This window comes from Inquilinus sp. NPDC058860 (genome assembly GCF_042743185.1).
GTDB lineage: Bacteria > Pseudomonadota > Alphaproteobacteria > DSM-16000 > Inquilinaceae > Inquilinus.
Genome location: NZ_JBHYMS010000034.1, coordinates 1 through 44,629 on the forward strand (window position 1 = coordinate 1; position 44,629 = coordinate 44,629).

46 protein-coding genes are annotated in these 44,629 nt (G+C 71.8%); 23 read left to right on the forward strand and 23 right to left on the reverse strand.

Features of this window, described 5'->3' with window-relative positions; all coding sequences use genetic code 11:
* Positions 1–117: 117 nt before the first annotated feature.
* Positions 118–1,656 (reverse strand): hypothetical protein, encoded by a 1,539-nt coding sequence (locus ACFW16_RS21760; RefSeq protein ID WP_380308883.1) that lies wholly within the window; start codon positions 1,654–1,656, stop codon positions 118–120.
* Between the two features lie 35 nt (positions 1,657–1,691).
* Positions 1,692–3,194, reverse strand: coding sequence for a hypothetical protein (locus tag ACFW16_RS21765; RefSeq protein WP_380308884.1), 1,503 nt, complete (start codon positions 3,192–3,194; stop codon positions 1,692–1,694).
* A gap of 123 nt (positions 3,195–3,317) precedes the next feature.
* On the opposite strand from ACFW16_RS21765, the gene ACFW16_RS21770 reads away from it, so the two are divergent.
* The 6 genes from ACFW16_RS21770 to ACFW16_RS21795 all read left to right on the forward strand — a co-directional run bounded on the left by ACFW16_RS21770 (position 3,318) and on the right by ACFW16_RS21795 (position 8,755).
* The gene (locus ACFW16_RS21770; protein ID WP_380308886.1) at positions 3,318–5,810 is read left to right on the forward strand and encodes a helicase-related protein; all 2,493 of its coding nucleotides are present in this window, start codon (positions 3,318–3,320) and stop codon (positions 5,808–5,810) included.
* A complete protein-coding gene (locus ACFW16_RS21775) occupies positions 5,803–6,168 on the forward strand; it encodes an RNA-binding S4 domain-containing protein (RefSeq protein ID WP_380308889.1) in 366 nt (121 codons plus the stop codon). The genes ACFW16_RS21770 and ACFW16_RS21775 overlap by 8 nt, the downstream gene beginning before the upstream one ends.
* 9 nt (positions 6,169–6,177) lie before the next feature.
* The gene (locus tag ACFW16_RS21780; RefSeq protein WP_380308891.1) at positions 6,178–6,654 is read left to right on the forward strand and encodes a TerB family tellurite resistance protein; all 477 of its coding nucleotides are present in this window, start codon (positions 6,178–6,180) and stop codon (positions 6,652–6,654) included.
* Positions 6,655–6,661: 7 nt separating this feature from the next.
* Complete coding sequence (gene fdxA, locus ACFW16_RS21785; protein WP_380308893.1) at positions 6,662–7,003, forward strand: ferredoxin FdxA; 342 nt, start codon at positions 6,662–6,664, stop codon at positions 7,001–7,003.
* A 275-nt stretch (positions 7,004–7,278) separates the two neighbouring features.
* Positions 7,279–7,779, forward strand: coding sequence for a CarD family transcriptional regulator (locus tag ACFW16_RS21790; RefSeq protein WP_138887935.1), 501 nt, complete (start codon positions 7,279–7,281; stop codon positions 7,777–7,779).
* A gap of 172 nt (positions 7,780–7,951) precedes the next feature.
* The gene (locus ACFW16_RS21795) at positions 7,952–8,755 is read left to right on the forward strand and encodes a hypothetical protein (protein WP_380308896.1); all 804 of its coding nucleotides are present in this window, start codon (positions 7,952–7,954) and stop codon (positions 8,753–8,755) included.
* Here the strand turns inward: ACFW16_RS21795 and ACFW16_RS21800 are convergent, their stop codons facing one another.
* The 5 genes from ACFW16_RS21800 to ACFW16_RS21820 form a co-directional block, all read right to left on the reverse strand.
* On the reverse strand, positions 8,756–9,904 hold the full coding sequence (locus ACFW16_RS21800; protein WP_380308898.1) for an adenylate/guanylate cyclase domain-containing protein: 1,149 nt from the start codon (positions 9,902–9,904) through the stop codon (positions 8,756–8,758). It lies immediately after the preceding gene.
* Positions 9,905–9,934: 30 nt separating this feature from the next.
* Positions 9,935–10,549 (reverse strand): phospholipid-binding protein MlaC, encoded by a 615-nt coding sequence (locus ACFW16_RS21805; protein ID WP_380308900.1) that lies wholly within the window; start codon positions 10,547–10,549, stop codon positions 9,935–9,937.
* Between the two features lie 133 nt (positions 10,550–10,682).
* Positions 10,683–11,129 carry a hypothetical protein gene (locus ACFW16_RS21810; protein ID WP_380308902.1) on the reverse strand — a complete coding sequence of 149 codons (447 nt, stop codon included), beginning with the start codon at positions 11,127–11,129 and terminating at the stop codon, positions 10,683–10,685.
* A gap of 7 nt (positions 11,130–11,136) precedes the next feature.
* On the reverse strand, positions 11,137–11,448 hold the full coding sequence (locus ACFW16_RS21815; protein WP_380308904.1) for a YqjD family protein: 312 nt from the start codon (positions 11,446–11,448) through the stop codon (positions 11,137–11,139).
* Positions 11,449–11,607: 159 nt separating this feature from the next.
* A complete protein-coding gene (locus tag ACFW16_RS21820) occupies positions 11,608–11,856 on the reverse strand; it encodes a hypothetical protein (protein ID WP_380308906.1) in 249 nt (82 codons plus the stop codon).
* A gap of 286 nt (positions 11,857–12,142) precedes the next feature.
* Between ACFW16_RS21820 and ACFW16_RS21825 the strand changes: the two genes are divergently transcribed.
* The gene (locus tag ACFW16_RS21825) at positions 12,143–13,822 is read left to right on the forward strand and encodes a sensor histidine kinase (RefSeq protein ID WP_380308908.1); all 1,680 of its coding nucleotides are present in this window, start codon (positions 12,143–12,145) and stop codon (positions 13,820–13,822) included.
* Positions 13,822–14,316, forward strand: coding sequence for a tetratricopeptide repeat protein (locus tag ACFW16_RS21830; protein ID WP_380308910.1), 495 nt, complete (start codon positions 13,822–13,824; stop codon positions 14,314–14,316). The genes ACFW16_RS21825 and ACFW16_RS21830 overlap by 1 nt, the downstream gene beginning before the upstream one ends.
* On the opposite strand, the gene ACFW16_RS21835 is transcribed toward ACFW16_RS21830, so the two are convergent.
* The 3 genes from ACFW16_RS21835 to ACFW16_RS21845 all read right to left on the reverse strand — a co-directional run bounded on the left by ACFW16_RS21835 (position 14,313) and on the right by ACFW16_RS21845 (position 18,632).
* Positions 14,313–15,350 (reverse strand): histone deacetylase family protein, encoded by a 1,038-nt coding sequence (locus ACFW16_RS21835; RefSeq protein WP_380308912.1) that lies wholly within the window; start codon positions 15,348–15,350, stop codon positions 14,313–14,315. The genes ACFW16_RS21830 and ACFW16_RS21835 overlap by 4 nt on opposite strands.
* Before the next feature lie 71 nt (positions 15,351–15,421).
* Entirely contained in the window at positions 15,422–17,299 is a 1,878-nt protein-coding gene (locus ACFW16_RS21840) for a potassium/proton antiporter (protein ID WP_380308914.1), read from the reverse strand.
* A gap of 145 nt (positions 17,300–17,444) precedes the next feature.
* Positions 17,445–18,632 carry a M20 family metallopeptidase gene (locus ACFW16_RS21845; protein WP_380308915.1) on the reverse strand — a complete coding sequence of 396 codons (1,188 nt, stop codon included), beginning with the start codon at positions 18,630–18,632 and terminating at the stop codon, positions 17,445–17,447.
* A gap of 203 nt (positions 18,633–18,835) precedes the next feature.
* On the opposite strand from ACFW16_RS21845, the gene panE reads away from it, so the two are divergent.
* Positions 18,836–19,759, forward strand: a complete 924-nt coding sequence (gene panE, locus ACFW16_RS21850; RefSeq protein ID WP_380308917.1) for a 2-dehydropantoate 2-reductase — start codon at positions 18,836–18,838, stop codon at positions 19,757–19,759.
* On the opposite strand, the gene ACFW16_RS21855 is transcribed toward panE, so the two are convergent.
* A complete protein-coding gene (locus ACFW16_RS21855; protein WP_380308919.1) occupies positions 19,756–20,841 on the reverse strand; it encodes a quinone-dependent dihydroorotate dehydrogenase in 1,086 nt (361 codons plus the stop codon). The two genes, panE and ACFW16_RS21855, sit on opposite strands and share 4 nt — an antisense overlap.
* The gene (locus tag ACFW16_RS21860; RefSeq protein WP_380308921.1) at positions 20,838–21,194 is read right to left on the reverse strand and encodes a DUF952 domain-containing protein; all 357 of its coding nucleotides are present in this window, start codon (positions 21,192–21,194) and stop codon (positions 20,838–20,840) included. The genes ACFW16_RS21855 and ACFW16_RS21860 overlap by 4 nt, the downstream gene beginning before the upstream one ends.
* Before the next feature lie 410 nt (positions 21,195–21,604).
* On the opposite strand from ACFW16_RS21860, the gene ACFW16_RS21865 reads away from it, so the two are divergent.
* Positions 21,605–21,808, forward strand: coding sequence for a hypothetical protein (locus ACFW16_RS21865; protein ID WP_225768126.1), 204 nt, complete (start codon positions 21,605–21,607; stop codon positions 21,806–21,808).
* On the opposite strand, the gene ACFW16_RS21870 is transcribed toward ACFW16_RS21865, so the two are convergent.
* The 3 genes from ACFW16_RS21870 to ACFW16_RS21880 form a co-directional block, all read right to left on the reverse strand.
* Entirely contained in the window at positions 21,792–23,810 is a 2,019-nt protein-coding gene (locus ACFW16_RS21870) for an MHYT domain-containing protein (protein WP_380308924.1), read from the reverse strand. The two genes, ACFW16_RS21865 and ACFW16_RS21870, sit on opposite strands and share 17 nt — an antisense overlap.
* Before the next feature lie 82 nt (positions 23,811–23,892).
* A complete protein-coding gene (locus ACFW16_RS21875; protein WP_380308926.1) occupies positions 23,893–25,383 on the reverse strand; it encodes a sensor histidine kinase in 1,491 nt (496 codons plus the stop codon).
* Positions 25,370–26,059: a winged helix-turn-helix domain-containing protein gene (locus ACFW16_RS21880; RefSeq protein WP_380308928.1), complete on the reverse strand. Its 690-nt coding sequence runs from the start codon at positions 26,057–26,059 to the stop codon at positions 25,370–25,372. The genes ACFW16_RS21875 and ACFW16_RS21880 overlap by 14 nt, the downstream gene beginning before the upstream one ends.
* 250 nt (positions 26,060–26,309) lie before the next feature.
* Here ACFW16_RS21880 and ACFW16_RS21885 point away from each other — a divergent pair, with 250 nt between their 5' ends.
* From ACFW16_RS21885 to ACFW16_RS21895, 3 genes are all read left to right on the forward strand, one after another.
* Entirely contained in the window at positions 26,310–27,206 is an 897-nt protein-coding gene (locus ACFW16_RS21885; RefSeq protein ID WP_380308930.1) for a LysR family transcriptional regulator, read from the forward strand.
* Positions 27,207–27,280: 74 nt separating this feature from the next.
* Positions 27,281–28,498, forward strand: coding sequence for a YbfB/YjiJ family MFS transporter (locus tag ACFW16_RS21890; protein ID WP_380308932.1), 1,218 nt, complete (start codon positions 27,281–27,283; stop codon positions 28,496–28,498).
* Positions 28,477–29,556, forward strand: coding sequence for an NAD(P)H-dependent flavin oxidoreductase (locus tag ACFW16_RS21895; RefSeq protein ID WP_380308934.1), 1,080 nt, complete (start codon positions 28,477–28,479; stop codon positions 29,554–29,556). The genes ACFW16_RS21890 and ACFW16_RS21895 overlap by 22 nt, the downstream gene beginning before the upstream one ends.
* On the opposite strand, the gene choX is transcribed toward ACFW16_RS21895, so the two are convergent.
* The 3 genes from choX to ACFW16_RS21910 all read right to left on the reverse strand — a co-directional run bounded on the left by choX (position 29,557) and on the right by ACFW16_RS21910 (position 32,316).
* Entirely contained in the window at positions 29,557–30,501 is a 945-nt protein-coding gene (gene choX / locus ACFW16_RS21900) for a choline ABC transporter substrate-binding protein (RefSeq protein WP_380308936.1), read from the reverse strand.
* 40 nt (positions 30,502–30,541) lie between these two features.
* Positions 30,542–31,036: a thioesterase family protein gene (locus ACFW16_RS21905; RefSeq protein WP_380308938.1), complete on the reverse strand. Its 495-nt coding sequence runs from the start codon at positions 31,034–31,036 to the stop codon at positions 30,542–30,544.
* Positions 31,037–31,188: 152 nt separating this feature from the next.
* Positions 31,189–32,316 (reverse strand): D-alanyl-D-alanine carboxypeptidase family protein, encoded by a 1,128-nt coding sequence (locus ACFW16_RS21910; RefSeq protein WP_380308940.1) that lies wholly within the window; start codon positions 32,314–32,316, stop codon positions 31,189–31,191.
* A 423-nt stretch (positions 32,317–32,739) separates the two neighbouring features.
* Between ACFW16_RS21910 and ACFW16_RS21915 the strand changes: the two genes are divergently transcribed.
* The 6 genes from ACFW16_RS21915 to ACFW16_RS21940 all read left to right on the forward strand — a co-directional run bounded on the left by ACFW16_RS21915 (position 32,740) and on the right by ACFW16_RS21940 (position 37,498).
* Positions 32,740–33,369 (forward strand): helix-turn-helix transcriptional regulator, encoded by a 630-nt coding sequence (locus tag ACFW16_RS21915; RefSeq protein ID WP_380308942.1) that lies wholly within the window; start codon positions 32,740–32,742, stop codon positions 33,367–33,369.
* 124 nt (positions 33,370–33,493) lie between these two features.
* Positions 33,494–34,336 (forward strand): branched-chain amino acid aminotransferase, encoded by an 843-nt coding sequence (locus ACFW16_RS21920; protein ID WP_380308944.1) that lies wholly within the window; start codon positions 33,494–33,496, stop codon positions 34,334–34,336.
* A gap of 157 nt (positions 34,337–34,493) precedes the next feature.
* Positions 34,494–35,177 (forward strand): FkbM family methyltransferase, encoded by a 684-nt coding sequence (locus ACFW16_RS21925; protein ID WP_380308946.1) that lies wholly within the window; start codon positions 34,494–34,496, stop codon positions 35,175–35,177.
* Between the two features lie 10 nt (positions 35,178–35,187).
* Positions 35,188–36,141, forward strand: coding sequence for a heparan-alpha-glucosaminide N-acetyltransferase (locus ACFW16_RS21930; protein ID WP_380308948.1), 954 nt, complete (start codon positions 35,188–35,190; stop codon positions 36,139–36,141).
* A 95-nt stretch (positions 36,142–36,236) separates the two neighbouring features.
* Entirely contained in the window at positions 36,237–36,815 is a 579-nt protein-coding gene (locus tag ACFW16_RS21935) for a sigma-70 family RNA polymerase sigma factor (RefSeq protein ID WP_380308949.1), read from the forward strand.
* Positions 36,812–37,498, forward strand: a complete 687-nt coding sequence (locus ACFW16_RS21940) for an NrsF family protein (RefSeq protein WP_380308951.1) — start codon at positions 36,812–36,814, stop codon at positions 37,496–37,498. Before ACFW16_RS21935 ends, ACFW16_RS21940 begins: the two co-directional genes overlap by 4 nt.
* A gap of 14 nt (positions 37,499–37,512) precedes the next feature.
* Here the strand turns inward: ACFW16_RS21940 and ACFW16_RS21945 are convergent, their stop codons facing one another.
* The gene (locus ACFW16_RS21945; RefSeq protein WP_380308953.1) at positions 37,513–38,193 is read right to left on the reverse strand and encodes a DUF1223 domain-containing protein; all 681 of its coding nucleotides are present in this window, start codon (positions 38,191–38,193) and stop codon (positions 37,513–37,515) included.
* A 138-nt stretch (positions 38,194–38,331) separates the two neighbouring features.
* On the opposite strand from ACFW16_RS21945, the gene ACFW16_RS21950 reads away from it, so the two are divergent.
* The 3 genes from ACFW16_RS21950 (at position 38,332) to ACFW16_RS21960 (ending at position 39,771) form a co-directional block, all read left to right on the forward strand.
* Entirely contained in the window at positions 38,332–38,829 is a 498-nt protein-coding gene (locus tag ACFW16_RS21950; RefSeq protein ID WP_380308955.1) for a hypothetical protein, read from the forward strand.
* On the forward strand, positions 38,826–39,323 hold the full coding sequence (locus ACFW16_RS21955) for a hypothetical protein (protein ID WP_380308957.1): 498 nt from the start codon (positions 38,826–38,828) through the stop codon (positions 39,321–39,323). The genes ACFW16_RS21950 and ACFW16_RS21955 overlap by 4 nt, the downstream gene beginning before the upstream one ends.
* Before the next feature lie 88 nt (positions 39,324–39,411).
* Complete coding sequence (locus tag ACFW16_RS21960) at positions 39,412–39,771, forward strand: response regulator (protein WP_380308959.1); 360 nt, start codon at positions 39,412–39,414, stop codon at positions 39,769–39,771.
* Here ACFW16_RS21960 and ACFW16_RS21965 read toward each other — a convergent pair whose 3' ends face one another.
* Entirely contained in the window at positions 39,772–40,299 is a 528-nt protein-coding gene (locus ACFW16_RS21965) for an RNA methyltransferase (protein WP_380308960.1), read from the reverse strand.
* A gap of 101 nt (positions 40,300–40,400) precedes the next feature.
* On the opposite strand from ACFW16_RS21965, the gene ACFW16_RS21970 reads away from it, so the two are divergent.
* Entirely contained in the window at positions 40,401–41,486 is a 1,086-nt protein-coding gene (locus ACFW16_RS21970) for an asparaginase (RefSeq protein WP_380308961.1), read from the forward strand.
* Positions 41,487–41,576: 90 nt separating this feature from the next.
* On the opposite strand, the gene ACFW16_RS21975 is transcribed toward ACFW16_RS21970, so the two are convergent.
* The 3 genes from ACFW16_RS21975 to ACFW16_RS21985 all read right to left on the reverse strand — a co-directional run bounded on the left by ACFW16_RS21975 (position 41,577) and on the right by ACFW16_RS21985 (position 44,240).
* Complete coding sequence (locus ACFW16_RS21975; protein ID WP_380308963.1) at positions 41,577–42,203, reverse strand: LysE family translocator; 627 nt, start codon at positions 42,201–42,203, stop codon at positions 41,577–41,579.
* A 75-nt stretch (positions 42,204–42,278) separates the two neighbouring features.
* Entirely contained in the window at positions 42,279–43,046 is a 768-nt protein-coding gene (locus ACFW16_RS21980) for a GNAT family N-acetyltransferase (protein ID WP_380308965.1), read from the reverse strand.
* A gap of 27 nt (positions 43,047–43,073) precedes the next feature.
* Positions 43,074–44,240: a pyridoxal phosphate-dependent aminotransferase gene (locus ACFW16_RS21985; protein ID WP_380308967.1), complete on the reverse strand. Its 1,167-nt coding sequence runs from the start codon at positions 44,238–44,240 to the stop codon at positions 43,074–43,076.
* Positions 44,241–44,629: the final 389 nt, after the last annotated feature.

Consider the following 44,629-nt stretch of genomic DNA (forward strand, 5'->3'; position numbering starts at 1 on the left):
ACAAGCTCAAGCACTTCCGCCGCTTCGCCACACGATACGACCGACGCGCCGCTCACTACATGGCCTTCATCCATCTCGCCGCCGTCATCCTCTGGTTGCGCTGAATGTCGATTCGTCCTAGTTCTTGGGCGCCAGCGCGGCCAGGTCGGTGCCGTTGACCAGGATCTTGCCGGCGTCGTCGACGACGATGTCGTAGTCCCGCGCCGGGCGGCCGTCATCGGTGGTGACCTGGCGGCCCATCACCTGCGCCATGGTCAGCCCGGCCGCCGCCTGGGCGCCGTCGGGCAGCCCCTGGACGAACTTGATCAGCCCGTCGAGATTGGTGATGCGGAGATCGAGATCGGCGGTCACGCCATGCGCGGCCGCATCCTTGCCCTGCACCGAGCCGCCGAGGTCGATCGCCGCTTCGGGAGCGGTGATCTTGAAGCTGGTGACGTCGAGCCGGCTGGCGGCCTTCCGGAGGATGCCGCCGATCTCCATCATGGCCTGCGCGATCTGCTGCTGCGCCTGCTCCGGCTTCTCGACCTGGATCGCCGAGGCCTCCATGACCTTCATGTAGGCGGTCCCGACCTCCGCCCAGGGAATGCCGCTGGCGTCCAGCCGGATCGTCGCGTCGGTCGGGATCCATTCGGCGAAGGGCTGCTTCGGCGCCAGCGTCAGGCCGGCCATCCCGATCTCCATCATGCCGGTCCCCTTCGGGGTGGCCGCGCCGTCATAGCCTTCGCCGAGGCGCAGCCGGTCGACCGTCACCTGGATCTCCGGCGCCTTGACCCGCAGATCGGTGATCGTCCCCGCGAACTGGCCGCCGGTGCCGTAGGCCGCCATCATGCGCTTCATCGGCTCCATCAGCTTCTGCATCAGCTCGGCCTGCGCCGCCGTGGTCTGCTTCGGATCGGCCGAGGACTGCGCGGACGGGACGATCGCCTCGATCATCTCGGCATAGACGTCGAGGACCTCGCCGGTGGTGGCCATCACCTGCCGGACATCCATGCCGTCCATGGTGGCGTCATAGACGGCGTGGCCGAGGGTGAAGCGCTCGACGCCCTTGTCGTCCACGACGCTGAGGCCGCTGGCCTCCATCTTGAAGGCGACGTCGTGCCGGGCCGGGTCGGCGGCCGGCCGGACCTGGCTGGTGCCGGACAGGGTGTCGATCGTGACCTTGACGGGTTCGCCCTCCTGGCTGATGGCGGTGGCCTCGGCCCGCCATTCGCCCTCGGTGAACAGCTTCTGGTCGAGGTCGACCACGAAATGCGCCTGCAGGGCCCGGCTGCTCAGCGTGACCCTGGGCTCGCCCTCCGGCTCGGCGACGCAGGTCAGCGGCTGGTCGCTTTCCAGCCGCCAGGTGGCGGCGCCGGTCGAGGCCGCGCGGTAGGTCTGGGCGTCGCAGCGCAGCGCCACCGACTTCGGCCCCTTCTCCCCGCCCTTCAGCGTCAGATCGATGCCCGGGAACACCACGGTGGTGCCGGAGCCGGCCGACTCGACCTTGACCGGACCGGTGAACAGCGGCTGCTGCTGCACCTGGATGCCCAGGATCGGCTTCAGCATCTCGTTCAGCCCGTCGCGCAGCGCCGCGGCATCCGGCGCCGCCTGGGCCAGGGCGCTGCCGGCGAACCAGAGCGGGGCCGTGCCCAGCAGGAGTGAGATCGCCCGTGTCATGTTCGCCTCCCCAATGCGAAATCGCGGCCGGCGCCTCAGCGCATGCCGAGCAGCGGCTTGAGATCGGTGCCGTTCAGCAGGATGTCGCCGTTCTCGCCGATCACGAGCTTGTAGGTGCGGGCCGGCTTGCCGTCGACCTCCTCCTGGGCGCCCATGGTCTGCAGCACGGTCAGCCCCTGCACCATCTCCTGCCCGTCCGGCGCGGTCTTGGCGGCCTCCAGCGCCTGCTCCAGCCCGGTCACCACCAGCCGGGCGTCGCCGGTCATCATCAGCGGCGCCTTCGGGTTCGGCCGCAGCGTGCCGGTCAGGTCGATGCTGGTCACGGGCGACGACGCCTTGAACGACCGGATCTCGAGCGCGCCGTTGCTGTTCAGAACCGCCTGCTGCAGCTGCGCGGTCGCGATCTCCGCCGCCTGGTCGGGGCCCAGCGTGGCCGAGCTGTCGAGCATGCCGGTCAGCGCCTGCAGCAGCGCCTGGTTCGGCAGGTTGGTCAGCGCCAGCTCGACGGTCGCGCTCTGCGGGACGAACTGGCCGAACTCCGGCAGCGGGTCGATGCCGAGCTGGGCGAGGTCGAGGGTGATGCGGAAGGTCGAGGCGTCCTTGGCCAGGCTGGCGATGCCGACGCCGAAGCCGCCGGAGGCGAGCGTCACCTTGTTGACGTCGCCGGTCCCGGGGGTGACCTCCAGCCCGTTCAGCCCGTAGGTGAAGCCGAAATCGTCGAACAGCTTCGGGCTCGCCCCGAACACGCGGCCGAGCTCGGCCAGGAACTCCTTCGGCATCTCCCCGCCGGGCTGGGGCGGGTAGCGCTTCTGCAGGTCGGTCAGCTTGTCGCTGAAGGCGCGCAGCGCCGCCATGTCCGCCGCCGCCGCCTTGCCGTCGACCGTGGCGCCGTCGAGGCGGAAGAGCTGGGCGCCGGTCTCGTCGAGGAAGGAGATGCCCGACAGCGCGATCGTGCCGCTGCTGTCATAGGTGTCCTGACCGACCGCCTTGCTGTCGCCGGTCAGCGCGATCTGGTCGATCTCGAGCGCGCCCTTCGCCTCGGCCGGGTTCAGCGAATGGGCGGTGATCTGCCCCAGCTTGCCGTCCAGCGACATGAAGGCGTGGTACTGCGGGGCGAAGACGCCGCGCAGCGCCTGGGTGCCGATCGTCACCTCGACGCCCTTGTCGTCGCCCTTGGCCGGAACGACCCGATAGGTCGAGGGGATGGTCGCGACCGTGTCCAGCCAGCCGTTCTCCAGCGGCGTCAGCACCAGCTCGACCGGGTCGAGGGCGAGGCGGGAGGGGTCGCCCTCGTCCGCGAACACGACCTCCGACCGCGGGATCACCGCCTTGTAGGACTTGCCCTGCGGCTCGACCGTGATCGGGCCCTGGAAGTTGAACACCACCGACTTGTCGGCCGTGGCCAGGTGGGTGGCGATCCAGTCCTTCAGGCCGAGCCGGATCCTGTCGGCGCCCTCAGCCGTCGCCTGCGCCTGGGCGGCGGCCGGCAAGAGGACCCAGGCGGCGACGCCGGCGGCGAACAGCGAAAGGGCACGCATCGTACAATTCTCCGTCGAGTCGGGGAGGCCCCCGACCAATATCGTCCGCGACCAATGGGCCGCCCGCGCAGCCGGCGGGGCGGCAGTCTTGCATTAGCGCCTTGCAGCGTTCAATTGTCGCTTATGTCCCTCGCTGGTGATCGCACCCGCCTCACGGCGGTGCTCGGCCCGACCAACACCGGAAAGACCCATCTCGCCATCGAACGCATGCTTGGCCATGCGAGCGGCATGATCGGCTTCCCGCTCCGGCTGCTCGCCCGCGAGAACTACGACCGGATCGTGGCGATCAAGGGACGGGCGCATGTCGCTTTGGTGACGGGCGAGGAGAAGATCGTCCCGCCCGGCGCCCGCTGGTTCCTGTGCACGGTCGAGAGCATGCCGCTCGACCGCCCGGTCGCCTTCCTCGGCATCGACGAGATCCAGCTCTGCGCCGACCCGGAGCGCGGCCACGTCTTCACCGACCGGCTGCTGCACGCCCGCGGCGGCGCCGAGACCATGGTGATGGGGTCGGAGACGATCCGCCCGCTGATCCGCAAGCTGGTGCCGGAGGCGGAGTTCGTGTCCCGCCCGCGCTTCTCGGAGCTGACCCACACCGGCAAGCGCAAGCTGACGCGGCTGCCGCCGCGCAGCGCCATCGTCGTGTTCTCGGCCAACGACGTCTACGAGATCGCCGAGCTGATGCGCCGCACGCGCGGCGGCACCGCGGTGGTGCTGGGCGCCTTGAGCCCGCGCACCCGCAACGCCCAGGTCGGCCTCTACCAGTCGGGCGAGGTCGATTACCTGGTGGCGACCGACGCCATCGGCATGGGGCTGAACCTGGACATCGACCATGTCGCCTTCGCCCGGCTGACCAAGTTCGACGGCCGCTTCCCGCGCCGGCTGCGCGCCACCGAGATCGCCCAGATCGCCGGCCGCGCCGGGCGGCACATGGCCAACGGCACCTTCGGCACCACCGACGAGGCCGGGACCATGGACGACGAGCTGGTGGACCGGGTCGAGACCCACCGATTCGACCCGCTGCAGACGGTGATGTGGCGCAACGCCGATCTCGACTTCCGCAGCCCGCTGGGCCTGCTGCGCAGCCTGGAGCGGCGGCCGACGCGGCCGGAGCTGCGGCGCATGGCCGAGGCCGACGACCAGCTGTCGCTCGGCCTCCTGATGCGCGATGCGGAGCTGACCGGCCGCGCCCGCAACCCGGCGGCGGTGCGCCTGCTGTGGGAGGTCTGCCAGATCCCGGACTTCCGAAAGGTGCTGTCCGACGCCCATATCCGCATGCAGGGCCAGATCTTCCGCCAGCTCACCACCGGCCTGGCCGGGCGGCTGGACACCGACTGGGTGGCCGAGCAGGTGGAGAAGCTGGACCGGACCGAGGGCGACATCGACGCGCTGGTCGCCCGCATCGCCCATATCCGGACCTGGACCTACATCGCCCATCGCGGCGCCTGGATCGCCGATTCGGGCCATTGGCAGGAGCGCACCCGCGCGGTCGAGGACCGGCTGTCGGACGCGCTGCACGAGCGCCTGACGCAGCGCTTCGTCGACCGCCGCACCGCGCTGCTGGTGCGCACGATGAAGGCGGGCGGCGAGCTGCTGGCGGCGGTCAACGCCCGCGGCGAGGTGCTGGTCGAGGGCGAGCATGTCGGCAGCATCGAGGGCTTCGCCTTCTACCCAGACCCAACCATCGAGGACGATGATCTGAAGGCGATCCGCAGCGCCGCCCGGCGGGCGCTGAAGGACGAGGTCGCCGGCCGCGTCGGCAAGCTGGAGGCGGCGCCGGACGAAGACCTCGCCCTGGCCGCCGACGGGGTCATCTCCTGGCGCGGCACCGGCATCGGCCGGATCGCCGCCGGCCCGTCGCCCCTGGCCCCTGCCGCGAGGGTGCGTGACACCGACCTCCTGGACGGGGCCGGCCGCGACCGGGTGGCGGCCCGGCTGACGCGCTTCCTGGCCGACCATGTGGCGCAGGAGCTGCGCCCCCTGCTGCGGCTGCGCGAGGCGGCGCTGACCGGAGCCGCCCGCGGCATCGCCTTCCAGCTGGTCGAGGGGCTGGGATTGCAGCCGCGGCGTGTGCTGGAGGGGCTGATCCACGCCCTGACCTCGGCCGACCGCAAGCAGCTGGCCGGCTTCGGCGTCCGATTCGGGCCGAGCCATATCTATCTGGCGCCGATGCTGAAGCCGCGCCCGACCGCGCTGCGCGTGCTGCTGGGCGCCGTCGCCGCCGGGCGGCCGCTGCCGGCCGTCCTGCCTGCCCCGGCCCGGATCTCGGTGCCGGTCGAAGAGGGCCAGGACGCCGCGGCGCTGGACCTGGCCGGCTTCGTGCCCTGCGGCCCGCGGCGCGTCCGCCTCGACCGCATCGACGCGCTGCGCGACGCCGCCGAGTCGCGGCGCCGGCAGGGCGGGCTGACCGCCGACCCGGCGCTGGCGCCGATCGTCGGCTGCACCGTCGCCGAAATCCCGGCTATCCTGCAGGCGGCCGGGTATCGGCCGACCCAGGACGAAGAGGGACGCGTGACCTATGTTCCGGTGAAGGCCCGGCGGCCGCAGGCGCCGCGACAGGCCGCAGCCAGCGCCGACAGCCCTTTCGCCAAGCTGGCCCAGCTCCGCCGCAATGGCTGAGCGGGAGAGCGATCGCCCGCGGCTGGACAAGTGGCTGTGGCAGGCGCGCTTCTTCAAGACCCGCAGCCTGGCGGCCAAGGTCTGCGCCGCCGGCGGCATCCGCATCGACGGCGTGCCGACCCAGAAGGCGCATGCGGCAATCCGCCCCGGCCAGGTGCTGACCTTCGTCCAGGGCCGGCACATCCGGGTGATCGAGGTGGTGTCGCTGGCCGAGCGCCGCGGCCCGGCCAGCGAGGCGCAGACGCTGTACCGCGACCTGCAGCCGCCGACGCCGGAGGCGGCGCTGCCCTCGGCCGGCGGCCCCCGGCCGACCGGCCGCGACCGCCGGGCCCTTCCGCCGAAGGGGCACAGCGACTAGATCTTGGCGATGCTGGACCACATTCTCGACTGGGCCCGAGGCGGCGCTGCCCGGCCGATCCCCGACGACGCCACGCTGCGCCGTGCCGTCGCCGCGCTGCTGATGGAAGCCGCCCGGGTCGACGATTCGCTGGACGAGCCGGAGCGCGAGCGCATCCAGACGCTGCTGGCCTGGCGCTTCCGGCTGGGCCCGTTCGAGGCGGCGCAGCTCGGCACCGATGCCGAGCGGGCCAGCGACGGCGCCGTGTCCTGGCACGGCCTGACCCACACCATCCGCGAGCATTGCGACGAGCCGGCGCGCATCCGCATTGTTGAAATGCTGTGGGATGTCATCCTCGCGGATGGTAAAGTCGACGACCTCGAAGCCAATCTGATGCGGCGAGTCGCGGCGCTTCTATTCGTCTCCGATGCGGATAGCGGCGCTGCCCGCCGCCGCGTGCTTGCCCGCAACGGCGCCGCGGCGGCCGCCAATGGAGACCCGGAGTAAATCAAGTATGGCCTATGTGGTGGGTGAAGCTTGCATCAAGTGCAAGTACACGGATTGCGTCGAAGTCTGCCCCGTGGATTGCTTCTACGAGGGCGAGAACATGCTGGTCATCCACCCGGACGAGTGTATCGACTGCGGCGTTTGTGAACCGGAGTGCCCGGCCGAGGCGATCAAGCCCGACACCGAGGCCGAGGCTGCAGAGAAGTGGGGCGAGCTGAACCGCGAATACTCTGCAATGTGGCCGAACATCACGCGCAAGAAGGACGCCCCGGCCGACGCTGACTCCTGGAAGGAGGTCGGGAACAAATTCGCTGAGCATTTCAGCGCGAATCCGGGCGAAGGCAATTGACGATTCGCCGAGTCCGCCGGCCTGCATTGCAAAAAAAGCGTCATGTCGGGGCAGGCTCGGCCTTCATATCGGGTCCGCAACGTATTATAATCTTCGTCCATTCCCGGTGCTGACGACCACTTCCGACCCTCCGTACGCGGGCCGGAATCGATTTCTGCGTCTTTGTTTCGGTGCGGAGGTCAAGCGCGGTCAGCGGCGCGGCGAAGCGCGGGGCGGCGGCCGGTTTCGGCCTCCGCCGCTGGGTCCGACCACAGAGGGTGACTCCATTGGCAGACATGGCTCAGGAACTTGAGTACGACGTCGGCGACTACGTTGTGTACCCGGCGCATGGCGTCGGCCGCATCGAGGCGCTCGAGACGCACAGCATCAGCGGCATGACCGTGCAGCTGTATGCCATCAGCTTCGAGAAGGAGCGGATGACGCTCAAGGTTCCTGTCGGCAAGGCCAAGAAGTCCGGGCTGCGCAAGCTGTCGTCGAAAGACCGGATCAAGACCGCGCTGGAGACCCTGACCGGCCGCAGCCGCGTGCGCCGGACGATGTGGAGCCGCCGGGCCCAGGAATACGAGGCCAAGATCAACTCCGGCGATCCGGTGTCGATCGCCGAGGTGGTGCGCGACCTGCACCGCGCCACCGACCAGCCGGAGCAGTCCTACAGCGAGCGCCAGATCTACCAGGCGGCGCTGGAGCGCCTGGCGCGCGAGCTGGCCGCGGTCGAGAAGATCGACGAGGTCAAGGCGACCCAGAAGCTGGAACAGGTGCTGAAGAAGGCGGCCTGAGCGCCTTCCTTGGCCTCAAGCAGCGCGAAGCGCGGTAGGCCACTTAATACTGAAACAGGCGGCCTTCGGGCCGCCTTTTCCATGTTCGGAGTCCGGCGCCGGCCGAAGAGGCTGGCTTCACCGGGGCGAGCCGCTAAAATGCGATGCAAATGACAGATCCCTTCCTCTCCGCGTGACCCGCGACACCGAGAAATTCGCCCGGCTGGGCCGCCCGAGGCGGATCTGGGCCGTGGGCGCCGTGCATGGCGAGGTCGACCGCCTGGCCGTGCTGCACGACCATGTCGCGGCCCGGTTCCAGCCCGGCGACCGGCTGGTCTATCTCGGCAACCTGATCGGCCGGTCCGACCGGCTGCACGCGCTGGTCGACGAGGTGCTGTCGATACGGCGGGCCCTGATCGCCCGCCCGGGCGTGCTGGCCGAGGACGTCGTCTTCCTGCGCGGGGCGCAGGAGGAGATGTGGCAGAAGATGCTGCAGCTGCAATTCGCGCCGAACCCGCAGGACGTGCTGCGCTGGATGCTGGCGCAGGGCGTCGAAGGGACGCTGCGCGCCTATGGCGGCCGGCCCGAGGAGGGCATGGCGGCGGCGCGCGAAGGCGCCGTCCGGCTGACGCGCTGGACCAACGGGCTGCGCGAATCGATCCGCGCCGCACCCGGCCACAACGCGCTCTTCGCCGCGCTGCGCCGGGCCGCCTTCACCGAGGGCGACGGCATTCTGTTCGTCAGCGCCGGGATCGACCCGAGCCGGCCGCTCGCGGCCCAGGGCGACGCCTTCTGGTGGTCCCATGCCGACTTCTCCGGCCTGACCGAGCCCTATGCCGGCTTCCGGCGCCTGATCCGCGGCCACGACCCGGCGGGCAGAGGGCTTCAGCTCGAAGGGCTGGCGGTGACGCTCGATTCCGGCTGCGGCCGCGGCGGCCGCCTTGCCGCCGGGTTGTTCGAACCAGACGGCACGCTGGCCGAGATCGTCGAAGCCTGATCAGGCCGCGATCGCGAAGACCGGCTGCGGCTCCGCCAGGCCCCGGATCGGATGCGCCCCCAGCGGTTCGGCGGTGCCCGCCCAGGCCTGCCGGAACGGGTCGGAGCACACGGTCGGCCGGCCCAGCTGCTTGGCCAGGCCTTCCAGGCGGCTGGTCAGGTTGACCGCGGGACCCAGGACGGTGAAGTCCAGCCGGTCGGGGCTGCCGATATTGCCGTACAGCACCGGCCCGAGATGCAGCGCCGCCGCGAAGGCCACGGGGTCGGACCCCGCGGCCAGGCCCTCTCGGATCGCCCGCACCGCGCCGACGGCGGCGTCGCAGGCGGCCTGTGCGCTCCCGGCCTGCTCGACCGGGAAGATCGCCAGCACGCCGTCGCCGAGGAATTTCAGCACGTCGCCGCCGCGGTCGACGATGGCCTGGGCGACAGTCTCGAAATAGCGGTCCAGCACCGCCAGAACGGCGGTCGAGGTCAGGCGCTCGGACAGGGCGGTGAAGCCGCGCATGTCGACGAACAGGATCGCCGCCTCGACGGCGACGACGTCGCCGCGGCGGATCGCCCCCTCCGCCACCCGGTTGGCCGGGCCGATCCCGAGATAGGTGCGCAGCAGGCTGGCGGCGGAGCGGCGCATGGCGGTCGGTTCCATCGCCGCCGCCAGCGGATGGCGCAGCCGCTCCAGCAGTGCCGCTTCGTCGTCGTTGAAGCCACCCTCCCGGTCGGTGACGAAGCTCGCCACCTGCACCGTCTCGTTGCCGTAGATGATCGGCACGGCGACATAGTCGGTGCCGCCGGCCGCCGCCAGCTCGTGGAACACGCCGTGGTCGTCGGGACCCAACCCGGCCAGGCGGCGGCGCAGCGGCCGGCGGCTGCGGATCACCGCCTCGAACGGGCTGCCGACGAAGGTGCTGGTCGCCAGCACCTTGCGGTCGATGACGTATTCCTCGCCGCCCCTGGCCGCGGTCCACACCACGCCCCAGGCGCTCAGCAGCGGATGGGTGATGCTCTGGCCGATCCGCACCCGCTGCAGCGGCACGCCGGCGGCGATCAGGCGGCGGCAGAAGGCGTCGACCAGCGCCACCGGGTCGGCCAGCAGCCGCCCCTCGGCGACCAGCCAGTCCGCGACGTCCCTGCCGCCGTCCGCCACCGCCATGGCATCATCCCCGATCAGGGTTCCGGCGGATCAGCCGCCGGCCCGCTGGCGCATCGCCTGCAGCAGCCCGTCGATGCTGCCGCCGTTCTGGGCGATCACCGAGGCGAACTCGTCGCGTTGGGTCACGCTCATGCTGACCCGGGCAACGATCACGTCCACCACCTTGTAGCCGCCGCCGGCCTGGCGCACCCGCCAGTCGACCTGGATCGGCGGCCCGTCCTTCTGCCGGATCTCGGTCGCGACCAGGGTGTCGCTGCCGCCGACGGCGCGGGTGCCTTTCACCACCAGGGTCTCGCCCTGATAGTTCTGGAACCGCCGGGAATAGGTCTCGACGATCATCCGCTCGAACAGGTCCATGTATTCCTGCTGCTGCGGCGGGGTGGCGCTGTTCCAGTAGCGGCCCAGCACGAAGCGGCCGATGGTCGGCAGGTCGAAGCCCTGGTTCAGGATCCGGGTGAACTCGGCCTTGCCCTGCGCCGTCGAGGCGCCGCCGGCCTGGAGGATGCCGATCGCCCGCTTGGCCATGTCGTCGATGAAGGCCGCGGCCCCGTCGGCCTGGGCCGAGGCCGGTCGCGTCAGCCCCGCCAGCAGCAGCGAAGCCGTCGCCATGGCGCCTGCGGTCAGCACCGTCCGTCTGTCGATCATGTCTGGACTCTTTGTTGTTCTGGGATACCGGACCCTGCCGTCTCCCCGCCTTGGGCCGGGCCCCCAACGACGGCAGGAGGCGGGATTATAGACGAAACGCAGCGGTGGTCATGGGGCAAGCTGTCCCTGACGCTCAATCCCGCTTGCGGCCGCCCCCCAGCAGCGGCAGGGCCCCGACCGCGATGCCGATCACCAGCGCCGCCAGGGCGGCCTTCGGCGCCGCCTTGGCGGCGGACAGGCCGAGGCCGGCGGCGACGCCTTCCAGCCCGGCTCCGGCGGTCGAGGCGGGGGCGGGCCGGCGGCGCGGGCGGCGGCCGGCGAAAACGCCGATCAGGGCGACGACGGCGGCGAGGCCGAGCACGACCAGCCCGACCACCAGCGCGGCGCCGGCGGGGCCGAGCCTCGGCAGCAGCAGGTAGAAGCCCGACCAGGCCAGCAGGATCAGCGCGATCACCGCCAGGACGAGCGCGACCACGAACAGCGCGGCCGCGATGCAGGCCCGGCGCAGCGCCTGGCCGAGCCGGAGGCGCTGCCGGGCGGCGAGGGCGCCCAGCAGGGCGGCGCCGAGATCCGTCTTCACGCCGGCCTCAGCGGTCCAGCAGCTTGCCGATGACGAGACCGACGCCGAAGGCGACGAGGACGCTGGTGATGGGGTTCTGCTCGATCCGGTGCTCCAGCGCGGCGATCCCCTCCTCGCCCTGGGCGCGGGCGCTGTCGGCGAGGCGCTGGGCGCGTTCCTTGGCGGCGTGGGCCGCCTCGTTCAGCCGGGCGCCGCCGGCCTTGACCTCGGCGGCGGCGGTGTCGCCCAGGGTGCGGGTCAGCGCCGCGATATCCTCACGGATCTTGCCGAGATCGGTGCGCAGCGTGTCGAGTTCCTGATCCAGGTTCCGCGTGGCCATGTCTGTTCCTCGCTTCGTTGGTTGCGCCGGCCGATGATGGCGCGGATGAGGGGCGCCAGAAAAGCAGACGGGGACAGAGGCGACTCTGTCCCCGATCGATATAACCTCAAACGAGGCGCCGGGAACTGCGGCGCCTCGTATCCTCCGTCAACCCGGAAATCAGCAGCGGCCGCCGAGATTGATGTCACGGCAGCTCGTCGCCGCGCCGCCGACCGCGCCCACGGCGCCGCCGATCAGCGCGCCCGTGGCGGCGTTGCCGCCGGTCAGGGCCGAGATGCCGGCGCCGGCGCCCGCGCCGAGCAGGCCGCCGGAGAGTGCCCGGCCGCCCGTATCACGACCGCACGCCGCAAGCGCCAGCGCGGCCGCGAGCACGATCATGGTGGGTTTCAACATCGTCTTCGTCTCCATGCTCAAGCGCCGGTTGCAGCCGGGCACTTCACGTCGGAAAAAACGGGCCGTGCGACAGTTTGTTCCCATGCCCGGTGGTGACCAATTTGCGGTCCGGTAATGGCTTTTCCAAGGCTGCTGTCGTAAAACGCGGCCGCAGGCTGTCGTATCGTCTCGGCGCCGCAGTTGGAATCGCGCGGGGCTCGTTCCAGGATGGGCCCAGGACAGGGCCGATGACGTCGGGGCAGGATATGAAGTCTAGGATTCCGGCCGACGCCGCTTCCCACCGCCGCCGGCCGCCGTCGCGATGAACCTGCTGTCGCGCCTGTTCCTGCTGGTCGCCCTCGCCGTCGTGCCCGGCATCGCGCTGCAGGGCTACAACGAGTACGCGCTGCGCATCGCCCGCACCAACGAGATCCAGGACGACGCGATCCGCCTGGCCAACGTCGCCGCCGGGGCGCAGTTCCGCATCGTCGACGGGGTGCGCCAGCTGCTCGCGGCCATGGCCCGGGTGCCGGCGATCCGCGAGGGCCAGGGCGGCCGCTGCACCGAGGTGGTGGACGATCTGCGGTCGGAGGTGCCGAGCCTGAACGCCATCGCCGTGGTCGACGCCGACGGCAACCTGCTGTGCGGCGCCAACCACACCGCGGCGATCTCGGTCTCGGTCGGCCATCAGGGCTTCTTCCAGCGTGCGCGGGAGATCCGCGGCTTCGCCGTCGGCGGCTTCGCCACCACCGATGCGGTCGGGGAGAAGGTGCTGCACGTCGCCTATCCGATCTTCGACGGCGACAGCTTCCAGGGCGCCGTGGTGGCGGCGCTCAGCGTCGACGCCATGGCCGCGGCGATCAACATCGACACCGAATCGCGCAACGCGGTGATCATGATCACCGACCGCGCCGGGGTGGTGATGTCGCGCCTGCCCGGGCCGGACGGAACCTGGGTGGGCAAGCAGCTGCCGAACAAGTTCCTCGACCTCCTGGCGTCGCCGCAGGCCGGGTCGGTCAGCAGCGGCGCGATCGACGACACCAGGCGCATCTACGGCTACGTGCCGATGCGGTCGGAGGAGCTGGACCTGTTCGTTCTGGTCGGCATCGACCAGGTGGCGGCCTTCGCCACCATCAACGCCGCGACCCAGCGCGGCATCGCCCTGATCGTCGCCGGCCTGCTGGTCTCGCTCGCCGCTGCCGGCATCGGCGGCCGGCTGTTCCTGCTGCGGCCGATCGACCGGCTGCTGGCCGCCACCCGCGACTGGCAGCGCGGCCGCCTCGATGCCCGCGTCCGGCTGCGCCACGGCCGCGACGAATTCGGCCGCCTGGCCACCGCCTTCGACGCCATGGCCGACAAGATCGAGGAGAACCTCAAGCAGAAGGACCTGCTGCTGCGCGAGATCAACCACCGGGTGATGAACAGCTTCCAGCTCCTGTCCAGCCTGTTCGGGCTGCAGGCGCGCCGGGCGCAGGATCCGGAGGCGAAGCACGCCCTGGCCGAGGCGAACGACCGGATCCAGGCCCTGGCCATCGTCCACCGCCGGCTCTACGCCAATGTCTCGGTCGACCGGGTCGAGGTGAAGGACTACCTGACCGGGCTGTGCGAGGACCTGTCGCGGGCGCTCCTGCCCGAGAACGGCGGCATCTCGATCATGGTCGAGGCGGCGCCGGCCGAGCTGCCGCCGTCGCGGATCGTGCCGATCGGGCTGATCGTCAACGAGCTGGTCACCAATGCGGTGAAATACGCCTTTCCCGACCGTCGCGAGGGGCGGGTGGAGATCCGGTTCCAGCCGCGGGCGGAAGACGGCTGGCGGCTCGAGGTGGCCGACAACGGCGTCGGCCTGCCGGAGGGCAAGATGCCGGCGAATGGCAGCGGCCTCGGCATGATGGTGCTGCAGGCCCAGGTGCGCCAGCTCGACGCCGCCATCGACATCGACAGCGGGGCCGCCGGCACCCGCTTCGTCATCGACATTCCGACCCAGCGCGACCCGGAGGTGTGATGAGCGGCGAATCCGGCTGGGGGCAGCGGATGGCGGATCTCTGGGCCGCCTTCGACTCCCTCGATCCGGCCGACTTCCTGGCCCGGGTCGAGGCCTTGGCCGCCGAACGCCCGCCGGGCGATGCGGCCGCGCTGTTCGAACGCGCCTCGGCACATGATTCCTCCGGCCATGAGGCGCGGGCGGAGGCGCTGTACCGGCAGGCCCTGGCGGCCGGCCTGACCGGCCTGCGCCGCCGCCGCGCCGTGATCCAGCTGGCCAGCACGCTGCGCAACCTGGGCCGGGCGGAGGAAAGCGTGGCGCTGCTGGCCGCCGAGCGCGGCGCCGGCTCCGACGAGCTCGACGACGCGGTCGCCGCCTTCCTGGCCCTGGCGCTGGCCGACACCGGGCGGGAGCGGGAGGCGGCGGCGCTGGCCCTCGCCGCCCTGGCCCCCCACCTGCCGCGCTACAACCGGTCCCTGGCGAACTACGCCCGGGCCCTGGCCGAGCGGCCTTAGCGAGTCGCTCCCTCCAGCGCCTGCAGCAGGTTGGCGACGTTGACGCCCAGCGCATCGACGGCGTAGCCGCCCTCCATCACCGTCAGGGTCGGCACGCCGAGGCTGCGGCCCAGGATCTCGCCCATCCGGCTGAAATCGTCGCTGTTCAGCTTGAAGCGCGAGATCGGGTCCTCCTGGAAGGTGTCGGCGCCGAAGGACAGCACCACCGCGTCCGGCCCGTAGTCGCGGATCCGCGCCAGGGCGGCGTCCAGCGCCTCGCGGTAGCGGTCCCAGGTGGTGCCGAAGGGCATCGGCAGGTTCAGGGTGTAGCCCTCGCCCGCGCCCTCGCCGCGCTCCTCGGCATAACCGAGATAGTACGGGTACTCGACATTCGGATCGGCGTGCAGCGACACGAACAGCACGTCGTCGCGGCCGTAGAAGATCTCCTGCGTGCCGTTGCCGTGGTGATAGTCGATGTCCAGCACCGCGACCCGGGCGGCGCCGTTGTCGCGGAACCACTGCGCCGCCACCGCGGCGTTGTTGAAGAAGCAGTAGCCGCAATAGACGTCGGTCGAGGCGTGGTGACCGGGCGGCCGGCACAGCGAGAACACGGGCCTGCCGTCGGCCGCCACCAGCTTCGCCCCGGTCAGCGCGACGTCGACCGAGCTCAGCGCCGCGCGCCAGGTGCCGGCGGTGATCGGGGTGCCGCAGTCGCTGGCGTAGTAGCCGAGCCTGCCGTCGATCGAGGAGGGGACGATCTGGCGCATGTTGCGCACCGCCCAGTTGGTCGGCAGCGCGTCGATCTCGCCGTGCTCGGCCGTCCACTCGTCCCAGGCGGTCTCCAGGAAGCGGATGAAGCCGCGGTCGTGCACCCGGGCGATCGGGTCGGTGCCGAAGCGCTCCGGCGCCCGCACCTCGCCCAGGCCGACGGCCTTGATCCGCGCCAGGATGGTCTCGGCCCGCTCCGGCTTCTCCACCACCGGGATGAAATGGCCGCCGGTCAGCTCCACCTTGCCGTGCTGCAGCCGATGGTCCTCGGAATAGATCGTCAGCATCGCGTCCCCGCTTGGTCCCTGTCGCCGGCGACAGTAGCGGATCGATGGCGGGGCCGGAACCGGCGAACGCGCTATTCCGGCCGGCCGGCCGGTGCCGTCTCGTCGGGCGGGGGAGGCTCCGTCACCGGGGCCGGAGGCGAGCGCCGGGCGCGGCGCTGGCGCAGCCAGCCGCGGATCCAGGCGGCGATCTCCGACAGGTTCTGGAACACCGGCAGCTTCGGCTGGGCGCCGCGGCTCGGCTCCAGCGCCAGCCCGACCTCGGTCACCTCGTTCTCGTCGTCGACCGCGCGGACGATCAGCTCGACCCCGCCCACCGGCAGCCGGTCGCCGACCTCGACCCGGCCGCCGAAGCCGTCCTGCAGGAAGGCGCCGACGGTGCGGGGCTCGGCCGGGTCGGGCAGGGCGAAGCCGTAGCTCTCCGCCACCTCGGCCAGCGGCGCTTCGGCGTGCAGGGTGAAGTCGCCGAAGAAGTCGCGGTCGTCCTCGGCCAGCCGGGCCGGGGTGGCGAACAGCCGGTCCAGCAGGCGCACCTGCTGCGGCGGGGTGAAGATGTAGACCTGGTCGCCCGTCTGCAGCCGCCCGGCATGGTGGATGTCGACCGACTGGCCGTCGCGCACGATCAGCGCCGGCCGGGCCCAGCGCGGGATGCGCTCGCCGCGCGCCACCGGGCTCTGCGCCGCGATGCGGTAGACCACCAGCTCGTGGTTGGCGCGGCCCGGCAGCTCCAGCTCGACGCGGTCGACCGGGCCGATCCGCGGCGGCACGATCAGGCCCAGCCACCTGGCCAGCGGCCGGATGGTCCAGCCCTGCAGCAGCAGCGAGACGATCACCACCAGGAAGACTCCGTTGAACATCGTCCGCCCGTCCGGCAGCTGCGCGATCAGCGGCAGGATGGCCAGCAGGATCGACACCGCGCCCCGCAGCCCGACCCAGGCGACGAAGGTGGTCTCGTTGCGCGAGAAGCCGTAGGGCAGCAGGCACAGCCAGACCGCGATCGGCCGGGCCACGAAGGTCAGCGCCAGGGCCACGGCCAGCGCCGGCAGGGCAACGGCTGGGAACTGCGACGGCGTGGCCAGGAGGCCGAGGGTCAGGAACATGCAGATCTGGGCCAGCCAGGTCATGCCGCTCTGGAACCGGCGCAGCAGGGCGGAGGCGCGCAGCGTGGCGTTGCCGGCGACTAGGCCGGCGACGTAGACGGCGACGAAGCCCGACCCCTCCAGCATGCCGGTGGCGGCGAAGATCAGGAGGGCGAGGCTCAGCACGACCACCGGGTACAGGCCGGGATCGAGGCTGACCCGGTTGATCACGCGCACGATCAGGAAGCCGCCGGCCAGGCCGAAGGCAATGCCGATGCCGGCCTGCACCGCGAACGTCGTGACCAGCGACCAGGTCAGGGTCTCCGCCCCGGTGCCCAGGCGCGCCGCCTCGACCAGCGCCAGCGTCAGGAAGATCGCGATCGGGTCGTTGCTGCCGGATTCGATCTCGAGGGTCGAGCGCATGCGGTCGCGCAGGGTGATACCGCCGACCCGCAGCAGGAAGAACACGGCAGCGGCGTCGGTCGAGCTGACGATGGCGCCGGTCAGCAGCGATTCGGTCCAGCCGAAGCCGAAGGCGTTGCGGGCGGCCACGGCGACGATGCCGGTCGTCAGCAGCACCCCGGCGGTGGCCAGGGTGAGGGCTGGCGCGGCGGCGGCGCGGAAGCTCTGCAGCCGCGTCTCGAAGCCGCTGTCGAACAGGATCAGGGCCAGGGCGACGCTGCCGATGAAATAGGCCGCGGGCGCGTCGTCGAAATGGATCTTGCCGATGCCGTCCTCGCCGGCGCCGAGGCCGACCGCGAGGAACACCAGCAGCAGGGGGGCGCCGACCCGGAAGGAGATCAGGCTGGTGAAGACGCTGAGCGCAATGAGTCCCGCCGCGACGAGAATGGCGAGGTTCATCGCCTCGATCATCGGTGTCTCTTCCTCATTCCGGGGGTCGCGGCCGCGGCCGCGCGACTCGCCTCCTGCAATTCACCCGAGAAAGGTGACGGAAATCGGGCCCGATGGCGAGATCCCTGCTCGGTCCGGTGCCTTCACCGCGAGCCGGCCGTGCCGGTCAGGACAAGAGTTCGACCGCGCTGCGGACCAGGGCGGCGGCACCCAGGCCGATGCAGCGCTCGTCGGGCTGATAGTCGGAGTTGTGCAGGTGGTCGTTGCGGCCGGGCTGGGCGGCGCCGACCCGCAGGTGGAAGGACGGCACCCGCTCGGAGAAGAAGGCGAAGTCCTCGGCGCCGAAGCCGGGGGCGGTCTCGTGCACCACGTCGCCGAACTGCGCCCGCACCGCGGCGACCGACGCCTCCAGCACGCGGCCGTCATTCATCAGCGGCGGCACGCCCAGCTGGTAGTCCAGCGCGCAGGTCACGCCCTGGGTCAGCTCGATGCCCTGCACGATCCGGCGGATCGCCGCCTCCGCCGCGGCCCGCGCCTCGGGCGACCGGGCCCGCACCGTGCCGCGCAGGGTGCAGGTGTCGGGGATGATGTTGTGGGTGGCGCCGCCGGCGATGCTGCCGACCGTCACCACCGCGCCCTGGGCCGGGTCGATGGTCCGCGACACCACGGTCTGCAGCTGGGTCACCAGATAGGCCGCGGCGACGATCGGGTCGGCGGCGTCCTGCGGCCGCGCGGCATGGCCGGACCGGCCGCGCACGGTGATGTCGAAGGTGTCGGCCGAGGCGGTGCTGGCGCCGCGGAGATAGCCGAACTGGCCGATCGGCATGGTCGGGCTGTTGTGGAAGGCCAGGGCCAGGTCGGCGCCGTCCGCTGCGCCGTCGGCGATCATCGCCGCGGCGCCGCTCTCCGGCGTCTCCTCGGCCGGCTGGAACACCAGCCGCACCGATCCACGCAGCCGCGGCGCCAGGTCCTTCAGCACGGCGCCGACGCCGATCAGCGTCGCGGTGTGGATGTCATGGCCGCAGGCATGCATCTTGCCGGGCACGGTGCTGGCGAAGGGCAGGCCCGTCATCTCCTGGATCGGCAGCGCGTCCATGTCGGCGCGGATCAAGAGGCAGGGGCCGGGGGCGCCGCCCTCGATCTCGGCGACGATGCCGGTGCGGCCGATCCCGGTGCGGTAGGGGATGCCCAGCCTGTCGAGCTCCGCCGCCACCACGCCGGCGGTGCGCTGGACCTCGAAGCCGATCTCGGGATGGGCATGGATGTCGCGCCGCACCTCGACCAGGCCGGGGGCGATCGCCTCGACCGCCGTGTCGATCGAGGCGCCGATGTCGTTGATGCCGCGCGTGTCCATGGACGGTGAGCTCCCCTCGGTCCGGAAGGATGACGTCGTGCCGAGGGCGGCATGGCCGGCCGGGCTGACGAGAATCGAGTCATTGCACCCGAAGGGACAGGCGTCCACCCCCGCAATTCGCAGCCCAGACAGCGCCTTTACATCCAACGGGGCGGACCCCAGCTTGGCCGGGGTGGGGCGCGACGGGCAGAACGGAGCGAGCGATGCGATTGTTGGTTGTCGGCGCCGGCGCGACCGGCGGGTACTTCGGCGGCCGGCTGGCCCAGGCCGGCCGCGACGTGACTTTCCTGGTGCGGCCTGGCCGCGCCGCCGCGTTGCGGGCGCAGGGCCTGCGCATCGTCAGCCCGCATGGCGACGTCACCCTGGCGCCGCGGCTGGCCACCGCCGACGCGGTCGACGGCCCCTATGACGTCGTGCTGCTGGCGGTGAAGGCCTATGGCCTGGCCGGGGCGATGGCCGATCTCGCCCCCGCCGTCGGGCCGGAGACCATGATCCTGCCGCTCTTGAACGGCATGCGGCACATGGATCTGCTGTCGGCACGCTTCGGCTCCGCTGCGGTGCTGGGCGGCGTGTGCAAGATCGCCGGCACGGTCGATGCCGAAGGCCGGATCGTGCAGCTCGCCGGGTTCCACGAGCTGGCCTATGGCGAGCGGGACGGCACGCCCTCGGCCCGTACCGACCGGCTCGATTCGGTGCTGCGCGGCGCCGGCTTCGACGCCCGGCTGACGCCCGGGATCGAGCGCGAGATGTGGGAGAAATGGGTGATGCTGGCGGCCTTGGGCGGCATCACCTGCCTGATGCGCGGCAGCACCGGCGAGGTCGTGGCCGCGCCCGGCGGCGCCGATTTCGCCGGCCGCTTCCTGGACGAGGTGGTGGCGGTGGTGAAGGCGGCCGGGACGCCGCCCGGCGCCGCTTTCCTGGCCAGCACCCGCGCCTTCCTGACCGAGCCGGGGGCCGGCCGGACCTCGTCGATGTACCGCGACCTGCAGCAGGGCGCGCCGATCGAGGCCGACCAGATCATCGGCGACCTGCTGGCCCGCGGCCGGGCCGCGGGGATCGACACGCCGCTCCTGGCCCTGGCCGCGACCCATCTCGCGGTCTATCAGCGCCGCCTGGCCGGCGGCTAGCGCAGATCGGCGCCGACCGCCTCGGCGACCGAGCGGAAGCCGTCGGCGCGCAGCCGGCCGGCCAAGTCGCGCTTGATCTCGCCGACCAGGCCGGGGCCGCGATAGGCGAGCGCGGTGTAGAGCTGCACCAGGCTGGCGCCGGCGCGGATCTTGGCATAGGCGTCGGCGCCGCTGGCCACGCCGCCGACGCCGACCAGCGGCAGCCGCCCGGCCACCAGCTTCGCCACCCGCCGCAGCACCGCGGTCGAGGGCTGCATCAGCGGCTTGCCGCTCAGCCCTCCGGGCTCGCCGGCCAGGTCCGGCGGCAGCCCCGCCGGGCGGGCGATGGTGGTGTTGGACACGATCAGCCCGTCGATGCCGGCGGCCAGCGCCACCTCGGCCACATCCTCCAGGTCCTCCGGCGTCAGGTCGGGGGCGATCTTGACCAGGATCGGCGGCCGCGCCGTGCCCTCGGCCCGCGCCGCGGTGGCGGCGGCCAGCAGGCGCTGCAGCGGCTCGCGGCTCTGCATCGCCCGCAGCCCCGGCGTGTTGGGCGACGAGATGTTGACGACGAGGTAGTCGGCCAGCCGGGCGAAGGCGCGGATGCCGGCGGCATAGTCGGCCTCCGGGTCGCGGCTGTCCTTGTTGCGGCCGACATTGACGCCCAGAAGGCCTGGGAGGCCCCCCGGGCCTGGGGCTGCGGCGCCGTCAGCGAGGCGCGCCTCCAGCCGGGCCACGGCGGCGGCGTGGCCGCGGTTGTTGAAGCCGTAGCGGTTGATCAGCGCCTGCTGGTCCGGCAGCCGGAAGGCGCGCGGCCGCGGATTGCCGGGCTGGGCCCGCGGCGTGACGCTGCCGATCTCGACGAAGCCGAGGCCCAGCCGCAGCATCGGATCCACCACCTCGGCGTCCTTGTCGAAGCCGGCGGCGAGGCCGATCGGGTTGGCGAAATCGCGGCCCCACAGCCGCACCGCCAGGACCGGGTCGTCGGGCTCGCCGGCGACCGGCCCGAGGCCGAGCTTCAGCGCGGTGATGGTGGCCCGGTGCGCCGTCTCGGGCGGCAGCGCCTTCAGCACCGGCGCGGCCAGGGCGAAGAGGCGGCTCACGGCGTGGTGGCGATCGGGAACAGCCGTGGCGGGAAGGCGTGGCGGCCGTCGACCAGCGGCAGCGGCGCCACGCCCCGCACCGCGGCCAGCGGCAGCTCGGCATAGAGATGCGGGAACAGGGCCCCGCCGCGCGACGGCTCCCAGCGCAGCGCGTCGCCCAGCGCTGCCGCGTCAACCGCCACCAGCACCAGCCCGTCCCGGCCGGCGAAGTGGCGGGCCGCCGTCTCCTCGGCCTGCTCGGCCGTCGAGAAGTGGATGAAGCCGTCCTCGTGGTCGACGGCGGAGCCGCGATAGGCGCCGGCGGCCTCGGCCGCCGCCCATTCCGCGGCGCTGCAGATCTTGTAGATGGTCATGGCGGGCGAACCCTAGGGAAGCGGTCTCCGCCCGTCAATCTCGGGCCGGTCCATGGTCGCCGTTGCGGTCTCCCGGGGCCGGCCCGGACGCCGGCAGGTCCGATGGCCGGTCACAGCCCGGATCGCCCGGCGATGCGGGGTCGGATCAGAGGATCGTGAGCGTTGCAGAATGCGAATCGTATGCGGCTGCGCGTTGCAAATTGCGAGAGCGAGTTCGAGTTTGAAACTCGGCAAAAGTATAAATTCCAAAATTGATGAAGATATTGGAATTATTCGTCCGATTTGACCTTGTGACTGGGGTCTTATCCGTCTCCGGCGATCCGGCCGGCCCGGTTTCGCCATTGGCACGCCCCTTGCACCGTCGGCAGGCATTAACATGTGGGGAGATGCCCAAAATGGGCGACATTGCGATGACGGATAATCTGACGGTGGTCGAGCTGAAGACCCCGATGACCTATGCCCTCGACATGGTGACGGCGATGGGCGATCCCGGCATTACCACGGTCCCGACCAAGCCGACCGCCGGCATGCTGGCGGCGGGCGCACGGTCGGGCGGTGTCACGGTGGAGGTCGCCTGGCGCGTGTTCCAGGCGATGGTCAACGCCGCCGACTGACCGGCCGGCCGATGCTGAGCGGCGGGGGCTCGAACACCCCGCCGCCGGCCCTTTCATTGGCCATGGCGGCGCCATCGCCGTCCGGCGCCGCGTCGCCGCCGGCCGGCAGCATCAGGGTGATGCGGGTGCCGACCTCGGGCTCGCTGTCGATCATCAGCATGCCGCCATGGCTCTCGACCAGCGCCTTGGCCAGCGGCAGGCCCAGCCCCGAACCCTCGCGCGGCCGCCGTGACAGCTTCCGGGCCTGACGGAACGGCTCCAGCGCCAATGCGATCTCCTGCTCGGTCATGCCGATGCCGGTGTCGGCGACGGTGACGCGGACCGACCGCGCCACGGCGACGGCGTCGATCGTGACGCGGCCGCCATCGGGCGTGAACTTCACCGCGTTGGTCAGCAGGTTGATCAGGATCTGGCGCAGCCGCAGCGGGTCGGCGTCCAGCAGCGGCAGGTCGCGCGCCACCCGCTGCTCGATGATGATGCCGTGCGCCTCGGCGCGCTGCGCCACCAGGCTGACCGCATCCTGGATGTCGCTGGCCAGATCGACCGGCTCCGGCTGCAGCTCGAGCCGGCCGGATTCGACCCGCGACAGGTCGAGCACGTCGTTGACCAGGGCCAGCAGGTGCTGGCCCGAGCGGTGGATGTCCTCGGCATAGCCGCGGTAGCGCTCCGGCAGCGGCCCGAGATGGGCGTCGCGGATCAGCTCGGAGAAGCCGAGGATCGCATTCAGGGGCGTCCGCAGCTCATGGCTCATATGGGCCAGGAAGGTGGTCTTGGCGTTGTCGGCGGCCTCGACCGTCCGCATCGCCTCGCGCATGCGCTGTTCGGCCACCCGCTCGGCGGTGATGTCGAGATGCGCCACCACGGCGCCGGCCGCGCGGCCCTCGGCGATCGGCGCGGCCAGGAGGCGGATGGTCCGGCCGCCCGTGCCGCCCATCGGGTATTCGACCGACGCGGCCGGCCGGATGCCCTGGACCACGCCGGCCAGATGGACCCGCACCTCGGCGCCCGCCGGGCCGGCGGCGGCGCACAGCGCGAAATAGTCCTCGCCGGGGCCGGAGCCGCCGCCGACGAAGCGCTCGCGCTCGCCCGGCCACTGCCAGGGCGGATTAGCGGTCAGGATGACGCCGCGCTCGTCGATCAGCGCCAGCGGCATCGGCAGCGCGTTCAGGGTGGCGGCGTGACGCTCGTCCAGGACGGCGAGCTGGCGCTGGGCCTGCAGCTCGGAGATCCGGCGGTCCAGCCGGATGGCGATCAGGGCCAGGGCGAAGACGACGATGGCGGCCGCGGCGATCAGCCCGGCCAGGATCGTCGGCGGCACCGGGATGCCGGCGGTGCCGGCGTGGACGGCGGGATCGGGAACGAACCGTGCCGCCGCCATGCCGATGAAGTGCATGCCGGTGATGGCCGCCCCCATGACCAGGGCGGCCAGGATTCGCCGGACGTGCCCGATATCGGACAGGGCCAGGTGCAGTGCCGCGGTGGCGGTGACCAGGGCGATCAGCACCGAGAGGGCCAGGACGACCGGGTCGTAGACGATGCGGCCGGGGGCCAGGATCGCGGCCATGCCGACATAGTGCATGCCGGCGATGCCGAGCCCCAGGCACAGGCCGCCGGCCAGGAGCGGCAGCGGAGGCACGGGGGCCGGGCGTGCGGCCGCGCCCGACGCCGCCTGGCCGAGCGTGGCGACGGTGAAGCCGGCGCCGGTCGCCAGCGCCGCGATCAGCAGCGACAGCAGGGTCAGCCGCAGATCGTAGGCGATGTCGACCGGCAGGTGCAGGGCGAGCATGGCGATGAAGTGCATCGACCAGATGCCGCCGCCCATGGCCACGGCGCCGCCGGCCAACCACAGCAGCCGTGCCTCGCCGCGGGCAACGCGGATGCGCTGGCCGAGGTTGAAGGCGACATAGGAGGCAAGCACCGCGACCAGGATGGCCAGGACCACCAGCCAGGGGTCGTGGCCGGGCATCAGGGAATGGGACAGACTATCGCCGGTGAAATGCATCGCCGTTCCGGTCGGGCGGCCGCGACCGGAAAAGTCCGGCCGTGCAGCATGTTAGGAGCATATCCCCGGTGCGGCGGCGTGGCTATGGGCGACGACGCGGCGCCGCGATGGGAACGCCCCGAGGCTGCGCGGGACTCTGCCCGTGCCGGGCCTCGCCGCGCGCCGCGACGCTCCGGCCGGCCGCAGCCACGGGCTTGGCCGCCTCGGCGAAATCCAGCGTGACGGCGAGGCCGGGGCGGGCATCCGACAGCGTCAGCCGGATCTCGTGCAGCTGCGCCACCGCGGCCACCAGGCTGAGGCCCAGGCCGCTGCCCGGGGTCATCCGGCTGGCGTCGAGCCGGAAGAAGCGCTGGAACACCTTTTCGCGCGCCGCCTCCGGAATGCCGGGACCGGTGTCGCGCACCTGCCCGACCGGCCCTTCGGGCCCGGGTGCCAGCGATACCGAGATCGCGGTCCCGGCGGGGGTGTGGCGGATCGTGTTCTCCACCAGATTGGCCAGCATCTGGGTCAACAGCTGCCGGTCGCCGCGGATCCGCAGGCCGGGCGCCACCGTGCCGGCCAGCCGGTGCCCGGAATCGTCGGCCACCGGGCCGTAGGTGTCGATGATGGTCTCGAACACGCCCGACAGGTCGACCGGGGCGAAGCCCTCGCGTCGCGCGCCGGACTCGATCTGGGCGATGCGCAGCAGCGCCGCGAAGACGCCGAGGATGCCGTCGATGTCGGCCACGGCCCGCTCCACCGCGGCGTCGTAGTCCTCGGCCGAGGCGGCCTTGAGCCGCGCCGCCTCGAGGCGCTGGCGCATATGCGACAGCGGCGTCCGCAGGTCGTGCGCGATGTCGCTGGAGACCTGGTGCAGCCCCTGCATCAGCTGCTGGATGCGGTCCAGCATGGCGTTCAGGTTGTCGGCCAGGCGGTCGAACTCGTCGGCCTTGCCGCGGCTCGGCACCCGCTCGTCCAGATGGCCGTCCATGATATGGCGGGCGGCGGTGTTCACCGCCTCCACCCGGCGCAGGAAGCGGGCGCTCAGCACCAGGCCGCCGGCCAGCGCCAGGAGCACCGTCGCCACGGCGCCGGCCAGGAAGAAGCGGGTGATGCCCTCCTGCAGCTCGTCCAGATCATGGGTGTCGCGGCCGATGAACAGATGCAGCTCCGGCGTCAGGTCGACGCCGAGCCCGCGAATGAGGTGGCGCTCGGAAACGCCGTCGCCGTCGGTCGTCTCCAGCGGAATGTCGGCCCAGCCGGTCGCGACCGGCATGGGCCGCAGGTTGCCGGCCAGCACGCCGCCCTCGGCATCCTGCAGGGCGTAGTAGTAGTAATCCGGATCGATATCAGTGATGCGGTCGTTGATCGCCTTGACGATCTCGGGGGGCGAGGCTCCGGCCATGGAATCCCGGACCGTCTTCATCTCCGCGCTGATCGACAGGTCGATCTGCTGGTCGGAATACCGCGTCATCGCCACGTAGACGATGCTGGACACCACGATGATCGAGACACTGAACAGCGCGGCGAAGCCCGCGGCCAGCCGGAACGTCGCGGTGCGGACCAGCCTGGCCCATGAGCTAACCAGGATCACGGAGGCAGTACCCAACGCCGCGGACGGTGTCGAGCAGGGGCGCGTCGAAGCCGCGGTCGATCTTGCCGCGCAGCCGGCTGATATGGGTTTCCACCACCGTCGTCTGCGGCTCGAAATGGAACTCCCACACATGCTCGAGCAGCATGCTGCGGGTCACGATCTGGCCGGAATGCCGCATCAGGTATTCCAGCAGCTTGAACTCCCGCGGCTGCAGGTCGATCGCCTGGCCGGCCCGGGTGGCGGTCCGCTTCAGGAGGTCGATCTCGAGGTCGGCGACGTGCAGCGCGGTCTCCACCGCGGCGGCGCCGGCGCGGCGGGCGAGGGCATCGACCCGGGCCAGCAGCTCCGCCAGGGCGAAGGGCTTGACCAGATAGTCGTCGCCGCCGGCGTTCAGCCCCTCGACCCGATCGCTGACCCCGCCCAGCGTGGTCAGGAACAGGATCGGCACCGCGTTGCCCTGCCCGCGCAGCCGGCGGGCCAGGGTGATGCCGTCGATGTCCGGCAGCATGCGGTCGACGATCAGCAGCCGCGGCGCGCAGCCGGCGCGGGCGGCGGCAGCACGGGCCAGCCCCTCAGCGCCGGTGACGCTGTGCTCGACCGCATGGCCGGCATGGCGCAGCGAGCCGATGATGTGCTGGGCCGTCTCGTTGTCGTCTTCGATCAGGAGGATCTGCATGGGCGCGTCAGGCTCTCGGACAGCGGATCGCTGGCGTGACGGACGGACCACGCCGAGAGAGCTTCCCACCGCTCCCGCCGGACCGTCGCACGCCGAGACGGTGCCGCGGGCGTTTGACCCGGGGCCGGAGAGTAGGGGGAAGGCCCGCGGCGGCGTACTTACGTTTTGGTAATCCGGAGTCCATGTCGCCGCACGGCGGCGTCCTCCGATACAATCATCGTCCTCCCGGAGCATGACACACGGGTGCATCGTGAACGACAGGGATCTCAGGGTGTTCGAGGCGGTGGCCCGCACCGGCGGCATCGGCCGGGCGGCGGCCGAGCTCAACACCGTCCAGTCCAACGTCACCGCCCGGATCCGGGCGCTGGAGGAGGAGCTGGGCCTGCCGCTGTTCGAGCGGCACAGCCGCGGCGTCGTCCTGACCGCGGCCGGGCGGCGCCTCCTGCCCTATGCCGGGCGGGTGGGGCAACTGCTGGCGGACGCCGCGCGGGCGGCCCGCGACGACGGCACGCCGGGCGGGCCGCTGACCCTCGGTGCGCTCGAGACCACGGCGGCGCTGCGGCTGTCGCCCGCCTTGGCCGCCTATGCCGCGGCCCATCCGGCGGTCGACCTGGCGCTGCGCACCGGCACCACGGCCGAGCTGGTGGCCGAGGTGCTGGCGCGGCGGGTCGACGGCACCTTCGTCTGCGGCCCGGTGCACCACCCCGACCTCGCCGCCGAGGTCGTGTTCGAGGAGGAGCTGGTGCTGCTGACCGCGCCCGGCGCCGGCGGGCTCGACCGGCTGCTGGCCGACGGCACCGCGTCCGGCGGCCTGCGCATCGTCGTGCTGCGCGCCGGCTGCTCCTACCGCCAGCGGCTGGAGGAGGTGCTGGCCCGGCGCGGGGCGGTCGGCCTGCGCCGGCTCGAATTCGGCACGTTGGAGGCGATCTTCGGCTGCGTCGCCGCCGGGCTCGGCATCACCCTGCTGCCGCGCGCCCTGATCGGCCCGGTCTGGGCCGCCGGGCGGGTGGCGGTGCACGGCCTGACGCCGGCCGAGGCGCGGGTCGAGACGCTGTTCATCCGCCATCGCGACGCGCCGGAGACTAGCGCGCTGACCGCCTTCCTCGACCTGTTCCGTGCCGATGGGGCGGTCCGTGCGGCGGAGTAGTCATCTGCCATAGTGATGGTGATGATCAAAAGTAGACATTATTCGAGACGGCTCGCCCTCCCTATCCTGGTGGCATGTCCTCCGCCGCCCTTCCCCGCCCGATCCTCTCCGCCCTGTGCGCCAGCCTGGTCGGCATCGGCCTGGCGCGCTTCGCCTATACGCCGCTGATCCCGTCGCTGATCGACGCCGGCTGGCTGACGCCGGGCGGGGCGGCGCAGCTCGGTGCCGCCAATCTCGCCGGCTATCTCGCCGGCGCCCTGTGCGCCCGTCGGCTCGCCGCGCCGGCCGGGCCGGTGCCGCCGCTGCGCGGCATGATGCTGCTCGCCGCCATCTCCTTCCTGGCCTGCGCGGTGCCGCTGTCGCCGCTGTGGCTGCTGGCCTGGCGCTTCGCCGCCGGCCTCGCCGGCGGGGCGATCATGGTGCTGGCCGCCCCGGCTGTGCTGCCCGGGATCGAGCCGGCGCATCGCGGCCGTGCCGGCGGGCTGATCTTCGCCGGCGTCGGGCTCGGCATCGCCGCCTCCGGCACGCTGGTGCCGCTGCTGCTGCAGGCGGGGCTGGAGGCGACCTGGGCCGGCCTCGGCGTCCTGGCCCTGGCGCTGACGGCGCTGGGCTGGGGCGGCTGGCCCTGGGCCTCGCCGGCCGCGCCCGAGGCGGCTTCGGCCGGATCCCGTCCGCCGGCCCTGGCGCTGGCCGGGCTCAGCGCGGAATACGCGCTCAACGCCGTCGGGCTGGTGCCGCACATGGTCTTCCTGGTCGACTTCGTGGTCCGCGGCCTCGGCCGCGGCCTCACGGCCGGCGCGGTCGACTGGGTGCTGTTCGGCCTCGGCGCGGTGGCCGGGCCGGTGCTGCTCGGCCGGCTGGCCGACCGGGTCGGTTTCCGGGCCGCGCTGCGCCTGGCCTTCCTGGTCCAGGCCGCGGCCGTCGGCCTGCCGGCCGTGGCCGACGGCACCGTGGCGCTGGCCGCCTCCAGCCTGGTCGTCGGCGCCTTCGTCCCCGGCATCGTGCCGCTGGTGCTCGGCCGGGTCCAGGCGCTGGTCGCCGATCCGGCCGCCCGCGACGCCGCCTGGCGCCGGGCCACGGTCGGCTTCGCAGTCGGGCAGGCCGCCGCGGCCTACGGCTTCTCCGCCCTGTTCGCCGGCGGTTCCGGCCACGCCCTGCTGTTCGGGATCGGCGCCGCGGCGCTGGTCCTGGCCTTCGCCCTCGACATCGGGCTCGACCGCCCGTCCCGCTGGGGGCACCCTGCGTCCGACTTCCGCATGAGGATCCGGCCATGTCCGTCGTCACCCCGCTGATGCAGCGCTTCGGCCTGCGCCACCCGATCCTGCAGGCGCCGATGGCCGGGGGCGGCGACACGCCGGCCCTGGTCGCCGCGGTGTCGGGGGCCGGAGGCCTGGGGTCGATCGGCGCCGCCTATCTGACGCCGGACCAGATCCTGGAGGCGGCGCGGGCGGTGCGGGCGCGCACCGCGCGGCCCTTCGGCATCAACCTGTTCAGCCCGGCCCCGGTGCCGGACCTGCCGGCCGACGCCGACCGGGCGGTGGCGCGGGTGGCGCCGTTCTATGCCGAACTCGGCCTGCCGGTGCCGTCCTTCCCGCTGCCGCAGGGCCCCGACTTCGACGCCCAGCTCGCGGCCGCGCTCGACAGCGGCGCCGCGGCGGTCAGCTTCACCTTCGGCCTGCCCCCGGCCGCTTCGCTGGCAGTGATCAAGGCGCGCGGCGCGGCGCTGTTCGGCACCGCGACCACGGTGGAGGAGGCGGTCGCCTGGCATGAAGCCGGCGCCGATGCGATCGTCGCCCAGGGCAGCGAGGCCGGCGGCCATCGCGGCAGCTTCGCGGCGGGCTTCGCGGATTCGATGATCGGCACCATGGCGCTGGTGCCGCAGATCGTCGATGCCGTGCCGCTGCCGGTGGTCGCCTCCGGCGGCATCATGGACGGACGTGGCATCGCCGCGGCCCTGGCGCTCGGCGCCGAGGCGGTGCAGATGGGCACCGCCTTCCTGACCTGCGATGAGGCCGGCGTGTCCGATGCCTACAAGGCTGCGATCCTGGCGGCGCGCGAGCATGAGACCCGGCTGACCCGCGCCTTCAGCGGCCGGCCGGCCCGCGGCATCGTCAATCGCTTCATGACCGCGGTCGAGCCGCCGGGCGAGCCTTCGGGTGCGCTGCCCTTCCCGCTGCAGAACGCGCTGACCCGGCCGCTGCGCGGCGCGGCGGGAAAGGCGGGGCGGGCGGAATTCCTGTCGCTCTGGGCCGGGCAGGGGCTGCGCCTGGCCCGGCGCCAGCCGGTGGCCGAGCTGGTCGCGCGGCTGGCGGCGGAGACCGGGGCGGCGATCGCCCGGCTGAAGGGCTAGCTAACTGCTCTTCAGCGACGCCTTCACCGCCTCCAGCCCCGGCTTGCCGTCGATGGTGGTGACGCCGTCGAGCCACCTGGTCAGCAGCTCGGGGTTCTCGGTCAGCCATTTCCGGGCGGCGGCGTTCTGGTCCATGCCCTCGTCCAGGATCATCGCCATCATCCGGTTCTCGGTGTTCAGGTCGAACACCAGCTGCCTAGCGAATTTCTGTACGTTCGGGCAGCCGGCCAGCCATGTCCGGTTGGCCAGGGTGCGCACCGTGGCGCCGCCGTAGTTCGGGCCGAAATAGGCGTCGCCGCCGCTGAGATAGTCGATCTTGTACTTGATGTTCATCGGATGCGGCGCCCAGCCCAGGAACACCACCCATTCGCCGCGCCGCGCCGCCCGGTCGACCTGGGCCAGCATCGCCTGCTCGCTGGCCTCGACCAGGTTCCAGCCGCCGAGGCCGAACTCGTTCTTCTCGATGATGGCCGACAGGTTCTTGTTGGCGGAGGAGCCGGGTTCGATCGAGTAGATCGACTTGCCGAACTTGTCGGCGAATTTCTGCAGGTCGGCGAAGTCCTTGACCCCGGCCTCATGGGCCTCGCGGTTGACCGCCAGCGTCACCTTGGCGTCGGCCAGGTTGGTGCCGACCAGCTCGACCCCCTGCTTCAGATAGGGCTCGACCATCTCGGTCTGCGACGGCATCCAGTTGCCGAGGAACAGGTTCACCTGGTTGTTCTTGAGCGATTCGAAGGTGACCGCGACCGACAGCATGTCGACCTTGGGCTCGTAGCCAAGCCCGGTCAGCACCGTGCTGGCCAGGGCCGTGGTCGAGGTGATGTCGGTCCAGCCGACATCCGACAGCTTGACGGCCTTGCAGGCCGCGTCGTCGGCCAGCGCGTCGCCAGCCGGGGCCAGCGCGGCGATCGCCGCGGCGGCGAAAAGGAAACGTCTCGCATTCATCACTGCCTCCTGTCTGTCCTCATGGGAACGGGGGGCGTTGTCAGCCCTTCTCGTCCTCCGCGGCGGCCTCGTGGGCGGCGCGGATCTCGCTCAAGCGGTCATGGATCTCGGCCTCGAACGGCGCGACCTTCGGCCCGGTCGCGTCGATCGACAGGTTCAGCACCTCGCTCTCGGCCAGCACGGTGCCGTCCGCGGTTCGGCGCATGAGGTGGTGCAGGGTGAAGCGCTTGGCGTCCATCGCGCCCAGCCGGGTCTCGACCGCCACCTCGTCGCCGGCATGGGCCTCGCGCCGGTAGCGGATCTTCATCTCGCCGGTGAAGACCGTGCGCCGGCTGCGCGCCCGGTAGGCGGCGTCGATGCCGGCGAAGTCCAGGAAGGCGTCGGTGGCGTGGCTGAAGATGACGGCATAGTAGCCGTCGTTCAGATGGCCGTTGTAGTCGGTCCACTCCGCCCGCACGGTCTCATGATGCAGCCGCAGCGGCGCCGCGATCGTCCGGTCCGAGGGGGCTGTCGGGTTGGCCGCGGTCGCTGGCATCCGCCGGTTGGTCCTCGCCTGCGGCCCGTCTCTCGTCGGACGGGCTCGGATGCTGGCGATGCTACGCGGCGGCTGCGGGCCTCATTGACCGAAGGCGACGCCGACCTGATCGAAAGCGCCGCCCTTCCGCCGGGCCGGAGAGGGCCGGCGGCTCAGAGACCCAGCAGCAGGCCGAGCTTCATGCCGAGGGCCCGGAAGATCGAGGCCTCCGGCATGTCCTGGGCGGCGACCAGCGGCACCTTGCGCACCGGCCCGTCCGGCGGGGCGATGTCGATCTCGCCCAGCACCTGGCCCTTGGCGATCGGCGCCTCGATCGGCTCCCGGAACCGGGCGGTGACGGTCATCTTGTCGAAATCGGCAGGCTGCAGGGTCATGGCCAGGTCCTGCGCCACCGTCACCGGCACCTTGTCCTCGGCGCCGAGCCAGACCGTCGCCTCGTCGACCGTGGCGCCGGCCTTGAAGAGCGGGTACAGGCGGAACTGGTTCCAGCCCCATTCCAGCAGGCGGGCGCCTTCGTCGGCGCGGGACTGCATGCTGGGCAGCCCGTTGACCACCAGGATCAGCCGCCGGTCGTCGCGCACGCCCGAGGCGGTCAGGCCGTAGCCTCCGGAATCGGTGTGGCCGGTCTTGATCCCGTCCACGCCCATGTCGCGGTACAGCAGCGGGTTGCGGTTGCCCTGCTTGATCTTGTTCCAGGTGAACTCGCGCTCGCCGTCGTAGCGGTAGTATTGCGGGAAGTCCGAGATCATCCGCTCGGCCAGGATCGCCAGGTCCCGTGCGGTCGAATAGTGCTCCGGGTCCGGCAGGCCGTTGGAGGTGACGAAGTGGCTGGCGTTCATGCCCAGCGTCTTCGCCATCTCGTTCATGCGGTCGGCGAAGGCGCTCTCCGACCCCGCCAGGCCTTCGGCCAGCACCACCGCGGCGTCGTTGCCGGACTGGATCAGCAGGCCGCGCAGCAGGTCCTCGACCCGGATGCTGTCCCCGACCTGGACGAACATCTTCGACCCGCCGGTCTGCCAGGCCTTCTTGCTGACCGGGAACTTCGTGTCGAGCGTGATCCGGCCGTCGCGCAACGCGTCGTAGACCAGATAGGCCGTCATCATCTTGCTCATCGACGATGTCGGCATGCGCTCGTCCGCCGCCTTCTCCATCAGCACCGTGTCGGTGGTGGTGTCGATCAGGATCGCCTGCCTGGCGATGGTGTCGACGGTGGCCGCGCCGGCGGGCAGTGCGGCCAGGGCGGCGAGGAGGATTGTGGCACGGAGGAGGGGGGCCGGCATCGCGATCTTGGTCATGGGGCGGGGCATGGATCGCAGGGATAGCGTCAACTGAGGCCGCTGCCAACCCAAGCCTTCACGACCGGCCGCGGCGAAGCGCGCAGGGACGGCGACGGTCCGTCGGCCTGCCGCTTGCCGGGATGCAGTGATCGCAGCCGATCCCCCATCTGGGGGTGATAGGAGGGCGGTCGCCTGCTCTAAGATGAGAACGGATAACCTGTCGGCCTGTCCCTTTCGGGTCATAGCGCAAAGGTCGCGCGACTTGTACAATGCCAGGCGTGGTGGGGGCCACGTCTGTCGAATAGGCGAGATGCAAGATGGGGGAGCAACAGGTTTTAGGAAAACAAACATATTCATTTTTATGTAAGTTTTATAGATGATTGCGTTCCTACACGTGGCTCAACGCCCCCGGGAGATATTGTTCCCATGCTGAAGCACGCCGACATCTGGGCGGCGATCGACCGTCTCGCCAGGCTCAACGGTCTGTCCGCATCCGGCCTCGCGCGCCGCTCAGGGCTGGACCCCACGACCTTCAATCCAAGCAAGCGCCAGTCGAGCGACGGCAAGCTGCGCTGGCCGTCCACCGAGAGCATCTCCAAGATCCTCGACGCGACCAGCAGCTCGATGGCCGCCTTCGTGCGGCTGATCGACGACGGATCGGGCCTGCCGGCCCGGCGGATCCCCGTGGTCAGCCACGCCCAGGCCGCCGCCGACGGGCTGTTCGACGACGCAGGCCACCCCACCGGCAAGGGGTGGGACGAGGTGGACTTCCCGAACCTGTCCGACCCGAACGCCTATGCGCTGGAGGTCACGGGCGGCGACCTGGCGCCGATCTACCGGGACGGCGACGTCATCGTCGTCTCGCCGGCGGCCGGGCTGCGCCGCGGCGACCGGGTGGTGGCGAAGACGGCGGACGGGGCGCTGCTGATCGGCGAGCTGGTGCGGATCAGCGCCAACCGGATCGATCTGAAGCCCCTGTCGGGCGACGAGCCGATGCAGTCGCTGAAGCTGTCGGACGTGGTCTGGAAGGCCCGCATCGTCTGGTCGAGCCAGTAGCCGCGGCCAGGCCGGCCTCTGCGTCCGGCGCAGGGCTGGGGCATCGGCCGCCGGGCGGTGTTGGCGCCGCCCGGCCGCTCGCCTATGCTCCGCCGGTCATAGGATGCGGGATCGGACGGACGACATGGCGAGACAAGCGTGGACCTTCCTCGACGGCTCCTGGCAGGAGGGCAATCCGCCGATCATGGGGCCGCTGACGCATGCCGCCTGGATGGCCTCGATCATCTTCGACGGCGCCCGCGGCTTCGAAGGCGTGGCGCCGGACCTCGACCGGCATTGCGCCCGGGCCGTGGCCTCGGCCAAGGCCATGGGGCTGGAGGCGACACTGCCGGCCGAGGAGATCGAGGCGCTGGCCCGCGAGGGGCTGCGCCGTTTCCCGGCCGACGCCGCGGTCTATATCCGGCCGATGTTCTGGGCCGAGGACGGCTGGATCGAGCCCGACCCGGCGGCGACGCGCTTCTGCCTGTCGATCTATGATTCGCCGCTGCCGCAGCCGGGCGAGGACAGCGCCTGCTTCGCCCAGGGGCTGCGCCGGCCGTCGCCGGAGATGGCGCCGACCCGGGCCAAGGCCGCCTGCCTGTACCCGCAATCCGGCTTCGCCATGCGCCAGGCCAAGAGCCGCGGCTTCACCAATGCGGTGATGCTGGACCCGATCGGCAACGTCGCCGAATTCGCCACCGCCAACATCTTCATGGCCAAGGACGGCGCGGTGCACACCCCGGCGGCGAACGGCACCTTCCTGGCCGGCATCACCCGCCGCCGGGTGATCGAGCTCTTGCGCCGTGACGGGGTCGAGGTGGTCGAGCGCGCGATCCGGCCGGATGAGCTGGCGGATGCCGACGAGATCTTCCAGACCGGCAACTTCGCCAAGGTGCTGCCCTGCACCCGGCTGGAGGATCGGCATCTGCAGCCGGGCCCGTTCTACGCCAAGGCCCGCAAGCTGTACTGGGAGTGGGCGCATTCCTGAGGATCCGTCCGATAATGCGGCCGGCGCGGCCGCCTGGCGGCGGACTCGAAGCTTCCGGTGCTCACGCACCCAAACGTGCGCTGCGCGCCGGTTCTCGAAACCACCGCCAGCCGACTCACGCCAACCGCATTCTTGAACGGACCCCAGAGCGCATTCGATGAGCGACCCTGTCCCGCCCGAGCTGGTCTCCAAGGACACGCGCAACCTGGTCCGGGTGCTCGAGCACCAGGGCATCACCCTGGTGTTCGACGTCGGCGCCAATGTCGGCCAGTACGCGCAGCGGCTGCGGCGCGGCGGCTATGCCGGGCGGATCGTCTCGGTCGAGCCGCTGTCGGCCGCCCATGCCGCGCTGACCGCGGCGGCGGCCGGCGATCCAGACTGGGCGGTCGAGTCGCGGATGGCGCTGGGCGACAACGACGCGCCGGTGACGCTGCAGGTCTCTGGCGAGAGCGACATGAGCTCGGTGCTCGACTTCACCGCCGAGATGGCGGACCTGCTCGATGGCTCGGCCTATGTCGGCACCGAGGTGGCGTCGCAGGCGCGGCTGGAGCGGATCTTCCCGCGCCACGCCCGGCCGGACGACCGGGTGCTGCTGAAGATCGACACCCAGGGCACCGAGCGCCAGGTGCTGGACGGCGCGCGCGGCGTGCTGCCGCGCATCGCCGCGGTGCAGATGGAGCTGTCGGTCGTGCCGGTCTATGACGGCGAGCCGTCGTATCTCGACAGCATCCGGCACATGGCGGAACTCGGCTTCGTCCCGGCCCTGTTCATCCCCGGCTATTTCAACCGTCGCACCGCCCGGCTGATCGGCATGGACGGCGTGTTCGTGCGGCCGGGCTAGCCGGATCTCCATGGCCACTTCAGCGCGTCCCGGCCGCCTGCCGGTCATCGACCTGCTCCGCGGCCTGGCGCTGCTGGCGATGGCCCTCTACCACCTGTCCTGGGACCTCAGTTTCTTCCGCTTCGTCGACTGGGACCTGGTGGACGATGCCGGCTGGATCGCGGCGCGCTACCTGATCGCCGGCAGCTTCCTGGCCCTGGTCGGCGCCGGCCTGGTGCTGTGGGACGTGCGGGGGCGCGACTGGCGGCGCTGGGCCATCCGGCTGAACAAGGTGGCGGCCGGTGCGGCGGCAGTCACGGTCGCCACCTGGTTCGTGATCCCGGACCAGTTCATCTTCTTCGGCATCCTGCACTGCATTGCCGTCGCCAGCATCCTCGGCCTCTTGTTCCTGCGGCTGCCGCCGGTCCTGAATTTCGTCCTCGGTCTCGCCGTGATCGCGCTGCCGATCCTGTGGCGTTCGACGCTGTTCGACCCGTCCTGGCTGCTGTGGACCGGGCTCGGCACCCTGCCGCCGCGCAGCAACGACTACGAGCCGCTGTTCCCCTGGTTCGGGCCGGTGCTGCTGGGCATCGCCGCGGCCCGCTGGTGGCTGCGGGCCCGCGCGCCCGGCGGCGCCGTCGACGGCGATATCCCGGGCCGGCCGCTGCGCTGGGCGGGGCGGCACAGCCTGGCCGTCTATCTGATCCACCAGCCGCTGCTGATCGGCCTCCTGCTGCTGGTCGGGATGGCGCTCGGCCGAGACCCGCAGGCGATGCTGTCGCCGCCGCCCGACCCGGCGCCGCTCCTGATCGACTGCCAGGTGCAATGCGAGCAGCGGGGCGGCGGCACCGAGACGTGCCATGCCTATTGCGGCTGCATGGTCGACGGGGTCCGGGCCCAGAGCCTGTGGCCGGCGCTGCGGCCGGATGCGGCGCCCGAGCTCAAGGATCGCCTGCTGGATCTGGCCGCATCCTGCAGCCGCTAGCACAGGGGCAAACATGACGGAAAATTCGCTCGCGTGCCGCCGACCGCCGCCCTAGTCTCGGCGCCGATGCCCGGATTGCCCTGCCGACCCCTGCCATGAGCCCGCCCGACGAAGACAGCCCGTCCGGCGCGACGCGGGATGTCGGCTGGTCGGCGCTGATGGTTGCGGCCCAGGCGGGCGACCGGGCCGCCTATCACCGGCTGCTGATCGAGATCACCCCCTATCTGCGGGCGCTGGCCCGCCGGTCGCTGCGCCGCCCGGCCGACGCCGAGGATGCGGTGCAGGACGTGCTGCTGACCCTGCACAATATCCGCCGGACCTATGATCCCACCCGGCCCTTCCAGCCCTGGCTGGTGGCGATCGCCCGGCGGCGGATCGTCGACCGGGTGCGCATCCAGATCCGCACCACCGGCCGCGAGACGGCGATCGAGCCGTTCCAGGAAACCTTTGCCGCCCCCGAAACGAATGAGTTGGGAATGGAGGCCGATTCGATCACGCTGCGGCGCGCGATCGCGGAGCTGCCGCCGGGCCAGCGCCAGGCGGTGGAGCTTCTGAAGCTGAAGGACATGTCGCTGAAGGAGGCATCGGCCGCCAGCGGCGCGTCGGTGCCGGCGCTGAAGGTCGCGATGCATCGCGCGCTGAAGGCGCTGAAGGGGGCGTTGGGACCGAAATGACGGAGACGGAGCGCACTCGCACCGAAGACCTGATCGCGCAGCTGGCCGCCGATGTGCGGCCGGTCCGTCCCTTGCGGCCGCCGATGCTGCGGGCCCTGCTCTGGCTGCTCGTCGCCGTCCTGGTGATCGGAACCGTCGTCGCGGCCTTCGGGATCCGGCCCGATTTCATGGATGAGATGGGCGAGACCCACTACCAGCTGGAGTGGGCGGGCTCGATGCTGACCGGCATCCTCGCGGCCGTCGCCGCCTTCTATGTCAGCCTGCCGGACCGGTCGCGCGCCTGGGCGCTGCTGCCGCTGCCCGGCCTGGCGCTCTGGCTCTTCTCCATCGGCTACGGCTGCATGACGGACTGGGTGCGCCACGGGCCGGACGGCTTCGCGCTCGGGGTCAGCTTCTTCTGCTTCCGGTCGATCCTGCTGATCAGCATCCCGCTGTCGCTGGTGCTTCTGGCGATGCTGCGTCTTGCAGGGCCGGTGCGGCCGGTCGCGACGATCGCCAGCGGATTGCTGGCCGCGTCGGCGCTGTCGGCCTGCGGCGTCTCGATGTTCCATGGCGACGAGGCCACGCTGATGGTCCTGATCTGGCATGGCGGTGCCGTGGCGCTGCTGGTCGGGCTGGGCACGCTGCTGAACCGCCGCCTGTTCGGCCTGTTCGCGCCGCGCCCGGCCGGCCAGGCCGGCTGACCAGACGGCCCCGGCTACAGCCGGGCCGCCCCCAGGATCCGGCCGTCCGCCGCCTGCAGCAGCACGGCCGCCCGATCGCCGGCCGGCCGCGCCGCCGCGATGGTGCCGCCGGGCGACCAGCCGTCCAGCCGGGTCAGGCTGCGCACGACATTGCGGTCGACCAGGGTCTGCCCGGCGTTCTCGCCCCGCCGCACCGGCGTCTCGTGCCGGTCGTCGAAGCCGACCAGCCACAGCACCGCATCCGCCGGGGCGGCGGGGTCCACCGCCACCTGCAGCGCCGAGTCCGACGCCGTGAGGGCGAGCGGCACCGACGGGTCGGAGCGGGCGTCGGCGATCGCCGATTCCATCGCCTCGCGGTCGGAGCCGACGACATCGCGGCCGCCATCGACCACCGCCTGCGGCGTGTAGACCTGGCCCGACCCCATCTGCGCGGCATAGGCGCTCTGCCGCGCCGTGGCCCAGGCGCTGGAGAACGGGTCCGTCCAGCCCAGCCGGTTCCAGTAGTCGACATGGAAGGCCAGCGGCAGCACCCCCGGCCGGTCGGCCAGCGTCGCCAGCAGCGCGTCGGCGGGCGGGCAGGAGGAACAGCCCTGGGAGGTGAACAGCTCCACCACCACCGGCCGCTCGGCGGCGACGGCGGCGGGAGCGGACAGCGCGGCCAGGGCGAGCAGGCCGGCGAGGAGCGGTCGGGTCATGTCCTGTCTCTGAGACGGAAACCTGCCTCCCGGTTCGGCCCGGTCCGGCACCTGGTTACGGCCGGAAACACGAGGGGGCTTGATTCGCGATTGATAATCGTTCTCAAATAGGCCGACCGTTCACACGGAGAGTCCAGAATGGACGAGGACCAGATCACCGAGCCGAGCGACCGCCGCGCCCTGCCTTTTGCCGAGCAGCTGGTGCTGTGGGCGTTGCGGCTCAGCGTCGTCGGGCTGAAGACCGGGGCGCCGACCGACCATCCGGTGCTGCTGGCCTTCCGCAAGGTCGGCGCCGAGGCGGCGGCGGAGCGGATCGGCCTTTTGACCCGCATCATCGGCTTCGGCGCCGAGCGGCGGGTGCAGATCGGGGTGCCCTGCGCCTTCACCGTCACCGAGGATGAGCGCCGGATCCTGGACCTGGTCGCGATCGGCCAGTCGGGCGTATCGGGCACGCTGATGCTGCGCGGCATGCTGTCGCCGGCCGCCTGCCGCGCCGCCGCCGGCCTGTGCGCCGAGCTCGGCGGCCTCCTGGCCGAGGCGGGGGTGATGCTGCAGCGGCCTGCCGCGCCGCCGCGGCCGCTGCGGATGCCGGCCAACCAGGCATCCTTCGGCCTGGTCCGGGCGGCGCTGCCATGAGCGACGAGGCGCATGACTGCGACGACGCCGGCGCGCCGCCGCTGACCCGGGCCGAGACGCTGGTGCTGTGGGCGATCCGCGCCTGGGTCGCCGGCCATCGCCACGGCATCCCCGTGATCGCCAACCTTCGCACGGCCTTCCGCAACGAAGGCGCCCCGGCGGCGGCCGAGGCGGTGGACGACCTGATGGGCTTCATCGCCGACGGCGCCGGCCGCACCATCCAGGTGAACTGCCCGCGCTGCCGGCAGGTGACGGAGGATGAGCGGCTGCTGCTCGACATCGTGGCGCTGCACCAGCAGGGCGAGACGCTGTGGGTGCCGTTCCTGGCCCGCGCCATCCTGACGCCGGCCGCCACCCGGCTGTGCGCCCTGCCCTTCGCCGCGGTGGCGGACACCCTGCAGGATGGCGGCATCGTGCTGCCCGCGGTCGCCGGCCAGGTGCCGCCGCCGGAGGCCGCCGCCCATGCGGTCCCGGCCGGGACGACGATCCACTGACGCGACGGCCGGGGATGAAGGGTTGCCCCCGGACCGGTTTGCCGCCATGAATCGGCCAGGGAACGAGAAAGAAGCGAACAGCTGACCGATGCGTGGCGGACGTGTGTTGCTGGTCGAGGACGACGTGCTGGTGCGTCTCCTCGCCGTGGAGGCCCTGACCGACGGCGGATTCGATGTCGCCGAGGCGGCGGACGGGCCCGAGGCGCTGCGCCTGCTCGACGGCGGCGAGTTCGACCTGATGATCACCGATGTCGGCCTGCCGGGCATGACCGGGGCCGAGCTCGCCGCCCAGGTGCGGCGCGAGCGGCCGTCGCTGAAGGTGCTGTTCACCACCGGCTACGGGGTCGAGGACGGGGTGCCGGCCGACCTGCCCACCCTGCGCAAGCCCTACGCCGCCGACGCCCTGGCCTCCACCGTGCGGTCGATGCTGGCGTCGTCGCCCGGCTGATCAGCCCTCTGCCACCTTCGGGCCGCCATGGACATGCGGCGGCAGCTCCTCGGTCGGGCCGCCGGGCATGATCGGCCGCGGCGCGAAGCGGCCCAGCGAGATCAGCCGGTCGTACATCACCAGCGCGCCGGCCAGCGACAGGTTGAGCGAGAAGCGGGTCGGGATCTGCACGATGTGGTCGCAGCGCGCCACCATCTCCGGCGACAGGCCGCCACGCTCCGACCCCAGCACATAGACCGCCCGGCGCGGATGGCGGAAGCTCGGCAGGGCGACGGACCCGGCCATCAGCTCGATCCCGACCAGCGCGCAGCCCTGCGGCAGGGTCAGCGACGCGACGTCGGGATAGGTGTAGAGCGGCACCGTGCCGGCGGCGCTCGACGTGTCGCTCCAGCCGAAATCGACCGTCTCGGCCACCGGCGCCACGGTGAAGCAGAAGGCCGCGCCGAAGGCATGGCCGGTGCGCAGCAGGGCGCCCACATTCATCGGCTTGCTGATGCCCTCGCAGCCGATCGCGAAATAGCCTTTCATCCGGGCCCCGTCCGTGTCGTCCGGCTCCGACCTTGCCCCGCGGCGGGCGCAAGGGCAAGGTGCGCGCCGGAAAGGCCCCGCCCCATCCCGCCGAGACGACCATGACCGACCATCAGCATCACGCCCATGGGCACGACCACGGCCATGCCGCCGGAACCGCCGACCTCGCCGGCGGCGGCGCGCCGATCCTGGTCGAGGTCACCCGCGGCCCGGTGGTGGAGAGCCGTCATCGCGGCAGCGCCCTGATCGTCGACGGCCAGGGCGGGGTGCACGGCCATTGGGGCGAGATCGGCCGGCCGGTCTATGCCCGGTCGGCGATCAAGTCGCTGCAGGCGATCCCTCTGGTCGAGAGCGGCGCGGCCGATGCTTTCGGCCTGGGCGACGAGGAGCTGGCGCTGGCCTGCGCCTCGCATGGCGGCGAGCCGGGGCATGTCGAGCGGGTGGCCGCCTGGCTGGCGAAGATCGGCCTGTCCGAATCCGATCTCGAATGCGGCACTCATCTGCCGTTCCACGAGGGCTCGGCTCACGCGCTGGTGTGCAGTCACGAGCATCCCTCGGCCCTGCACAACAACTGCTCCGGCAAGCACACCGGCTTCCTGACCTCCGCGGTCCATCTCGGCGAGACGACCAAGGGCTACATCCGCTACGACCATCCGGTGCAGCAGCGCATCCTCGGCGTGCTCGAGCAGATGACCGGCTGCGGCCTGGGCGACGCGCCCTGGGCGGCCGATGGCTGCTCGATCCCGACCGTCGCCATCCCGCTGGAGGGCCTGGCCTTCGCCATGGCCCGGATCGCGGATCCCGACGATCTGCCCGAGAAGCGCCGCGCCGCGGTGCTGCGCATCCGCAAGGCCTGGGCGGCGCAGCCTTTCCTGGTGGCCGGCACCGGCCGCTTCGACACCGAGATCATGCAGGCCTGCCGCGGCCGGGTGATGACCAAGGTCGGGGCCGAGGGCGTGTTCTGCGCCGCCCTGCCGGAATACGGCCTCGGCGTCGCCCTCAAGATCGAGGACGGGGCGGAGCGGGCGGCGAATGTCGCCATGGCCGCGATCCTGAAGCGGATCGGCGCGCTGGACGGCGCCGACCCGGAGATCGCCGGCCGCTGGCTGGCACCCGAGATCAAGACCCGGCGGGGAGTGACGGTCGGCGCGGTGCGCGGCGCCGCAGCGCTGGCCGGCGAGGGCTGACGGATGTTGGGTTCGCCTCCGCGAACCCAACCTACGACGGTGGTGTCATTGTAGGTTGGGTTCGTGAATACGAACCCAACGAGCGATCCCTCAATTCGCCCGGTTCCAGGCGGCGGTGGCGAAGCCGGCGGCGACCAGCACGCCGGCCCCGGCCCGGTTGATCAGGCGCAGCACCGAGGGCTTGCCGACGGTGTCGCGCAGCCGGCCCCCGATCCAGGCATAGGCGGCGGCGTTCAGCGCGGCGAGGGTGACGAAGGTGCCTTCCAGCACCGCCATCTGCGGCAGCAGCGGCGCCTCCGGATGCACGAACTGCGGCAGGAAGGCGACGAAGAAGACGATGCTCTTCGGGTTCAGCGCGGTCACCGCGAAGGCGTGCAGCAGCATGGCGCGGGGCGACCGGCCGGCCTCCGGCGCCGTCAGGCCGCCCGCCTTGGGCGCGGCGCGCCACAGCTTGACACCGAGATAGACCAGATAGGCGGCGCCGATCCATTTCAGCACGGTGAAGGCGGTGGCCGAGGCGGCCAGCAAGGCGCCCAGCCCCAGCATCGACAGGGTCATCGCCGTGAAGTCGCCGAGCGCGACGCCGGCCACGATCCACCAGGCATGGGACCGGCCGCGGCCGAGCGCATAGGACAGCACCAGGGTGACGGTCGGGCCGGGGATGATCAGGACGATGCCGGCGGCGAGCAGGAAGGCGAACCACAGGTCGAGCGACATGGCGGCGGCTCCTTTGACGATCCGGCCAGCAATCCACGAGGCTCGGGATTTGTCCAGAGCCGCCAGGACGGTTGCTCAGCCGGCTCCCGCTCTGCCGAAATTCAGCTGGGTGCCGACCGGGTGGAATCCGAGCTTGGCGTAGAGCGGCTCCGCCCCCGCCGCGGCGGACAGCCAGACCAGGTCTCCGCCGGCAAAATAGGCCTCGAGCAGCCGGCGGCACACCGCCTCGGCCAGACCGCGGCGGCGGAAGACCGGCCGGGTGCCCACCGCCGCCAGCTCGGCCGTGTCGCCGCCGATCAGCAGCAGCCCGCTGGCCGCCGGTACGCCGTCGAGCCGGGCGAGGGCGGCCCGCCGGCTGCCGCGGGTCAGGCCCTGCCGCAATCGGACGCGGAAATCGGCCTCGCCGGCCGCGTCCAGCGGCTGGTCGAAGGCCTCGCGCTGGACCAGCATCAGCCCGTCGATCGCCGCCTCGTCCTCCGCCGCCAGTAGCCGGGCCGGATCGTCGGGGCCGGGCCGCCAGGCGTCGCGATGCAGGGTCATCAACGGCGCCTCCATCTCGCGCTCATAGCCCATCGCGTAGAGCGTCGGGGACAAGGCGGGGTGCAGCTCGCGGAAGAACTCGATGCGGAAGCGCCGGCCGGCGGCGTCGAAGGCCTGCTGCAGCTCGGCCACCGCCGGGCGCCAGTCCGGCGCCGGGACGACCGGCACGGCGAAGCTCTGGATCGGGTCGTCGCTGGCGTTGGAGACGAACAGCGCGAAAGGGCCGATATCGGCGCGCAGCCGGCCCTCGGTCGCGGCCGCGAGGGTGTTGGGGACCAGGCGCTGCAGCAGCGCCCGGTTCACCGCCGGTCCCCGATCATGGGCAGGGGGTCACGACAGCGCGGGAAGCAGCCGGTCCATCGCGGTCTCCAGCCGCTCGACCGACCCGGCGAAGCACAGCCGCAGATGGCCCTCGCCGCCGAGCCCGAAGGCCGAGCCGGGGGCGAGGCCGACATTGGCCTCGTGCAGCAGCCGCAGCGCCAGGGCCCGGCTGTCCGGCTCGCCCTCGACCCGGAAGAACAGATAGAAGGCGCCGTCCGGGCGGGTCAGCCGCACCCGCGGCGACTCCGACAGCCGGCCGATCACCAGGTCGCGCGCGGCGCGGCAGCGGTCCACCTGGCTCTGGATGAAAGACTCTCCCTGTTCGACGGCGGCCACAGCCCCGTATTGCAGGAAGGTCGGCACCCCCGAGGTGTTGAACTGCTGCAGGTTCTCATAGACCTGCCCCAGCTCCTCCGACGCCACCACCCAGCCGATGCGCCAGCCGGTCATCGCCCAGTTCTTGGAGAAGGTGTTGACCACCACCAGCCGGTCCTCCGGCTCGGCGATCGACAGGAAGGACGGCGCCACGGAACGGTCGTAGACGAAGCGGGCATAGACCTCGTCGGCGACGATCCAGATGCCGCGGGCGCGGCAGAATTCGAGGATGGCCTTCTGCTCCTCCGCCGTCAGCGTCCAGCCGGTCGGGTTGCCGGGGCTGTTCAGGAACAGGGCGCGGGTGCGCGGCCCGCAGGCGGCGAACAGCCGGTCCAGATCCAGCCGCCAATGGCCGTTCTCGACCCCGATCGGCACCGGCACGGTGCGGCCGCCGGCGATCTCGACGGCGCTGAAGATGTTCGGCCAGACCGGGGCGGGCAGGACCACCTCGTCGCCCGGCCCGACCAGCGCCTGCATGGTCATCATGATCGCCTGCATGCCGCTGACCGTGACGTAGATCCGGCCCGGCGGCACCGTCGCCCCGGCGATCCGGCCGACATAGCCGGCCAGCGCCTCGCGCAGCGGCGGGATGCCGCGCTGCCAGGTGTAGAAGGTCTGGCCCTCGATCAGGGCGCGGTTCGCCGCTTCGGCGATGAAGGCCGGCGTTGGCTGGTCGCCTTCGCCGACCCAGAGCGGGATCAGGTCGGGCTTGCCGCGTCCGGCATTGACCACCTCGACGATGCCGCTCTCCGGCAGCTGCGCGATGTCGGGCCGGATGCCGCCCAGAAGACCCGCCGCCATATGTCCGTCCACGCTGACCTCTCCCTGCATTCGGGCCGGAGGTTAGCAAGACGGGGCGGCGGGCGTCATCCGCGGCCGGCGCATGGGCGTCGCGCGGCCGAAGCGGGGAGGCGAGGCGGGACGATTCCCCGGGAACCGATCGGGGACCGCATTGTTAGGGAGGGTGAGGCCCCAACGGCGCTGGTTCGCGAGCGGCTTCGGTCGCCCGACAGCAGGCGGGCCTCGGCGGCCCCGGCGGAATCCCTCCCCGCCGCAGCCGTGTGAAGCAGGACCCCGTGACCGGATCCCCCCTCCAGGTCGCGGGCGGGGGCGGGGCCTTGCAGCCCCCCCGCCGGCCAGGGTATCCACTTGGGGGTTTGAGTTCAGCCGGGACGGGGGGGTGGCGAGGC

Excerpts from the sequence above, each read along its gene's own strand:
- ACFW16_RS21760 (WP_380308883.1), bottom strand. The coding sequence starts at position 1,656 with ATGACACGGGCGATCTCACTCCTGCTGGGCACGGCCCCGCTCTGGTTC.
- ACFW16_RS21765 (WP_380308884.1), bottom strand. The coding sequence starts at position 3,194 with ATGCGTGCCCTTTCGCTGTTCGCCGCCGGCGTCGCCGCCTGGGTCCTC.
- ACFW16_RS21770 (WP_380308886.1), top strand. The coding sequence starts at position 3,318 with ATGTCCCTCGCTGGTGATCGCACCCGCCTCACGGCGGTGCTCGGCCCG.
- ACFW16_RS21775 (WP_380308889.1), top strand. The coding sequence starts at position 5,803 with ATGGCTGAGCGGGAGAGCGATCGCCCGCGGCTGGACAAGTGGCTGTGG.
- ACFW16_RS21780 (WP_380308891.1), top strand. The coding sequence starts at position 6,178 with ATGCTGGACCACATTCTCGACTGGGCCCGAGGCGGCGCTGCCCGGCCG.
- fdxA (WP_380308893.1), top strand. The coding sequence starts at position 6,662 with ATGGCCTATGTGGTGGGTGAAGCTTGCATCAAGTGCAAGTACACGGAT.
- ACFW16_RS21790 (WP_138887935.1), top strand. The coding sequence starts at position 7,279 with ATGGCTCAGGAACTTGAGTACGACGTCGGCGACTACGTTGTGTACCCG.
- ACFW16_RS21800 (WP_380308898.1), bottom strand. The coding sequence starts at position 9,904 with ATGGCGGTGGCGGACGGCGGCAGGGACGTCGCGGACTGGCTGGTCGCC.
- ACFW16_RS21805 (WP_380308900.1), bottom strand. The coding sequence starts at position 10,549 with ATGATCGACAGACGGACGGTGCTGACCGCAGGCGCCATGGCGACGGCT.
- ACFW16_RS21815 (WP_380308904.1), bottom strand. The coding sequence starts at position 11,448 with ATGGCCACGCGGAACCTGGATCAGGAACTCGACACGCTGCGCACCGAT.
- ACFW16_RS21820 (WP_380308906.1), bottom strand. The coding sequence starts at position 11,856 with ATGGAGACGAAGACGATGTTGAAACCCACCATGATCGTGCTCGCGGCC.
- ACFW16_RS21825 (WP_380308908.1), top strand. The coding sequence starts at position 12,143 with ATGAACCTGCTGTCGCGCCTGTTCCTGCTGGTCGCCCTCGCCGTCGTG.
- ACFW16_RS21830 (WP_380308910.1), top strand. The coding sequence starts at position 13,822 with ATGAGCGGCGAATCCGGCTGGGGGCAGCGGATGGCGGATCTCTGGGCC.
- ACFW16_RS21835 (WP_380308912.1), bottom strand. The coding sequence starts at position 15,350 with ATGCTGACGATCTATTCCGAGGACCATCGGCTGCAGCACGGCAAGGTG.
- ACFW16_RS21840 (WP_380308914.1), bottom strand. The coding sequence starts at position 17,299 with ATGATCGAGGCGATGAACCTCGCCATTCTCGTCGCGGCGGGACTCATT.
- ACFW16_RS21845 (WP_380308915.1), bottom strand. The coding sequence starts at position 18,632 with ATGGACACGCGCGGCATCAACGACATCGGCGCCTCGATCGACACGGCG.
- panE (WP_380308917.1), top strand. The coding sequence starts at position 18,836 with ATGCGATTGTTGGTTGTCGGCGCCGGCGCGACCGGCGGGTACTTCGGC.
- ACFW16_RS21860 (WP_380308921.1), bottom strand. The coding sequence starts at position 21,194 with ATGACCATCTACAAGATCTGCAGCGCCGCGGAATGGGCGGCGGCCGAG.
- ACFW16_RS21865 (WP_225768126.1), top strand. The coding sequence starts at position 21,605 with ATGACGGATAATCTGACGGTGGTCGAGCTGAAGACCCCGATGACCTAT.
- ACFW16_RS21870 (WP_380308924.1), bottom strand. The coding sequence starts at position 23,810 with ATGCATTTCACCGGCGATAGTCTGTCCCATTCCCTGATGCCCGGCCAC.
- ACFW16_RS21880 (WP_380308928.1), bottom strand. The coding sequence starts at position 26,059 with ATGCAGATCCTCCTGATCGAAGACGACAACGAGACGGCCCAGCACATC.
- ACFW16_RS21890 (WP_380308932.1), top strand. The coding sequence starts at position 27,281 with ATGTCCTCCGCCGCCCTTCCCCGCCCGATCCTCTCCGCCCTGTGCGCC.
- ACFW16_RS21895 (WP_380308934.1), top strand. The coding sequence starts at position 28,477 with ATGTCCGTCGTCACCCCGCTGATGCAGCGCTTCGGCCTGCGCCACCCG.
- choX (WP_380308936.1), bottom strand. The coding sequence starts at position 30,501 with ATGAATGCGAGACGTTTCCTTTTCGCCGCCGCGGCGATCGCCGCGCTG.
- ACFW16_RS21905 (WP_380308938.1), bottom strand. The coding sequence starts at position 31,036 with ATGCCAGCGACCGCGGCCAACCCGACAGCCCCCTCGGACCGGACGATC.
- ACFW16_RS21910 (WP_380308940.1), bottom strand. The coding sequence starts at position 32,316 with ATGCCGGCCCCCCTCCTCCGTGCCACAATCCTCCTCGCCGCCCTGGCC.
- ACFW16_RS21915 (WP_380308942.1), top strand. The coding sequence starts at position 32,740 with ATGCTGAAGCACGCCGACATCTGGGCGGCGATCGACCGTCTCGCCAGG.
- ACFW16_RS21920 (WP_380308944.1), top strand. The coding sequence starts at position 33,494 with ATGGCGAGACAAGCGTGGACCTTCCTCGACGGCTCCTGGCAGGAGGGC.
- ACFW16_RS21925 (WP_380308946.1), top strand. The coding sequence starts at position 34,494 with ATGAGCGACCCTGTCCCGCCCGAGCTGGTCTCCAAGGACACGCGCAAC.
- ACFW16_RS21930 (WP_380308948.1), top strand. The coding sequence starts at position 35,188 with ATGGCCACTTCAGCGCGTCCCGGCCGCCTGCCGGTCATCGACCTGCTC.
- ACFW16_RS21935 (WP_380308949.1), top strand. The coding sequence starts at position 36,237 with ATGAGCCCGCCCGACGAAGACAGCCCGTCCGGCGCGACGCGGGATGTC.
- ACFW16_RS21940 (WP_380308951.1), top strand. The coding sequence starts at position 36,812 with ATGACGGAGACGGAGCGCACTCGCACCGAAGACCTGATCGCGCAGCTG.
- ACFW16_RS21945 (WP_380308953.1), bottom strand. The coding sequence starts at position 38,193 with ATGACCCGACCGCTCCTCGCCGGCCTGCTCGCCCTGGCCGCGCTGTCC.
- ACFW16_RS21950 (WP_380308955.1), top strand. The coding sequence starts at position 38,332 with ATGGACGAGGACCAGATCACCGAGCCGAGCGACCGCCGCGCCCTGCCT.
- ACFW16_RS21955 (WP_380308957.1), top strand. The coding sequence starts at position 38,826 with ATGAGCGACGAGGCGCATGACTGCGACGACGCCGGCGCGCCGCCGCTG.
- ACFW16_RS21960 (WP_380308959.1), top strand. The coding sequence starts at position 39,412 with ATGCGTGGCGGACGTGTGTTGCTGGTCGAGGACGACGTGCTGGTGCGT.
- ACFW16_RS21965 (WP_380308960.1), bottom strand. The coding sequence starts at position 40,299 with ATGAAAGGCTATTTCGCGATCGGCTGCGAGGGCATCAGCAAGCCGATG.
- ACFW16_RS21970 (WP_380308961.1), top strand. The coding sequence starts at position 40,401 with ATGACCGACCATCAGCATCACGCCCATGGGCACGACCACGGCCATGCC.
- ACFW16_RS21975 (WP_380308963.1), bottom strand. The coding sequence starts at position 42,203 with ATGTCGCTCGACCTGTGGTTCGCCTTCCTGCTCGCCGCCGGCATCGTC.
- ACFW16_RS21985 (WP_380308967.1), bottom strand. The coding sequence starts at position 44,240 with ATGGCGGCGGGTCTTCTGGGCGGCATCCGGCCCGACATCGCGCAGCTG.